General features: G+C 68.0%; 53 protein-coding genes and 4 pseudogenes (2 of these 57 cut by a window edge). 24 read left to right on the forward strand and 33 right to left on the reverse strand.

All coding sequences use genetic code 11. From position 1 onward, the window contains the following. Together R0D99_RS07040 and R0D99_RS07045 are read right to left on the reverse strand one after the other, a co-directional pair. Nucleotides 1-94, reverse strand: the 5' portion of a protein-coding gene (locus tag R0D99_RS07040) for a VOC family protein (RefSeq protein ID WP_317750673.1). The gene continues 413 nt to the left of window position 1, outside the view; only the first 94 of its 507 coding nucleotides appear in the window; the start codon lies at nt 92-94; its stop codon lies beyond the left edge, outside the window. Between the two features lie 21 nt (nt 95-115). Beyond that, nucleotides 116-469: a DUF1428 domain-containing protein gene (locus tag R0D99_RS07045; protein ID WP_317750674.1), complete on the reverse strand. Its 354-nt coding sequence runs from the start codon at nt 467-469 to the stop codon at nt 116-118. 89 nt (nt 470-558) lie between these two features. On the opposite strand from R0D99_RS07045, the gene R0D99_RS07050 reads away from it, so the two are divergent. From R0D99_RS07050 to R0D99_RS07065, 4 genes are all read left to right on the forward strand, one after another. Next, a complete protein-coding gene (locus R0D99_RS07050) occupies nt 559-1224 on the forward strand; it encodes a TetR/AcrR family transcriptional regulator (RefSeq protein ID WP_317750675.1) in 666 nt (221 codons plus the stop codon). A 151-nt stretch (nt 1225-1375) separates the two neighbouring features. Next, the gene (locus R0D99_RS07055; protein WP_317750676.1) at nt 1376-2482 is read left to right on the forward strand and encodes a DUF1615 family protein; all 1107 of its coding nucleotides are present in this window, start codon (nt 1376-1378) and stop codon (nt 2480-2482) included. Between the two features lie 31 nt (nt 2483-2513). Further along, on the forward strand, nt 2514-3278 hold the full coding sequence (locus R0D99_RS07060; protein WP_317750677.1) for an NAD-dependent protein deacylase: 765 nt from the start codon (nt 2514-2516) through the stop codon (nt 3276-3278). Nucleotides 3279-3291: 13 nt separating this feature from the next. Further along, on the forward strand, nt 3292-3639 hold the full coding sequence (locus R0D99_RS07065) for a hypothetical protein (protein ID WP_317750678.1): 348 nt from the start codon (nt 3292-3294) through the stop codon (nt 3637-3639). 283 nt (nt 3640-3922) lie between these two features. Here R0D99_RS07065 and R0D99_RS07070 read toward each other — a convergent pair whose 3' ends face one another. From R0D99_RS07070 to R0D99_RS07095, 6 genes are all read right to left on the reverse strand, one after another. Further along, nucleotides 3923-4519, reverse strand: a complete 597-nt coding sequence (locus tag R0D99_RS07070) for a chromate transporter (protein ID WP_317750680.1) — start codon at nt 4517-4519, stop codon at nt 3923-3925. Further along, nucleotides 4516-5178, reverse strand: coding sequence for a chromate transporter (locus R0D99_RS07075; protein WP_317750684.1), 663 nt, complete (start codon nt 5176-5178; stop codon nt 4516-4518). Before R0D99_RS07075 ends, R0D99_RS07070 begins: the two co-directional genes overlap by 4 nt. A gap of 235 nt (nt 5179-5413) precedes the next feature. Further along, complete coding sequence (arsC, locus tag R0D99_RS07080) at nt 5414-5827, reverse strand: arsenate reductase (glutaredoxin) (RefSeq protein WP_317750685.1); 414 nt, start codon at nt 5825-5827, stop codon at nt 5414-5416. A 73-nt stretch (nt 5828-5900) separates the two neighbouring features. After that, nucleotides 5901-7103 carry a DUF1343 domain-containing protein gene (locus tag R0D99_RS07085; RefSeq protein WP_317750686.1) on the reverse strand — a complete coding sequence of 401 codons (1203 nt, stop codon included), beginning with the start codon at nt 7101-7103 and terminating at the stop codon, nt 5901-5903. A 17-nt stretch (nt 7104-7120) separates the two neighbouring features. Then, nucleotides 7121-7750, reverse strand: a complete 630-nt coding sequence (locus R0D99_RS07090; RefSeq protein WP_317750687.1) for a DOMON-like domain-containing protein — start codon at nt 7748-7750, stop codon at nt 7121-7123. A 14-nt stretch (nt 7751-7764) separates the two neighbouring features. Beyond that, nucleotides 7765-8649, reverse strand: coding sequence for a LysR family transcriptional regulator (locus R0D99_RS07095; RefSeq protein WP_317750689.1), 885 nt, complete (start codon nt 8647-8649; stop codon nt 7765-7767). 73 nt (nt 8650-8722) lie between these two features. On the opposite strand from R0D99_RS07095, the gene R0D99_RS07100 reads away from it, so the two are divergent. The 3 genes from R0D99_RS07100 (at nt 8723) to R0D99_RS07110 (ending at nt 10835) form a co-directional block, all read left to right on the forward strand. Further along, nucleotides 8723-9391: a class I SAM-dependent methyltransferase gene (locus tag R0D99_RS07100; RefSeq protein ID WP_317750690.1), complete on the forward strand. Its 669-nt coding sequence runs from the start codon at nt 8723-8725 to the stop codon at nt 9389-9391. Nucleotides 9392-9459: 68 nt separating this feature from the next. Further along, the gene (locus R0D99_RS07105) at nt 9460-10245 is read left to right on the forward strand and encodes a hypothetical protein (RefSeq protein ID WP_317750691.1); all 786 of its coding nucleotides are present in this window, start codon (nt 9460-9462) and stop codon (nt 10243-10245) included. An 8-nt stretch (nt 10246-10253) separates the two neighbouring features. Next, nucleotides 10254-10835, forward strand: coding sequence for a hypothetical protein (locus R0D99_RS07110; RefSeq protein WP_317750692.1), 582 nt, complete (start codon nt 10254-10256; stop codon nt 10833-10835). Nucleotides 10836-10843: 8 nt separating this feature from the next. Here the strand turns inward: R0D99_RS07110 and arsB are convergent, their stop codons facing one another. The 4 genes from arsB to R0D99_RS07130 form a co-directional block, all read right to left on the reverse strand. After that, nucleotides 10844-11884, reverse strand: coding sequence for an ACR3 family arsenite efflux transporter (arsB, locus tag R0D99_RS07115; RefSeq protein ID WP_317750693.1), 1041 nt, complete (start codon nt 11882-11884; stop codon nt 10844-10846). Between the two features lie 83 nt (nt 11885-11967). Then, entirely contained in the window at nt 11968-12468 is a 501-nt protein-coding gene (locus R0D99_RS07120) for an arsenate reductase ArsC (RefSeq protein ID WP_317750694.1), read from the reverse strand. A gap of 62 nt (nt 12469-12530) precedes the next feature. Then, on the reverse strand, nt 12531-14336 hold the full coding sequence (gene arsA, locus R0D99_RS07125; protein ID WP_317750695.1) for an arsenical pump-driving ATPase: 1806 nt from the start codon (nt 14334-14336) through the stop codon (nt 12531-12533). A gap of 72 nt (nt 14337-14408) precedes the next feature. Beyond that, on the reverse strand, nt 14409-14828 hold the full coding sequence (locus R0D99_RS07130; protein ID WP_317750697.1) for a helix-turn-helix transcriptional regulator: 420 nt from the start codon (nt 14826-14828) through the stop codon (nt 14409-14411). 144 nt (nt 14829-14972) lie between these two features. On the opposite strand from R0D99_RS07130, the gene R0D99_RS07135 reads away from it, so the two are divergent. The 6 genes from R0D99_RS07135 to R0D99_RS07160 all read left to right on the forward strand — a co-directional run bounded on the left by R0D99_RS07135 (nt 14973) and on the right by R0D99_RS07160 (nt 22381). Beyond that, the gene (locus R0D99_RS07135; protein WP_317750698.1) at nt 14973-15803 is read left to right on the forward strand and encodes a GNAT family N-acetyltransferase; all 831 of its coding nucleotides are present in this window, start codon (nt 14973-14975) and stop codon (nt 15801-15803) included. 131 nt (nt 15804-15934) lie between these two features. After that, nucleotides 15935-17986, forward strand: a complete 2052-nt coding sequence (gene ppk1, locus R0D99_RS07140; protein ID WP_317750699.1) for a polyphosphate kinase 1 — start codon at nt 15935-15937, stop codon at nt 17984-17986. 14 nt (nt 17987-18000) lie between these two features. Continuing rightward, nucleotides 18001-18462 (forward strand): SixA phosphatase family protein, encoded by a 462-nt coding sequence (locus tag R0D99_RS07145; RefSeq protein ID WP_317750700.1) that lies wholly within the window; start codon nt 18001-18003, stop codon nt 18460-18462. An 86-nt stretch (nt 18463-18548) separates the two neighbouring features. After that, complete coding sequence (locus R0D99_RS07150) at nt 18549-19199, forward strand: CHRD domain-containing protein (RefSeq protein ID WP_317750701.1); 651 nt, start codon at nt 18549-18551, stop codon at nt 19197-19199. Between the two features lie 355 nt (nt 19200-19554). Further along, the gene (locus R0D99_RS07155) at nt 19555-19830 is read left to right on the forward strand and encodes a CHRD domain-containing protein (protein WP_317750702.1); all 276 of its coding nucleotides are present in this window, start codon (nt 19555-19557) and stop codon (nt 19828-19830) included. 139 nt (nt 19831-19969) lie between these two features. Continuing rightward, the gene (locus R0D99_RS07160) at nt 19970-22381 is read left to right on the forward strand and encodes a YgiQ family radical SAM protein (protein WP_317750703.1); all 2412 of its coding nucleotides are present in this window, start codon (nt 19970-19972) and stop codon (nt 22379-22381) included. 78 nt (nt 22382-22459) lie between these two features. Here the strand turns inward: R0D99_RS07160 and R0D99_RS07165 are convergent, their stop codons facing one another. Together R0D99_RS07165 and R0D99_RS07170 are read right to left on the reverse strand one after the other, a co-directional pair. After that, nucleotides 22460-22846: a type II toxin-antitoxin system VapC family toxin gene (locus R0D99_RS07165; RefSeq protein WP_317750704.1), complete on the reverse strand. Its 387-nt coding sequence runs from the start codon at nt 22844-22846 to the stop codon at nt 22460-22462. Further along, nucleotides 22843-23085, reverse strand: coding sequence for a type II toxin-antitoxin system prevent-host-death family antitoxin (locus R0D99_RS07170; RefSeq protein WP_317750705.1), 243 nt, complete (start codon nt 23083-23085; stop codon nt 22843-22845). The genes R0D99_RS07165 and R0D99_RS07170 overlap by 4 nt, the downstream gene beginning before the upstream one ends. A gap of 307 nt (nt 23086-23392) precedes the next feature. Between R0D99_RS07170 and R0D99_RS07175 the strand changes: the two genes are divergently transcribed. Further along, nucleotides 23393-25075, forward strand: a complete 1683-nt coding sequence (locus tag R0D99_RS07175) for a formate--tetrahydrofolate ligase (RefSeq protein ID WP_317750707.1) — start codon at nt 23393-23395, stop codon at nt 25073-25075. A gap of 61 nt (nt 25076-25136) precedes the next feature. Here R0D99_RS07175 and R0D99_RS07180 read toward each other — a convergent pair whose 3' ends face one another. The 4 genes and pseudogenes from R0D99_RS07180 to R0D99_RS07195 all read right to left on the reverse strand — a co-directional run bounded on the left by R0D99_RS07180 (nt 25137) and on the right by R0D99_RS07195 (nt 28972). Next, nucleotides 25137-26303, reverse strand: a complete 1167-nt coding sequence (locus R0D99_RS07180; RefSeq protein ID WP_317751031.1) for a mandelate racemase/muconate lactonizing enzyme family protein — start codon at nt 26301-26303, stop codon at nt 25137-25139. Nucleotides 26304-26325: 22 nt separating this feature from the next. Beyond that, the gene (locus tag R0D99_RS07185; protein WP_317750708.1) at nt 26326-27024 is read right to left on the reverse strand and encodes an SDR family oxidoreductase; all 699 of its coding nucleotides are present in this window, start codon (nt 27022-27024) and stop codon (nt 26326-26328) included. Beyond that, complete coding sequence (locus tag R0D99_RS07190; protein WP_317750710.1) at nt 27014-27982, reverse strand: tripartite tricarboxylate transporter substrate binding protein; 969 nt, start codon at nt 27980-27982, stop codon at nt 27014-27016. The genes R0D99_RS07185 and R0D99_RS07190 overlap by 11 nt, the downstream gene beginning before the upstream one ends. A gap of 50 nt (nt 27983-28032) precedes the next feature. After that, nucleotides 28033-28972, reverse strand: a pseudogene (locus R0D99_RS07195) (dihydrodipicolinate synthase family protein). Between the two features lie 115 nt (nt 28973-29087). Between R0D99_RS07195 and R0D99_RS07200 the strand changes: the two are divergent. After that, nucleotides 29088-30026, forward strand: coding sequence for a LysR family transcriptional regulator (locus R0D99_RS07200; protein WP_317750711.1), 939 nt, complete (start codon nt 29088-29090; stop codon nt 30024-30026). A gap of 129 nt (nt 30027-30155) precedes the next feature. On the opposite strand, the gene fusA is transcribed toward R0D99_RS07200, so the two are convergent. Then, on the reverse strand, nt 30156-32213 hold the full coding sequence (fusA, locus tag R0D99_RS07205) for an elongation factor G (RefSeq protein WP_317750712.1): 2058 nt from the start codon (nt 32211-32213) through the stop codon (nt 30156-30158). Nucleotides 32214-32471: 258 nt separating this feature from the next. Then, the gene (locus tag R0D99_RS07210) at nt 32472-33806 is read right to left on the reverse strand and encodes a serine hydrolase (protein ID WP_317750714.1); all 1335 of its coding nucleotides are present in this window, start codon (nt 33804-33806) and stop codon (nt 32472-32474) included. Between the two features lie 90 nt (nt 33807-33896). Between R0D99_RS07210 and R0D99_RS07215 the strand changes: the two genes are divergently transcribed. The 8 genes and pseudogenes from R0D99_RS07215 to R0D99_RS07250 all read left to right on the forward strand — a co-directional run bounded on the left by R0D99_RS07215 (nt 33897) and on the right by R0D99_RS07250 (nt 41130). Next, nucleotides 33897-34514, forward strand: a complete 618-nt coding sequence (locus R0D99_RS07215; RefSeq protein ID WP_317750716.1) for a DUF924 family protein — start codon at nt 33897-33899, stop codon at nt 34512-34514. Nucleotides 34515-34712: 198 nt separating this feature from the next. Then, nucleotides 34713-35303: a TetR/AcrR family transcriptional regulator gene (locus R0D99_RS07220; RefSeq protein ID WP_317750718.1), complete on the forward strand. Its 591-nt coding sequence runs from the start codon at nt 34713-34715 to the stop codon at nt 35301-35303. A 153-nt stretch (nt 35304-35456) separates the two neighbouring features. Further along, nucleotides 35457-35990: a TRAP transporter small permease gene (locus R0D99_RS07225; RefSeq protein ID WP_317750719.1), complete on the forward strand. Its 534-nt coding sequence runs from the start codon at nt 35457-35459 to the stop codon at nt 35988-35990. A 19-nt stretch (nt 35991-36009) separates the two neighbouring features. Continuing rightward, nucleotides 36010-37288 (forward strand): annotated as a pseudogene (locus R0D99_RS07230) (TRAP transporter large permease subunit). Between the two features lie 32 nt (nt 37289-37320). Then, nucleotides 37321-38328, forward strand: coding sequence for a TRAP transporter substrate-binding protein (locus tag R0D99_RS07235; RefSeq protein ID WP_317750720.1), 1008 nt, complete (start codon nt 37321-37323; stop codon nt 38326-38328). 97 nt (nt 38329-38425) lie between these two features. After that, a complete protein-coding gene (locus R0D99_RS07240; protein ID WP_317750721.1) occupies nt 38426-39277 on the forward strand; it encodes a shikimate dehydrogenase family protein in 852 nt (283 codons plus the stop codon). A gap of 33 nt (nt 39278-39310) precedes the next feature. Next, entirely contained in the window at nt 39311-40222 is a 912-nt protein-coding gene (locus tag R0D99_RS07245; RefSeq protein WP_317750723.1) for a 4-hydroxyphenylpyruvate dioxygenase, read from the forward strand. Next, nucleotides 40219-41130, forward strand: a complete 912-nt coding sequence (locus R0D99_RS07250) for a sugar phosphate isomerase/epimerase (protein ID WP_317750724.1) — start codon at nt 40219-40221, stop codon at nt 41128-41130. Before R0D99_RS07245 ends, R0D99_RS07250 begins: the two co-directional genes overlap by 4 nt. A gap of 24 nt (nt 41131-41154) precedes the next feature. Here R0D99_RS07250 and R0D99_RS07255 read toward each other — a convergent pair whose 3' ends face one another. From R0D99_RS07255 to pobA, 4 genes and pseudogenes are all read right to left on the reverse strand, one after another. Continuing rightward, complete coding sequence (locus R0D99_RS07255) at nt 41155-42633, reverse strand: RNB domain-containing ribonuclease (RefSeq protein ID WP_317750725.1); 1479 nt, start codon at nt 42631-42633, stop codon at nt 41155-41157. Nucleotides 42634-42689: 56 nt separating this feature from the next. Beyond that, complete coding sequence (locus tag R0D99_RS07260; RefSeq protein WP_317750726.1) at nt 42690-43355, reverse strand: cold shock and DUF1294 domain-containing protein; 666 nt, start codon at nt 43353-43355, stop codon at nt 42690-42692. 63 nt (nt 43356-43418) lie between these two features. Next, nucleotides 43419-44331: pseudogene (locus tag R0D99_RS07265) on the reverse strand (CoA transferase). 276 nt (nt 44332-44607) lie between these two features. After that, nucleotides 44608-45810 carry a 4-hydroxybenzoate 3-monooxygenase gene (pobA, locus tag R0D99_RS07270; protein ID WP_317750727.1) on the reverse strand — a complete coding sequence of 401 codons (1203 nt, stop codon included), beginning with the start codon at nt 45808-45810 and terminating at the stop codon, nt 44608-44610. Nucleotides 45811-45938: 128 nt separating this feature from the next. Between pobA and R0D99_RS07275 the strand changes: the two genes are divergently transcribed. After that, nucleotides 45939-46709, forward strand: coding sequence for an IclR family transcriptional regulator domain-containing protein (locus tag R0D99_RS07275; protein ID WP_317750729.1), 771 nt, complete (start codon nt 45939-45941; stop codon nt 46707-46709). 189 nt (nt 46710-46898) lie between these two features. Here R0D99_RS07275 and R0D99_RS07280 read toward each other — a convergent pair whose 3' ends face one another. From R0D99_RS07280 to selD, 9 genes and pseudogenes are all read right to left on the reverse strand, one after another. Next, nucleotides 46899-47708 carry an ABC transporter ATP-binding protein gene (locus tag R0D99_RS07280; RefSeq protein WP_317750730.1) on the reverse strand — a complete coding sequence of 270 codons (810 nt, stop codon included), beginning with the start codon at nt 47706-47708 and terminating at the stop codon, nt 46899-46901. A gap of 2 nt (nt 47709-47710) precedes the next feature. After that, complete coding sequence (locus R0D99_RS17320) at nt 47711-47980, reverse strand: hypothetical protein (RefSeq protein ID WP_416365993.1); 270 nt, start codon at nt 47978-47980, stop codon at nt 47711-47713. Between the two features lie 9 nt (nt 47981-47989). After that, nucleotides 47990-48370 (reverse strand): annotated as a pseudogene (locus R0D99_RS17325) (ATP-binding cassette domain-containing protein); the annotation flags it as partial. Nucleotides 48371-48464: 94 nt separating this feature from the next. Then, nucleotides 48465-49439 carry a branched-chain amino acid ABC transporter permease gene (locus R0D99_RS07290; RefSeq protein WP_317750732.1) on the reverse strand — a complete coding sequence of 325 codons (975 nt, stop codon included), beginning with the start codon at nt 49437-49439 and terminating at the stop codon, nt 48465-48467. Between the two features lie 48 nt (nt 49440-49487). Next, nucleotides 49488-50351, reverse strand: a complete 864-nt coding sequence (locus tag R0D99_RS07295; RefSeq protein WP_317750733.1) for a branched-chain amino acid ABC transporter permease — start codon at nt 50349-50351, stop codon at nt 49488-49490. Between the two features lie 143 nt (nt 50352-50494). Then, nucleotides 50495-51700: an ABC transporter substrate-binding protein gene (locus tag R0D99_RS07300; protein ID WP_317750734.1), complete on the reverse strand. Its 1206-nt coding sequence runs from the start codon at nt 51698-51700 to the stop codon at nt 50495-50497. Between the two features lie 288 nt (nt 51701-51988). After that, nucleotides 51989-53089 carry an NAD(P)/FAD-dependent oxidoreductase gene (locus R0D99_RS07305; RefSeq protein ID WP_317750735.1) on the reverse strand — a complete coding sequence of 367 codons (1101 nt, stop codon included), beginning with the start codon at nt 53087-53089 and terminating at the stop codon, nt 51989-51991. Nucleotides 53090-53325: 236 nt separating this feature from the next. Next, nucleotides 53326-54648, reverse strand: coding sequence for a signal recognition particle-docking protein FtsY (gene ftsY / locus R0D99_RS07310; RefSeq protein WP_317750736.1), 1323 nt, complete (start codon nt 54646-54648; stop codon nt 53326-53328). Between the two features lie 23 nt (nt 54649-54671). Further along, nucleotides 54672-55406: the 3' portion of a selenide, water dikinase SelD gene (gene selD / locus R0D99_RS07315; protein ID WP_317750738.1), read on the reverse strand. Its footprint extends 351 nt past the window's final position; only the last 735 of its 1086 coding nucleotides appear in the window; its start codon lies off the right edge, out of view — the gene reads right to left on this strand; the stop codon is at nt 54672-54674.

Below are 55406 nucleotides of genomic sequence, written 5' to 3' on the forward strand. Positions count from 1 at the left end.
ATTGTGGGAACACGCTGGTGTAAAAGCGTGCGGCTGGCTCGGCCTGGCCGTCAAACCACAGGCAGGGCTGTAGGCGGTGTTGCAGTTGCGGCATGTTGACTCCGGATGCAGTGCGTCACGTTTCGGTCAGCAGTTGAAAACCGCCGTAGATCAGCCGCTGGCCGTCGAAGGGCATGTCACGGGGCATCTCGGGGTCGTCCATCATCGCCTTCCAGGCGCTGTCGCGCACCGCCTTCGACGGCCAGGTGACCCAGGAGAACACCACGGTTTCGTCTGGCTGGCGCTGCACGGCCAGCGTGAACGAGGTGCGCTTGCCCTCGGGCACGTCGTCGCCCCAGCATTCGACGACGCTGAGCGCGCCGTGCTTCTTGAAGACGCGCGCGGCGTCGATGGCATGCCGGCGGTAGTCGTTGCGCCGCGCGGTGGGCACGGCAGCCACGAAGCCGTCAATGTACGTGTCGGGTTGCATGTGAATTCCTTGTTGGGTGTGTATGTGAACACCGTCCACTTCATTCTGCACTAAAATGGACGCTGTCCACATTTAACCCCGCCAGCCCGATGGTCAAGCGCGCGACTGCAGCCCCTGCGGCGGCGGCTACGGCCCGCCGCGAAACGTATCGCCATGGCGATCTGCGCCGGGCCTTGCTGGACGCTGGCGTGGCGCTGGCGCGCGAGGGCGGCCCGGACGCCGTGGTGCTGCGCGAGGCGACGCGTCGTGCCGGCGTGGCGCCCAACGCGGCGTACCGCCACTTTGCCAACCACCAGGCGCTGTTCGACGCCGTGCGCATGCACGCGCTGGGTGCGCTGGCGGCGGCCATCGAGCGCGAATGGGCGCGCGCGCTGAAGGTGCGCGACCCCAAGGCGCGCGCCAGGGCGCTGCTGCGCGCCGTCGGCACCGGTTACCTGGGCTTTGCGCAGGCCGAGACCGGGCTGTTCCGCACCGCCTTCGTGTTCGGCGAGCACGACGTTGAAGTGCCACCCGATCCCGCCCGCGCGGCCGCGCTGGGCTTGAACCCGTTTGAATTGCTGGGCGCCGCGCTGGATGCGCTGGTCGACACGGGCGCGCTGCCGGCAGACCGGCGGCCCGGGGCCGAATACCTGGCCTGGTCGGCCGTGCACGGCCTGGCGCTGCTGATCATTGACGGGCCCTTGCGCGCCGCGCCCGCCAAGGCGCGTCGCGCCCTGGGCGAACGCCTGCTGCGGATGGTGGAACTCGGTCTGTAGATGCGGCGCGGGCGAATCGGCGGTTGCAATTGGTGACGAACCGGCAGCCTGCGCGTCTACCCGCGGCCGTCGCTGGCACGTTGAGGGCGAGGCCGATCCTGGCCGCTACCGCGCTGCCCGCATGACGTTGTTCCGCCGTTTGCCAAGCCCCTTGCGCCGCCTTGCGGTGCAGGCTGGCGCCTGGGCGGCCGCGTTGTTGCTGGTGGCATGCGGGCCGCAGCCCGCGCCGCCGCCGGCGGTACTGGGCGTGGCGCAGATCCACGCACTGATGCGCCAGGCGGTGCCGCAGCGCCGCGTCGACGCGGGCTGGGCCGCCGACATGCAGACGGCGTTTGCCCGGCTCGACTTGCCGGCCACGCGCCAGAACGTGTGCGCGGCCGTGGCCGTGGTGGCGCAGGAAAGCGGCTTCGTCGCCGACCCCGAGGTGCCCGGCCTAGCCGACATCACGCTGCGCAAACTGCAGCAGATTTCGCAGAACCCCGCTGCCTGGGCCGCCATCAATGTGCGGCTGCGCCAGCAGGCCGAAGACGGGCGCACGTACTACGACCAGCTGCTGAAGATCCGCACCGAGCACGACCTGGAGCGCTGGTATCAGGCCTTCATGGGCGCGCGGCTGACCGGGCGATTGCTCAAGCTGGTGGGCAAGGACGTGGACACGCTGATCTCCACGCTGGGCTCGATGCAGGTCTCGGTCGCCTTTGCGCGCGGCTTTGCGCGCGAGCACGACATTCCCGAAAGCGACATCCGCGAGCGGCTCTACACCCGCGCCGGCGGACTGTTCTACGGCATGGCGCACCTGCTGAAGTACGAATACCACTACGCCGACCTGAAGCACCTGTTTGCCGACTACAACGCCGGCCATTACGCCAGCCGCAACGCCGGCTTTCAGCGCATGGTGTCGGCGCTGTCGGGCGTGCGGCTGGTGGCCGACGGCGACCTGCTGTCGTACGCCGGCGGCCGCGCGTCACCGTCGGCCACGCTGCAGGCGGTGCTGACGGCATTGGCGCGCCACGGCGTGCCCGCCGACCCGCAGGCCGTGCTGCGCGATCTGCGGCAGGAAAAGCAGTCCGCCCTGTTCGACACGGCGACTTACCGCCAGATCGCCGATCTGCACCGCCAGCGAGTAGGCTACGCCATCACCGAAGCCATGCCGCAGATCGACCTGCACAGCGACAAGATCCAGCGCCCGCTGACCACCGCCTGGTTCGCCGGCCGCGTGAACCAGCGCTTTCAGCAATGCCTGCGCGCCGCGCTGTGAGGCGGCGCACGCCATTCGGTAAGCTGCGCACATGACCATCGATTCATCGCCGGCACTGCAGCAGGTGCGCCAATGGCTGCAGGATGCCGCCCACATCGCCATGCTGACGGGGGCAGGCGTCAGCGCCGAATCGGGCGTGCCCACCTTTCGTGACGCGCAGACCGGGCTGTGGGCCCACTTCAGGCCGGAAGATCTGGCCACGGTGGACGCCTTCCGGCGCGACCCCGCGCGCGTGTGGGACTGGTACGCCGAGCGGCGCGTGAACATGCGCGAGGTGCAGCCCAACGCCGGCCACCGGGCCGTGGCCGACTTTCAGCGCCGTCACCCCGGCCGCCTGACGCTGGCCACCCAGAACGTCGACGGCCTGCACCAGAAGGCCGGCAGCGCCGACGTGCTGGCGCTGCACGGCAACATCTTTGAAGACCAGTGGCTCGACCCCTGCGCGCTGGCGCGCCGCCCGCAAGAGGGCTGCAGCCCCGCGCAGGCCGAGCCGGGCCGGCCGCCGCGCTGCGTGCAATGCGGCAACCTGGCGCGGCCGGCGGTGGTCTGGTTTGGCGAAATGCTGCCGCACGACGCGCTCGGCGCCGCCGAACGCGCGGCCGCGCGGTGCAACGTGATGCTGGTGGTCGGCACGTCGGGCGCGGTGTACCCGGCGGCGGGGCTGGCGCATGTGGCGCGCGCGGCCGGTGCGCGGGTGGTCATCGTCAACCCGCACCCGAGCGAGCTGGACGACTGGGCCCACGCGGTGCTGCCGGGCACATCCGCGCAGCTGCTGCCTGTGCTGCTTGACTTCTGAGGATGACTTTACTATGAAAACAAGAGCAACCCGCGCAATCCTGACGTGCGCCAGCGCCATTTTTTTATTGATGGGCTGCACGCAGGAGCAGCAAAACAAGATCAACCGCGACATCCAGAACTGGACCGGCACCAACGGCGTGCTCGAGGTCTACGCCGGCGACAAGCTGGTGCGGCGCTTTCTGAAGGTCGACAAGATCAGCACCGCGCTCGGCACCGACGACGGCAAGCCGCGCGCCTACCGCTACGGTTATGGCGTGCTGGATGAAAACCTGAACATGCAGGTCGACCCGGGCGAGAAGAAGGTGTATTTCGAGATCAGCGACTACACCAACGCGGTGTTCTTCGAGAACCCGCGCTGAGCGCTCGTGTGACGGCGGACCCACACCGGCGCTGCTGTTCACCGCTTTGAACGGCGGCGCCTCGCTGTGGTTGAGGCTGCACTGGTCTGGGGTTTTGGGGTTCAAGGTGGGTGCCGGCGTCATGGCTGTGGTCGCCAACCTGTTCTGCATCAACCTGGTGCGACGACGCCAGCAAAAAGCCGAGGCCGGTGACTGGGCTGGTTTTGCCCGCCTCGACGCGGCGCAGCATCGCTGGGGCGCTGGGGTTGATGGTGGCGCTGGGGCTCGGCGTGGGGATGCGCGCCTAAACCGCGCCCAGCATCCCCAGCACCGCGCCCGCGCCGATCAGCCACAGCAGGTGCAGCTTGGTGCGCCACACGATCAGCGCCGTGATCGCCGTCAGCAGCCACAGCGGCCAGTCGCGCGCCGGCTGGTTGTGCGCGGCCGTCAGCAGCCAACCGGTGGCGATCAGCAGCGCCACCACCAGCGGCGCCATGCCGGTCTTGAAGGCGCGCACGGCGCGCAGCTCCCGATTGCGGTGCGCCCAGCGCGTGGCGGTGTAGGTCAGCACGCCCGAGGGGATCAGCATGCCCAGCATGGTGGCCACCACGCCCAGCAGCGCCAGCGCGTAGGCGTGCCAGCCGCCCAGCGGACCGCCGCCGGCGTTCATGCCCACGTTCCAGCCCATCAGGCCGACAAACAGCACGTTGGGCCCCGGCGCGGCCTGCGCGATGGCAATGGACGAGGTGAACTGCTCCTCGCTCAGCCAGTGGCGCGCATCGACCAGATAGCGGTGCATGTCGGGCGCCGCGGTGATGGCGCCGCCCACCGCCAGCAGCGACAGCGACAGAAAGTGCGTGAACAGCGCCAGCCAGTCGGCAGCGGACAGCGTGATGCTCATGGCCGTGGCACCTGGCCGGAATCGGCGTCGGTCAGCGCCGGGTCGCGCAGCGACGGCGTGGGCGTGGGGCCGGGCGGCGGCGTGCGTGGCCCCAGGCAGCGCCAGGCCCAGGCGCAGCCGATGCCGCCGATGCCGAGCAGCACCCAGCCCAAGGGCCAGCGCAGCACCGCGATGGCGACGAAGGTGGCCGCCGCCAGCAGCGCGCAGGCGGTGGTGCCCATGGCGTTGCTGCGCAGCGCCGTGACCAGCTTGATGCCGGTGGCGATGATCAGCCCCGCCGCCACCGCGCCCATGCCGCGCAGCGCGCGCTGCGCCAGCTCGTGGTCGGCCACCGTGGCGAACAGAGCCGCCAGCGTCAGCACGATGACGGTGGGAAACGCCAGCATGCCCGCCAGCGCCGCCAGCGCGCCCGACAGGCCGAAGCAGCGGTCGCCGATCATCATCGACAGGTTGACCACGTTGGGGCCGGGCATGATCTGCGCCACCGCCCAGTCCTCGACGAACTGCTCGCGCGTCATCCAGCGCTTTTTCTCGACCAGCTCGCGCTGCACCACGGCCAGCACGCCGCCAAAGCCCTGCAGCGCCAGCCAGGTGAACGACCAGAACAGGTCGCTGCGCGAGCGCGGGGCGTTCAGGGGCGGTTCGGCGGGGGCGGGCATCGCATGATTATTGATGCGTTTTTGGGATGGCAGCGCTGAAGGAACAGCCGGACGCGAAGGGCGCGAAGGGTGCGCGAAGGGACGCGAAAGGAACACCCGAAAGTCATATTTTGATAGCGGGTGGCGCTTGCCCTGAAAAGGTTTCAGAAATTTTTCTTCAGACGTATTTGCGTGGCAAGCGCGAGCAGCTACAAAAAATATAGTTTTTGCGTCCTTCGCGTCCGGTATTGAAGTCTCAGCTCGATCGCACCCGCACCACCTCACCGTCTTCCTTGACGAAGTCCTGCGCCAGCGGCTGCGGCAGGATGTCCAGCACCGTTTCAGAAGGTCGGCACAGGCGCGTGCCGCGCGGCGTGACAACGATCGGGCGGTTGATGAGGACCGGCGTGGCGACCAGGGCGGCGGCCAGTTGGTCGTCGGTCAGCTGCGGGTTGTACAGGCCTTGCGCCAGGTACTCGGCCTGCTTGGTGCGGATCAGCGCGCGCAGCGGCTCGCCGGTGGCGCGGGCCAGGGCCTTCAGTTCGTCCGCGCTTGGCGGCGTCTTCAGGTATTCGACGACCTGCGGTTCTGCGCCGCTGGCGCGGATCATGGCCAGCACGTTGCGCGACGTGCCGCATTTGGGGTTGTGGTAGATCGTGATGTCGCTCATGGATGACTCCTGTTTTCTATGAAAACGATAGCTGCTCGCGCTTGTCAGTAAAGCGCTGGCGGCCGATCACATATCAATACAGCAGATGCGGCGCCCGCACCTGCCGCCACGCCGCTTCGTCGGCGCGCGCCAGCACGTCCAGGTCGCCCGGCTGGGCATTCCCATCGTCCACCCACTCGCGCAGCAGCGGGCTGCCGTTGATGACGTCGATGGGCAGCTTGCCCAGTTCGTATTCGTACGGAAAGTCGCGCCACAGCGGATAGTCCGGCGCCTGCATGCGCAGCGCCTTGAACGCCAACGTCTGCAGGCGCCACGGCTGAAAGGCGGCGTGGTCGTAATGCGTGGGGTCTTCCACGTGGATCTGCACGCCAGCGCACAGCTGGCCGACGTGCTTGTGAAAGGTCGGTTCGAACCAGCATTCGCGCAGCACGCAGCCGCGCAGCCAGTCGGGCGCCAACGCGCGCATGTCGGCCACCAGGCGGCGCGTGTCGATGTCGGGCGCGCCGAACAGCTCCAGCGGGCGCGTGGTGCCGCGGCCTTCGCTCAGCGTGGTGCCTTCCAGCATCACGGTGCCGGCGTAGGCGCGGGCCATCGACAGGTTGGCGGCGTTGGGGCTGGGGTTGACCCACGTCCGCTCGGTGGGCCAGCCAAAGCCGGGCGCCGCGTCGGGCTGCCAGCCTTGCATTTCGATCACGCGGTATTCGACCTGGAGCTTCAGCAGGTCAATGAACCAGTGCCCCAACTCGCCCATCGTCATGCCATGGCGCATGGGCATCGGGCCGGCGCCGACGAAGCTTTCCCAGCCTGGCCGCAGCGTCAACCCTTCGACCGGGCGGCCGGCGGGGTTGGGGCGGTCGAGCACCCACACCGCCTTGCCGTGCTGCGCCGCGGCTTCCAGGACGTAGCGCAGCGTGGTGATGAAGGTGTAGATGCGGCAGCCCAGGTCTTGCAGATCGACCAGCAGCACGTCGAAGGTGCTCATCATGGCGTCGGTTGGCCGGCGCACCTCGCCGTACAGGCTGAACACGGGGATGCCCAAACGCGGGTCGGTGAAGTCGGGCGACTCGACCATGTTGTCCTGCTTGTCGCCGCGCAGGCCGTGCTGGGGGCCGAAGGCGGCGGTGAGCTTCACATCCGGCAGCGCGGCCAGCGCGTCGAGCGAATGTGTCAGGTCGCGCGTGACGGAGGCGGGGTGTGCCAGCAGTGCCACGCGCCGGCCCTGGAGCGGCGCGCGCAGGGCAGGGTCTTCAAGGAAACGTTCAAGGCCGAATTTCATGGGCAATACTTCTGTTTTTATAGCTTTTCACGATGGATTGACGCCGACGTGCGGCCGTTTTGATGCGAAAAATCCGCGCAGGCCACCCAGCCGCCCCGGTGGTGAAAATCGGGGCGCGGCGCGGGGTGGTGCAGCGCCCAGTAGGACAGGCGGCCGTCGGTGGATTCGATGACGGCGGTCAAGCCCAGTTGCCAAGGCCTGTCCCCCGCGCCTGGCAGCCAGTCGGCCGGTATCTCGGCGCCCAGCGTGAACACGTCCGCAGGGCGCGAGCGGCTGGTGACGATGCGGGGCGGCATCAACGCATCAGCCGTCTCCGCTGCCGCATCCCGCACTCGCTCGGCGCTGAAGCGGTAGGCCGCCCAGTCGCCCGAGGGCGAGAAGTTGAATTCGCGGTAGCCCGCAGCGCCTTCTGTCCCCACGAAGGCTTCGAAACAGGTGTGCTGCCACAGACCATCGGTGCGGGCCGGAACCGAAGTCGTGGCGGGTATCCGCAGCATGTTCAACGCACACCGCACCGTGTAAACCAGCAGCAGCACCGGCTGTGGCGCGGCTTGCCAGTGCAGCTCGACCTCGATCCCACGCACCGCCGCGCACGGCGTGGCCGGGTGGCAGGTCAGAGGGTCGGTGGACAGCAGGCGCGCGTTCATGGTCCTGCATTCTGTCAGGCGGCCGCGGCCGCCAGCCCCTCGGCCAGCCCGTCGAACACGGTGCGGATGCGGCGCGAGGTGCGCAGCTCGCGGTGCGTCACCAGCCAGATCGGAAAGCGCAGCGGCGGCACGTCGTCCAGCACGCGCACCACGCCGGGCGTGACCGCGGCGATCTCGTCCATCATCGCGCCGATGCCCAGGCCCTGCTGCACCAGCGCCCAGTGCGTGGTGGTGTGGTCCACATAGCAGCTGAAGCTGGCCTCGGTCACCGGCAGGCCATGGTGGCGCAGAAAAGCCAGGTAACGGCCCGAGCGGTCGCTGCCGACAAAGGCGGGCCCGGCCGCGTCGGCGGCGCTGCGCGGGTGGCCATGCGCGCGCACCCAGTCCTCAGCGGCATAGAAGTGCGCCGTGGCCTGGCGGATGAAGCGCGCGATCAGGTCGGGTTGCTCGGGCTTGACGTTGCGCACGGCAATGTCGGCCTCGCGCCGGCGCAAATCGCTCAGCGCGTCGGAGGCAATCAGCTCGACGGCGATGCCCGGTGCCTGCTGGCGCATGGCCCGCACCAGCGGCGGCAGCAGGCAGGTCGCCACGATGTCGCTGGCCGACACCGTCACCACGCCTTCGACCGCCTGCGCGCGCCCCGTGGCCGCGAGCGTCAGCGACTCGGCCGCCGCGCCCATGGCGCGCGCGTGCTCCAGCAGATCCAGCCCGGCGGCGGTCAGTGCCATGGCCTTGCCCACGCGCTCGAACAAGGTCACACCCAGGCTCGCCTCGATGGCAGCCACCTGGCGGCTCAGCGTCGGCTGGGTCAGCCCCAGCTTGCGCGCGGCGGCCGAGAGCGAGCCGGTGTCGGCCGTCTCCAGAAAGGCATGCAGCTGGTTCCAGTCCAGTCTTTTCATGCAAAAAAGTATATGACCAATACGGTTTTCTGATATTCCATGCGATAACGCATATCGATAGCATCCGCGCATCGTGAAATTCATCGCCATGCCGCACCCATCCTCCTCCGCGCGCTTCTGGGACCGCATCGCCCGCCGGTACGCGCGCGCCACCATCGCCGATCAAGCCGGTTACGAAAAGACGGTGCAGCGCGTGATCGGCCTGCTGTCGCCCGCGCACGCGGTGCTGGAGATCGGCTGCGGCACCGGCACCACCGCGCTGCGGCTGGCGCCGCACGCGGGCAGCCTGCTGGCCACCGATGCGTCGTCCGAAATGATCGCCATCGCACACGAGCGCCTGCACGCGCAACCCACGCCGGGCCTGCGTTTTGCCGTGGCCGATGCCGACCGCGCGCTCGACACGGCGCGCTACGACCGGGTGCTGGCGTTCAACGTGCTGCACCTGCTGGGCGATCTGGACCGGGCGCTGGCTGCGGTCGCCGCGGCACTGTGGCCGGGCGGGCTGTTCATCTCCAAGACGCCGTGCATCGCCGAGATGAGCCCGCTCATCACGCACCTGGCCGTGCCGTTGATGCGCGCGCTGGGCAATGCACCGCCGCTGCGTAGTTTTGACGAATTGCACTTACACGCAGCGATCTGGCGCGCCGGGCTCGAAGTGATCGCCGCCGAGCGGCACGGCACGCGCGGCAAGGACGTGCGCGCCTTTGTGGTGGCGCGCAAGCCGGCGGCGGCGCGCGCCTGATTTTTTTCCAACCTTGATCGGAATCGCAAGCCATGCCTGGCTTTCCCTGTTTCATTCGCGCATCCCGGATGCCTTTGCCGCTGGCCGGCGCCCTGCTGGCCGCCGCCGCGCTTTCCGCCTGCGGCGGCAGCGACGAGCCGGCCGGCACGCTGCGGCTGGGTGGTACGGTCACCGGCCTGGCCGTGGGCAAGAGCGTGGTGCTGCAAAACAGCGGCGCCGACGAGTTGCGCGTGAGCGAAAACGGCCGCTTCAGTTTCAGCAACCTGCTCGCCAGCGGCGCGGCCTACGCGGTCACGGTGAAAACGCAGCCCGACGGCAAGACCTGCCGCGTGGCGCACGGCAGCGGCACGGCCACGTCCGACGTGGGCGACGTGGCCGTCGATTGCGTGGCCGGCAGCACGCCGCCGCCGCCGACACCCGCGCCGCCGCTGGGGGCGGGCACTGCGGCGCTGGAAGGCGAGTGGATCAATCCCAAGGTCTGCACGCCCGTGGGCGGCGGCCAGTCCGCGCGGCAGCTGCTGAAGCTCGTGCGGCAGAGCGACACGGGGGTCGAATACCACGGCGGCACGCTGGTCTACGGCAACGCCACTTGCCAGGGCGCGGGCAGCGCGCTGCTCAGCCCGATGGGCAGCGTGACGTTCTCGCGCATCGAAAGCAGCCCCACGCTGGCCGCGCACTGGGGCAGCTGGCGCCTCATCACCGGCACCACCAGCTATCTGGTGTGGGCCAAGCCGGGCAACGACAAGCTGTGCCTGCTGGGCGACGAGAACCCCTCCATCCTGCCCACGCTAGACCGCGTGGCGCAAAGCGCGGCGGTGCAGGATCAGCAGAACGCCTGCTTCGTGCGGCGCTGAGGTCCGGCGTGGCGGCACCCCGCATCGACCCGCCCCGCGCCCGTGCGACGCTGGCGCTGATGGTGTGCGCGCTGCTGGCCGCGTGTGCGAGCACCCGCGTCAGCTTTCAGCCCGCCGCGCCCGGCCCGTGGTGTGAACCTGCCGCGCCCGCCGTGGTGCTTTGGGCGACCCGCTGGCGTGCCGACCAGAAGGATGTGGCGGCGCGCGAATCGGCGGCCGCGGTCGGGCTGCGCGACTTCTTCGCGCCCGCCGGCTGCTTCGCGCACACGGAGCTGCGCCGGGTCGATGCGCTGCCGCCCGCGGCCGTGCCGGGGGCGCCGGATGGTGCGCGGCTGATCGGCATCGAGGTGCAGGAGCTCGGCCCGGTCGTCAAACTGTTGTCGTCGGCCGCGCTGGTGGAAGGCGGCACCGAAGTGGTGTTCCGCGCCGTGCGCTACCCGGCGCGCGCGGACGGCGAAGCGCAAAGCGTGACCGTGCACTGGCGGCACGGCGGCCCGGGCGTGGTGACAGGGGTGGCCAGTTTGCCGCAGGACCTGCGCGCGGCCCTGCAGGCGGGCCTGAGGGCAGGCGGCGCCGCGCCTGAGCGGTAGACGCGCGCCTAGCCTGCGCGCGGCACACCGGCCCCGCGCTCATACCACCCCTTGCTGCCATTGACGATGCGCACCACCAGCAGCATCACCGGCACCTCGATCAGGACGCCCACCACGGTGGCCAGCGCAGCGCCGGAATTCAGGCCGAACAGCGCAATCGCCGCCGCCACCGCCAGCTCAAAGAAGTTGCTGGCGCCAATCAGCGCCGAGGGGCAGGCCACGCTGTGCTTTTCGCCCAGGGCGCGGTTCAGGCCATAGGCCAGCGCCGAGTTGAAGAACACCTGAATCAGGATCGGCACCGCCAGCAGGGCTATGACCAGCGGCTGGCGGATGATCTGCTCGCCCTGGAAGGCAAACAGCAGCACCAGCGTGGCCAGGAGCGCCGCCATGCTCCACGGGCCGATGCGCGCCATGGCGGCATCGAACGCGGCCTGCCCTTTGGCCAGCAGCGCGCGCCGCCACAGTTGCGCAATGATCACCGGCACCACGATGTACAGCCCCACCGACACCACCAGCGTGCTCCACGGCACGACGATGGCGCTCATGCCCAGCAGCAGGCCGACCAGCGGCGCGAAGGCGACCACCATGATGGCGTCGTTCAGCGCCACTTGGCTCAGCGTGAACAGCGGATCGCCGCCGGTGAGCCGGCTCCACACGAACACCATGGCGGTGCACGGCGCGGCGGCCAGCAGGATCAGGCCGGCGATGTAACTGTCGATCTGATCGGCGGGCAGCAACGGCGCGAACAGGTGGCGGATGAACAGCCACGCCAGCAGCGCCATCGAAAAGGGCTTGACGGCCCAGTTGACGAACAGCGTGACGCCGATGCCGCGCACATGCTGGCGCACCTGGTGCAAGGCGCCAAAGTCGACCTTGACCAGCATCGGGATGATCATCACCCAGATCAGCACGCCCACCGGCAGGTTGACCTGCGCCACTTCCATCGCGCCGATGGCCTGGAACACGCCGGGCATGAAGTGGCCGAGCGCCATGCCGACCAGGATGCACAGAAATACCCAGACGGTGAGGTAGCGTTCAAAGACGTTCATGGCAGAAATTTGAATCAAATAGGGCGCTGGCGCTTGCTGGACGTGCGCAAGCAGCTATGAAAACAGGAGTTATCGAACTGCGGTCAGTGGCTGGTCAGCGCACGCGCCGCGTCTTGCAGCATTGTTCGGGCGAGCTTTTCGGGCGGCAGGGCGACGAGCAACTCCAGCCGGCGCTTGATGGCGAACATGGTTTGGCGGAAGGCTTCGAGTTTTTGCTCGGGCGTGCCTTCAATGTCGGACGGGTCGGGGTAGCCCCAGTGCGCGGTGGCGGGCTGGCCGGGCCAGTAGGGGCAGGCTTCGCCGGCGGCGTTGTCGCACACAGTGATCACCAAATCCATGTGCGGCGCGCGTTCGCCGCCAAACTCGTCCCAGCTCTTGCTGCGCAGTCCTTCGATGTTGACGCCGGCGTGGTTCAACACCTGCAAGGCCAGCGGGTTGGGCTGCTGGCCGGCGCGCGGTGTGCTGCCGGCGCTATAGGCTTTGAAGCGGCCGGCGCCGATGTGGTTGAGCAGCGCTTCGGCCAGTATGCTGCGGGCCGAGTTGTGGGTACACAGGAAAAGGACGTTCAAGGGCTGGTCGGACATGGTCGATGCTTGGTGTCGTTGAGCGGAATCGCTATGCAAAAAATAGCTGGTGGCGCTTGCTGCTAGCGCGCCAGCGGCTGATGAACATCCAACTCGGCGGTGGCCGACGCCATGGAACCCGCCAGCTCGCGCAGCCGCGCCACGCCCACCGGCTCGTCGGCCAGCAGCGGCACCACCGCCCAGCGCGGCGCGTGGTGGGTGCGGATGGCGTCGATCTCGCGCAGTTCGCTTTCGGCGCGGCGGCGCAGCAGCGGTGAGGCCACGGGCGCGGCGGCGAGGCAGTTGTTGACCACCCAGGCCCAGGGCTCGATGCCGGCGCGGCGCAGGTCGTCTTGCAAATGCGCGGCTTCCAGCACGGGCGTGGTTTCTGCCAACGTGACGATCAGCACCTTGGTGCGCGCCGGGTCCTGCAGCTGCATCATGGGCGTGGTGAAATGGCTGCCCGCCGCCATCTGCCGCGCCACGTCGCGGTGGTAGGCGCCGGTGGCGTCGAGCAACAGCAGTGTGTGGCCGGTGGGCGCGGTGTCCATCACCACGAACTTTCGCCCCGCCTCGCGGATGGCGCGCGAGAAGGCCTGGAAGACGGCGATCTCCTCGGTGCAGGGCGAGCGCAAGTCCTCGGCCAGCAGCGCGCGGCCCGCGTCGTCCAGCGCGGCGCCCTTGGTGGCCATGACGTGGGCGCGGTAGGCCTCGGTGGCGGCGTGCGGGTCGATGCGGCTGACGGTGAGGTTGGGTAACTCGCCGGCCAGCGTTTCGGCGAGGTGCGCGGCGGGGTCGGACGTGGTCAGGTGCACGGGCAGGCCGCGCGCGGCCAGTTCCACCGCCACGGCGGCGGCCAGCGTGGTCTTGCCGACGCCGCCTTTGCCCATCAGCATGACGAGGCCGTGGCCGGGCGCGGCGATGTCGTCCACCAGCGTGGCGAGCGTGGGGGCGTCGGGCAGGGCGGTGTGCGGCGCGTCGGCGGTCGATCCGGCGTGGTGCGCATCGGGTTGCAGCAGCGCGCGCAAGGCGTCCAGCCCGACCAGATTGAAGGCTTTGAGCGCGATGTGATCGATCGGTAGATCGCGCAGCGCTGGTGGCAAGTTGGCCAACGCCGCCTGCTCGCGCCGCAGCACGGCGGCGGCCAGCGGATCGTGCGCGGCCTCGCCCTCGGGCAGCAGGCCGTTGACGACCAGGTACTGCCGCGTCAGCCCAATCGCCGTCAGCTCCTCATGCGTGCGCGCGGCCTCGCGCAGCGTAGCGCCTTGGCCCCGCGCCACCAGCACCAGCCGCGTGCGGGCGCCGTCCTGCAGCGCGGCGACGGCGGCCTGGTATTGGGTGCGCTGCTTGTCCAGCCCGGCCAGCGGGCCGAGGCACGACGCATCGCCCTGACCAGCCTCCAGAAAGCCACTCCACGCCCCGGGCAAGCTGAGCAGGCGGATGGTGTGGCCGGTGGGCGCGGTGTCGAAGATGACGTGGTCAAAGCCTTGCGTGGCCGCATCGTCGGCCAGCAGGGCGGTGAATTCGTCGAACGCGGCAATCTCGGTGGTGCAGGCGCCCGACAGTTGTTCTTCAATGCCCTTGACCACCGCATCCGGCAGCACGCCGCGCACCGGGCCGACGATGCGGTCGCGGTAGGCCTGGGCAGCGGCGGGCGGGTCGATCTCCAGCGCGCTCAGGTTCGGCACCGACGGCACGGCGACGATGCGGTTGCCAATCGTCAGGCCAAACACCTGCCCCACGTTCGACGCCGGGTCGGTGCTGACCAGCAGCACCTGCTTGCCCGCATCGGCCAGTTGCACGGCGGCGGCGGAGGCGATGGAGGTCTTGCCGACACCGCCTTTGCCGGTGAAGAACATGAAACGGGGTGCGCTGTGCAGGAACTTCATGATGTGTCGGTAAGCTATTGAATAGATAGCGCGTAACGCTTATGGGTGGAGCGCTGGAGGCCGATACGATGCTTATTCCGTAGCCATCCGCTGCTGCCGCGGTGACGCCTGCGTCGCAGCAACCGTCCGCTTGGCACGCGCCGGCACGCCGTCGTCCGTCGCACACGGGCCCGCGCCGGGGCCGCGCAGTTCGCTGCATTGCTCCGGGTGCCCGGCGCAGCATTCGGCCGTGAGGTAGTCCACCAGTGCCTGCATCCACGCCAGATTGGCGCGGTAGCGCTGGTAGCGGCCTTCCTGCGTCACGGTCAGCAGCCCGGACTGCGTCAAGGCCTTCAGATGGAACGACAGGTTGGTGGGCGGAACCTGCAGCGCGGCGCCGATGTCGCCTGCCACCACGCCTTCGGGGCCGTGCCTGACCAGCAGCCGATAGATGTCGAGCCGCAGGCCGGAAGCCAGCGAGGCGAGGGCGGTGATGGCGGCGTCTTTTTCCATATTTCAATTATTGTTGAATTGTTGAAGCGATGCAAGGCGCCCGCCGGGCGTCACAAACAATTCACGAACCTGCCACGCGCCTGTCACCCGCGCCGCGCACCATCGCTGCAGATGACCGAGATGGACCGCAAGGAGCGACCTGCCATGAAGGAACTGCCCACGCCCACGTTTGCCCTGTCGCCGCCCGCCGCGCTGCCACGGGGGTCGCTTCACCGGCGCGACACGGCTGCGCTGGTGGCGCCGCCTGCCGCGCGTGGCATTCAGGTGGCCTGGGCGCGCCATCACGACGAGGTGAGGGCCGCGCAGCGCCTGCGCCATGACGTGTTTGCCGGCGAAATGGGCGCGCGCCTGAACAGCCCCGTGCCCGGCCACGACATCGACCTGTTCGATGACTACTGCGAGCACCTGCTGGTGCGCGACGAGGTCACGCAGGACGTCATCGGCACCTACCGCGTGCTGACGCCGGCGCAGGCGCGCCGTCTGGGCAGCACCTACAGCGACACCGAATTCGACCTGACCCGCCTGCGCGCACTGCGCCCGCGCATGGTCGAACTGGGCCGCAGCTGCGTGCACCGCGACCACCGGCACGGCGGCGTCATCATGGCGCTGTGGACGGCGCTGGGCGAATTCATGACGCGCAACCAGCTCGACACCATGATCGGCTGCGCCAGCATTCCCATGATGCAGGGCGGCGTGTTCAGCGGCGACGTGGCGGCCAGCATCTGGCGCCAGGTGCGCGAAAAGCACCTGGCCCCCATTGAATGGCAGGTGCGCCCGCGCCTGCCGCTGCCGCTGCAGACACTGAACGACCAGCTGGCCGTGGAGCCGCCCGCGCTCATCAAGGGCTATCTGCGCCTGGGCACCAAGGTGCTGGGCCCGCCGGCGTGGGATCCCGATTTCAACAGTGCCGACCTGCCGATGATGATGCGCATTGGCGACCTGCATCCGCGCTACCGCAAGCACTTTCTGGGATGAAGGCGCCGCCGGCGTGCCGCGGGCGTGTGGCGCACCGCCGCCCGGCACGTGGGCGGCGCCGGTGACGGATCGCATGGCGTGCAGCCGCCTGTTGTATCCTGCCGCGATGCTCCCCTTTTTGAAGTGCCGCCATGCCCGCCGCCGTTGATGCCGCCACGCTGCTGGCGCGTTATCCGCTGCTCGACCGCGATGCCAGCATCCTCGATTTCAACCACCGCGTGCTGCACTGGTCCGAGCGCGCCGACGTGCCGCTGCTGGAGCGCCTGCGCTATTTGTGCATCGTGTCGTCCAACCTGGACGAATTCTTTGAGGTGCGCGCCGAAAGCCACCTGGCCGCCTGGCGCGCCGGCACCGATGCCAGCGGCATGCGCCGCCTGATGGCGGCTGCGCACGCCCTGGTGGAGCGGCAGTACGGCATCTACAACGACGTGCTGCTGCCCGCCCTGGCGGCCGAGCGCATGCGCATCGTCTCGCATGTCGACCGCACCGAGGCGCAGCGCCGCTGGGTGCGCGAGCACTTCCAGCGCGAGGTCAAGCCGCTGCTGGTGCCGGTGGCGCTGGACCCGGCGCACCCGTTTCCCCAGGTGGCCAACAAGTCGCTCAACTTCATCGTGCAGCTGAAGGGCAAGGACGCCTTTGGGCGCAGCAACGAAATCGCCATCGTCAAGGTGCCGCGGGTGCTGCCGCGCGTGCTGCGCCTGCCCGAGCGGGTAAGCGGCCACGAGACCCTGTTCGTGATGCTGTCCAGCGTGATCCGCGCGCACCTGGCGGATTTGTTTCCGGGCCGCGAGGTGGGCGACTTCTCGCATTTCCGCGTCACCCGCGATTCGGACCTGTCGGTGGATGAGGAAGAAGTCAAGAACCTGCGCACGGCACTGCGTCAGGAACTGCACCAGCGCAACTACGGCGACGCCATGCGGCTGGAGGTGTCGTCCGCCTGCTCGGACGAACTGGCGGACTTCTTGCTGCGCCAGTTCAGGCTGCCGGCCGAAGCCCTGTTCAAGGTGCAGGGCCCGGTCAATCTGGTGCGGCTGCAGCAGCTGATATCGCTGGTCGACCGGCCGGCGCTGCTGTTTGCGCCGTACCGCGCCAGCTACCCGGTGCAGCTGTCGCGCGGCGAATCGGTGATGGAGCGAATGCGGCAGGGCGACGTGCTGATTCATCAGCCGTTCGAAAGCTTCGACGGCGTGATCGACTTTCTGCGCGAAGCCGTGTACGACCCGCACGTGCTGGCCATCAAGCAGACGATTTACCGCACCGGCAACGACAGCCGCATGATGGACTTGCTCATTGAGGCGCAGCGCCGCGGCAAGGAAGTGACGGCCGTGGTCGAGCTGAAGGCGCGCTTTGACGAAGAGGCCAACATCAACTGGGCCGAGCGGCTGGAAAAGGCCGGCGCGCAGGTGGTGTACGGCGTGGTCGGCCTCAAGACGCACGCCAAGATGCTGCTGGTGACGCGGCGCGAAGGGCGCCAGCTGCGGCGCTACGGGCACCTTTCGACCGGCAATTACAACCCGCGCACGGCGGCGCTGTACACCGACCTGAGCATGCTGACGGCGGATGCGCGCCTGACGTCCGACATGGACCAGCTGTTCGTGCACCTGGCCAGCCACAGCCGCCTGCCGCGCATGCAGCGCATGCTGCTGGCGCCGTTCACCCTGCACAAGCAGATGCTGGCCAAGATCGATGCGGTGGCGCAGGCGGCGCGCAAGGGGCGGGGCGGGCGCATCGTGGCCAAGATGAACGCGCTGACCGACGAGGCGCTGATCGTGGCGCTGCTGCGCGCGGGCGACGCGGGCGTGAAGATCGACCTGATCGTGCGCGGCGCCTGCATGCTGCCCGCGCCGCTGACCAAGAACATCCGCGTGCGCAGCATCATCGGCCGCTTTCTGGAGCATTCCCGCGTCTTTTACTTTCGCGCCGGGGGCGACGAGCAGCTGTGGCTGTCGTCCGCCGACTGGATGAACCGCAACATGCTGCGCCGCGTCGAAACCGCGTGGCAGGTTACGGACCAGGCCCTGCGCCAGCGCATCGTCGACGAATGCCTGCTGGCCTACCTGCACGACGAGCGCGATGCGTGGCGGATGGGCGAGGGCGGCCGCTACGACAGCGTGGTGCGCCCGGGCGCCCAGGCCGGCCCGGGGGCGCAGCAGGCCCTGATGAACCGATACCGCGCCATTTGACGGAAGGAGGGGAAATGGACCTGATCCTGTGGAGACACGCCGAGGCCCAGGACGCCGAAGGCGACATGATCGACCGCAACCGCCCGCTGACGCGCCGCGGCGACCGCCAGGCGTCGCGCATGGCCGCCTGGCTGGACCGGCAGTTGCCCGACGGCACGCGCATCCTGGTCAGCCCGGCCGTGCGCACCGAGCAGACGGCCCGCGCGCTGTCGCGCAAGTACCGCCTGCACGACGAGCTGCTGCCTGGCGCCAGCGCCGATCAGCTGCTGCAACTGGCGGGCTGGCCCAACGCCAGGTCGCCGGTGCTGATCGTCGGCCACCAGCCCACGCTGGGCGAAACCATTGCGCGCGTGCTGGGCATGGCCGATGCCGAATGTTCGGTCAAGAAAGGCTCGATCTGGTGGCTGCGCAGCCGCGAGCGCGACGGCCAGCGGCAGGCCACGGTCATCACCGTGCTGACGGCCGAGATGCTCTGACCAGTCTGACCGGGCGGGCACAAAGGCTGTCGCCACTCCCTGGAGCGCGATAATTGCGGGCAATTGCCTATCGAGGAGTAGTCTGCATGCGTTCGATTCCGCTGGTTTCGTCCCCCATCGCCGCCGTGCTGGCGGCCGCGCTGCTGGCCAGCGCCTGCGCAACGGTCGACCTGGGCCCCCGCTACGACCCGCCGCCCATCCGCATGCCGCAGGCGCTGCCGCCCGCACCGGCGCCCGTGCCCTCGGTGGCGCAGCCGCAGCCGATTCCGCCGTCGGTGCCGATGCCGCAGGCGCTGCCGCCCGCGGGCCAGGCCGTGCCGGTGCCGGTGCCGATGCCTCCGGTGGTGGCGCCCGTGGCGGTGGACCCGAACGCACACCTGGTCACCTTCACCACGCGGATGGACGGTGGCAGCGTGGTGCCGCCCTCGCGCAGCGGCGGCAGCGCGCAACTCGACGCGCTGTACGACTCCAACACCCGCACGCTGCGCTGGAAGACCAACTGGACGGGCCTGTCCGGCGCGATCACCGCGGTGCAGTTCCACGGCCCGGCCGAACCGGGCCAGAACGCGCCCGCCGTCATGGTCTGGCCCGGCCCCTTCGGCCCGTCGTACGAAGGCCGCGCCACGCTCACCGCCAACCAGGCGGTCGATCTGGTCGATGGGCGCTGGTACGTCACCGTCTACACCACCAACTACCCGGCGGGTGAACTGCGCGGGCAACTGCGCGTGGTGAACTGACGCACCGGCGGCTGCCCGTTGCACGGCGGGTAAGCAGGCTGGTCAACACGTATCAGTGCGCAAACCGGCGCGGATCGCCGGCGGGTCGGTGCTATGGTGCGGGCCATGTCCACATCGACTGTTCCGATGCGGCCGCGCGCCGCGCTGGTGCCTGCCTGCATCGTCCTGGCCGCGGCGCTGCTGGCGTTGCTGGCCGCCTGCGCCGGTCCACCGGTGCGTACCGCGCCGCCGGTGCGCACCGAACCAACGCCCACCCAGCGCCTGCCTGAACTGGCCGCCTTCAGCGCGCGGCTGAGCGGTGCGGCCACCGTGCCCCCCCAGCGACAGCGCGGCCAGCGGCGAACTGGTGGCCGTGTTGAACCGCAACACCGGCCTGCTGCAGTGGAAGCTGAATTTCAGCGGCCTGAGCGGCCCCGTGACCGGCGCGCACTTCCACAGCCCCGGCATGAGCGGCGAAGTGGCGCCGCGCGTGATGATGCTCGGCCGCACCCTCGCCAGCCCGGCCGAGGGCCGCGCCATGCTCAACCCCAAGCAGCGCGCCGACCTGCTGGCGGGCCAGTGGTACCTCAACCTGCGCACCGCGCGCTATCCCGAAGGCGAACTGCGGGGCCAGTTGATCGAAAGGCATTGACCCCATCCGCGGAGCGCGCATTGCGCTCGTCGAGGCAAGGGCATCGCCCACGCACGGGGCACGATGGCGCCAACGTCCCTAAAATGCGGGCTTCTCCACCCCATCTGCCGCGCGCGCGCTCCTGGCGCCGCTGCCCGCGATGAACGCCCCCCTCGACGTTTCCTTCTTCCACCGCGACGCCAAGCCGCTGACCAGTTACAAGCCGCACTGGGCCAAGCGCTTTGGCACCGCACCGTTTCTGCCCATGAGTCGGGCCGAGATGGACGCGCTCGGCTGGGATTCGTGCGACGTGATCCTGGTCACGGGCGATGCCTATGTGGACCACCCCAGCTTCGGCATGGCCGTCATCGGCCGCGTGCTGGAGGCGCAGGGCTTTCGCGTCGGCATCATCGCGCAGCCCGACTGGCACAGCGCCGACGCCTTCAAGGCGCTGGGCAAGCCCAACCTGTTCTGGGGCGTGACGGCGGGCAACATGGATTCGATGATCAACCGCTACACGGCAGATCGCAAGATTCGCAGCGACGACGCCTACACGCCCGGCGACGTCGGCGGCAAGCGCCCCGACCGCGCCGCCATCGTCTACAGCCAGCGCTGCCGCGAGGCGTACAAGGATGTGCCCATCGTGCTGGGTGGCATCGAGGGCAGTCTGCGCCGCATCGCCCACTACGACTACTGGAGCGACAAGGTGCGCCGCAGCATCGTGGTGGACAGCAAGTGTGACCTGCTGCTGTACGGCAACGCCGAGCGCGCGTTGGTGGAAGTGGCGCACCGCCTGGCGCGGCGCGAACCCATCGAGCTGATCACCGACGTGCGCGGCACCGCGTTCGTCATGCGCAGCACGCCCGGGGGCTGGTTCGAGATCGACTCCACCGAAGTCGACCAGCCGGGCCGCGTCGAAGAACATATCAACCCCTACCAGACGACCGCCGAGCAGGCGGCGGGGCAGGGTGCGTCGTGTGAGGCGAATGCTCCGGAATCGATAGCTATTGGCGCTGATTCAACAAGCGCCGAAGGCCGATTGGGCTTGAAATCTGGCGAACAGCCGCTGCGCTTTGTGCCCAACCCTGCGCTGCGCCACAAAGCACCACCGCGCAACAAAACCGTCATCCGCCTGCCCAGCTACGAACAGGTCAAGCGCGACCCCGTGCTCTACGCCCACGCCAACCGCGTGCTGCACCTGGAGACCAACCCCGGCAACGCCCGCGCGCTGGTGCAGGCGCACGGCGAGGGCAGCACGGCGCGCGACGTGTGGCTCAACCCGCCGCCGATCCCGCTGACCACGGCCGAGATGGACCACATCTTCGACCTGCCGTACGCGCGCAGCCCGCATCCGCGCTACGCCGACGCGCGTGGCCGGCACGATGGCGAAACGAAGATCCCCGCGTGGGAGATGATCCGCTTCAGCGTCAACATCATGCGCGGCTGCTTCGGCGGCTGCACCTTCTGCTCCATCACCGAGCACGAAGGCCGCATCATCCAGAGCCGCAGCGAAAAATCCATCCTGCGCGAAGTCGAGGAGATGCGCGACAAGGTACCCGGCTTCACCGGCGTCGTCAGCGACCTGGGTGGCCCCACCGCCAACATGTACCGGCTGGGCTGCAAGTCGCCCGAAATCGAGGCCGCCTGCCGCAAGCCCAGCTGCGTCTACCCCGGCATCTGCCCCAACCTGACCACCGACCACGCGCCACTCACGCGCATTTACCAGCGCGCGCGCGCGCTGCCGGGCGTGAAGAAGGTGCTGATCGGCTCCGGCCTGCGCTACGACCTGGCCGTCAAGTCGCCCAGCTACGTGAAGGAGCTGGTGCAGCACCATGTGGGCGGCTACCTGAAGATCGCGCCGGAGCACACCGAGGAAGGGCCGCTGTCGAAAATGATGAAGCCCGGCATCGGCAGCTACGACAAGTTCAAACAGCTGTTTGAAAAGTTCAGTGCCGAGGCGGGCAAGGAGCAGTTCCTGATTCCGTACTTCATCGCCGCTCACCCTGGCACCACCGATGAAGACATGCTCAACCTGGCGCTGTGGCTGAAGAAAAACGGCTTTCGCGCCGACCAGGTTCAGGCCTTCTATCCGTCGCCCATGGCCACGGCGACCACGATGTACCACACCGGCCTGAACCCGTTGGCCGGCATTCACCGCGACGAGCGCGGCGAGCAGGTCGACACCGTGAAGGGCGAGCGCCGCCGCCGCCTGCACAAGGCCTTTTTGCGCTACCACGACCCCAACAACTGGCCACTGCTGCGCGAGGCGCTGAAGAAAATGGGCCGGGGCGAGCTGATCGGCAACGGCAAGCAGCACCTCATCCCCACTTGGCAGCCGGTGACCGATGGCACGTATCAAAGTGCGCGGCGCAAGAACTCGACCGATGCCGCCAGCGCGACCAACGCCCACGCGACGCTACGAAAAGAGAAGCGCCCTGCGCAATCCCAGCCAGCGCGCGGGGCCGTTTTGACCCAGCACACCGGTCTGCCCCCGCGCGCCGCAGCCGCGCGTTCGCCGTCGCCCCGGCGGGCGGCCAAGCCTGGCAGCCCGGTCGGCCGCGGCAAGCGTTGACAGGTCAGACGCGCAGCATGGCGGGCAAGCATTCATGCCCTTTGCTGCCACGAGCCTGCCCCATCCGCATGGACCACTTCACCAAGCGGTTCGCGTGCCGAACTGCGCAAACGCCTCGTCGCGTGTGATCAGAGTCAAACCTTCCAGGTCAGCCTGCGCGGCCAGCATGCGGTCAAACGGATCGCGGTGATCGGCCACATGGCTGCCTGCCCGGATGGCGTGCTGCCAAGTGATCGCCAGGTGCTGAAAGCCATCCGCCTGCGTCAGCGCATTGAAGCGCGGCAGCGCCGCGCTCACACTGCCCAGCTTGCCCAGCCGGTGCTTGGTCGCCATTTCCCACGCGCTGGCGGCGCTGACGAACACTGGCAACGATTCATCGGCGATGAGCGCGCGGGCCGATGCCGGCAGCATTGGGTCGTCGGTCCACCACCATATCAGCGCGTGGGTGTCGAGCAACAGCTTCAAGCACCGCTCCAAGCAGTCAGTTCGGCTTCAGGCAGGGCGTCGAAGAACGCGTCGTCCAGCAATTTTCCGGCCAGGCGACCCGGTTTGCGCTGAGCTGGCGATGGCTCGAGCGGCACCATGCGCGCATACGGCGTGCCGGCCTTGGCCAGGATCACCTCCTGACCCGCGTGCACTTGCTCCAGCAAGCGCGAGAAATGCGTCTTGGCGTCGTGCACATTGACGATGAGCGGTGTGGTCATGGTGGAGGCCCATTTGAACTTCCGGATATATTAGTCCATTGTATGGACTAAGTAAAATCCAGCCAACATGGCGTGATTAGCGCTCAAGGGCATGGCCGACAATGCAACGCGCCAGGGGTCTGGGCGCCAGAAGGCGTCGAAGCGAAACGTGCGAAAAACGAGGGCGGCGTGGTGATGCCGACCAGCCCATCACCGGGCTATGGGCGCCGGAGCCAGCGCCGCGATGGACCGTTTTCTTGTGCGTGGCAGCCGACGCATCTTCTGTCGCGCAGACTCCGACACGCCACCGCCAACAGGAAAGGGAGACATGGCCCTGCACGACCTCGACATCGCCCGCCGCGCCACGCTGCGCCGCATCACCGACCTGGCGCGCGAGCGCCTGGGGCTGGACGACGCGCACCTGGTGCCCTATGGCCACTACAAAGCCAAGATTGCGCTGCCCTTCGTGCAGTCACTGGATGAGCGGCCCGACGGCAAGCTGATCCTGGTCACCGCCACCAGCCCCACGCCGGCGGGCGAGGGCAAGACCACCACATCGATCGGGCTGGCCGACGGCCTGAACCGGCTCGGCCACCGGGCTGTGCTGGCGCTGCGTGAGCCGTCCATCGGGCCGGTGTTCGGCATGAAGGGCGGTGCGGCCGGCGGCGGGCACGCACAGGTGATGCCGATGGAGGACATCAACCTGCACTTCACGGGCGACTTCCACGCCATCGGCCTGGCGCACAACCTGCTGGCGGCGCTGCTCGACAACCACATTCACCAGGGCAATGCGCTCGGCATCGACGTGCGGCGCATCCATTGGCGCCGCGTGCTGGACATGAACGACCGCGCGCTGCGCCACATCACGCTGGGCCTGGGCGGCCCGGCGCACGGCGTGCCGCGCGAGGGCGGCTTTGACATCGTCGCCGCGTCGGAGGTGATGGCCATCCTGTGCCTGTCGCGTTCGCTGGCCGACCTGAAGGAGCGGTTGGGCCGAATCGTGGTGGCCGAAACGCGCCAGCGGCAACCCGTGACTGCGGCGGATTTGAGAGCGCACGGCGCCATGACCGTGCTGCTGAAGGACGCGCTGGCGCCCAACCTGGTGCAGACGCTGGACAACAACCCCGCGCTGCTGCACGGCGGCCCGTTCGGCAACATCGCGCACGGCTGCAACTCGGTCATCGCCACGCGCACGGCCATCAAGCTGGGCGATTACGCCGTCACCGAGGCCGGCTTCGGCGCCGACCTGGGGGCCGAGAAGTTTTTCGACATCAAGTGCCGCATGGCGGGCCTGAAACCCAGCGCCGCCGTGCTGGTGACAACGGTGCGCGCGCTCAAGATGCAGGGTGGCGTGCCGAAAGACGCGCTGGCGCAGGAGAACCTGGCCGCGCTGGACGCCGGCCTGGCCAACCTCGACCGCCACCTGCACATCGTGCGCGACGTCTTCGGCCTGCCGTGCGTGGTGGCGGCCAACCATTTTGTCGCCGACACCGCCGCCGAGCACGCGCTGCTGCGCAGCCGCATGGCCGAACGCGGCGTGCCGTATGCGGTGTCGCGCCACTGGGCCGAGGGTGGCGCAGGCGCGGTCGATCTGGCGCGCGAGGTGGTGGCGCTGTGCGATCAGCACGCCCCGCGCACGCCACGCTTTGTCTATGACACCGCCGACAGCCTGTGGGACAAGGCGGTGCAGGTGGCGCAGCAGGTCTATGGCGCCGCGCAACTGGTCGCCAGCCCTGAAGCCCGTGCGCGCCTGGACCAGCTGCAGGCCGAAGGCTGGGGCCACCTGTCGGTGTGCATTGCCAAGACGCCGTACAGCTTCTCGACCGACCCCAAGCTGCTGGGCGCGCCGACGGGCCATGCCGTGCACGTGCGCGAAGTGCGGCTGTCGGCGGGCGCCGGCTTCGTGGTGCTGGTCTGCGGCGACATCATGACGATGCCCGGCCTGCCGGCGCATCCGGGCGCCGAGGGCATGGATATTGATGAACGAGGGCAGGTGACGGGGCTGTATTGAACGGCTCGTCACATCGCGTCAAAACCGCCAAAGGCGCGAGATCGGCAGTGCGCGCTCGCCATCAGACTGCCAGTGCGTGCATCTCGCGAATCAGGTCGCTCTTGCCCTCGAAGCCGATGCCTGGCAACGCCGGCAAGTCAACATAGCCGTTCACCACTTTCACGCCATCGGGAAAGCCACCGTATGGCTGAAACAGGTCAGGGTAGCTTTCGTTGCCGCCCAGTCCCAGGCCTGCAGCAATCGCGAGCGACATCTGGTGGCCGCCGTGAGGAATGCATCGGCTGGGTGACCAGCCATGGGCCTTGATCATGTCCAGCGTGCGCAGGTATTCGACGAGGCCGTAGCTCAAAGCGCAGTCAAACTGCAACCAGTCGCGGTCTGGCCGCATGCCACCGTGCCGAATCAGGTTGCGCGCGTCCTGCATCGAAAACAGGTTTTCGCCCGTCGCCATCGGGCCCCGGTAGACCTCGCTCAGCCTGGCCTGCAGTTCATAGTCCAGCGGATCGCCAGCCTCTTCGTACCAGAACAGCGGGTATTGCGAAAGGGCATGGCCGTAATCGATGGCCGTTTGCAGATCAAAGCGACCATTGGCGTCCACCGCCAGTTGTTGACCAGGGCCGAGAATCTTCAGGACCGACTCGATGCGTTCGCAGTCGTCGGACAGCGTCGCGCCGCCAATCTTCATCTTGACCACGCTGTAGCCGCGCGCCAGATAGCTTTCCATTTCGTGCTTCAGGCCATCCAGGCCCTTGCCAGGGTAGTAATAGCCGCCGGCCGCGTAGACAAAGACGCGGGGGTTCGGTACGCCATTGCCATAGCGCTCGGCCAGCAACTGGTACAGCGGCTGGCGGGCGATCTTGGCCACGGCATCCCATACGGCCATGTCGATGGTCCCGACCGCCACAGAACGTTCGCCGTGGCCTCCGGGCTTTTCATTGGTCATCATGCGGGCCCAGACTTTGTGCGGGTCCAGGTTGCCGTCGGCGTCGTCCAACAGGCTGGCCGGATCGGCTTCCAGAATGCGTGGAATGAAGCGTTCACGCATCAGTGCGCCCTGGCCATAGCGGCCGTTGGAGTTGAAGCCGTAGCCGATCACCGGTTTGCCGTCGCGGACCACGTCGGTGACCACGGCCACCAGACTCAAGTTCATCTTGGAGAAATCGATGTAGGCGTTGCGGATGTCGGACTTGATGGGTCGGGTGGACTCGAGGATGTTGACAATTTTCATGGTCGTGGCGCAAAGGAGAAGGTCAATGCGGAAGCGAAGCGCCGCCGCAGATAGCGATGTCTTGCCCGGTGATGGCAGCAGCCGCAGGCGACAGGAGGAAATGCACCAGCTGTGCGATTTCGGCAGGCTCAATGAGGCGCCCGATGGGAGGCAGGCGAGGCGCGCTGGCCGCGCGCGCAGGGTCTTTCAGCATGCCGGTGGCGGTGGCGGCGGGCGAGACCACGTTCAGTGTCACCCCGTTGGGCGCAACTTCGGCCGCCCAACTGCGCGCCAGCGCGATCACTGCCGCCTTGGTCGCGGCATACTGCCCGCGCCCCGGCATGCCCTGGGCAACCCGGCTGCCAATGAATACCACGCGGCCATCGGCGCGCGCCGCCATGGCGGGCACCAGCGCTTTACACAACCGCGTCGCTGCATCCACGTGAACTTGCCACATGAGTGCGCCGTCATCTGCGCCGAGGTCTTGCAATCGACCCACGCGCAGTACGCCGGCGGCATGCACCAGGGCGTCGACTTCGCGCAGCTGAGCCACCACTTGGTCCACCTCTGTGGGGCTGGCCAGATTGACGGTCCAAGAGTCGAATGCCGCGTGCGTCAGAGTGGGCTTGGCCAGATCAAGCCCGGTCACGCGCCAACCAGCGTCGAGCAGCGATGCGGCGATGGCGCGGCCAATGCCGGAGGTCGTGCCGGTGACCACGGCATGACGAGCATCAGTCCGCATGAATCTTGCCTTCGGTGATGACCTTCTGGTATCGGGCCATTTCCTTGGCCTGGAACTTCAGAAAGTCATCCTGCGAACCGGGCGTGACCTCCAGGCCCTGTTGCGTGATCTTGTCGCGCATGGGGCCTGCCAGCGCCTTGTTCACTTCGGCATTCAGGCGCTGGGTGATCTCGGGCGGCGTACGTGCGGGCGCCCAGAGACCGTACCAGCTGTAGAACGAATAACCGGGAATGGTTTCGCCGACGGTGGGCACATCGGGCAGGCTGACGGCGCGCTTTTCGGAGGTGACGGCCACCACCCGCAGTTGACCGCTCTTGTGGAACTGCAGTGAGCCCACGATAGGGTCGATGAAGCCGTCGATCACACCGCCCAGCAGATCCTGAAATGCCGGACCGGTGCCCTTGTAAGGCACGATCATCAGGTCGAAGTTGCCTGCCTGGCGCAACAGCTCGGTCGACAGGTGCCCCGCCGAACCGGTGGAGCCAATGGCGAATTTCAGGCCACCAGGCACCGTCTTGGCGTGTGCAATCAGCGACTTGATGTCCGTGACCGGCAGGTTCTTGTTGATCGCCACGGACAACGGCGCCTTGGCCACCAGTGCCACCGGTGCGAAATCCTTGGTCACGCTGTAGGGTACCGACTTCATGGTCATCGGCGCGCTCGTGAAGGTGGATGCGTTGAACAGCAGCGTGTAGCCGTCCGGGTTGGCCTTGGCCACGGCGTTGGCGCCGATGGTGCCGTTGGCGCCCGGGCGGTTCTCGACGATGAACGTCTGTCCCATCTGTTCGCCCAGCTTCTGGGCCAGCGATCGGCCCACCGCGTCCAGCGTGCCGCCGGGCGGAAAGGGGATGATGAACTTCACCATTTGGTTGGGGTACGTCTGTGCCGACGCATCCATGGCAAGGCCGCACAGCAGCGTGGCGGCAAGGGTGCGGGCGACGAACTGTCGGCGTTGCATGGGGCGTGTCTCCTTGGGGTGTGGTGAGGGGTAGACGGCGGCGCGACGGGTCAGCGGGCCAGCAGGCCCGCTTGCTGCACCGCCGCGCGCAGGGCGGCCGTTTCCTGGTCGTTGGGCGCTTCTGTTGGCGGCCGCACGGTGGGCGCGTCCAGCACGCCGGCCAGGTACATGCCGCCCTTCATGCGGGCATGGGCTTCGCCGGTGGGTTCGCCGCCGCCGTACACGGCGTCTTTCAGCGGCGTGATGACCGCCTGAATCGCCTGGGCCTTTTTCAAGTCGCCCGCTTTCACGGCATTCCACAGGTCGATGATCAACTGGGGGATGAAGGTGGCGAACCCGACCAGCGCACCGTCTACACCCTGCACCATGGATGCCAGCAAATACTCGTCGTGGCAGGTGAGGATGGCTTTGCCCGTGCCGGTCTCGCGGATGGCCTGGATGTCGCGGGCGTATTTGTTCATGTCGCGCTGGCCTACCTTGAAGGCCTGCACGTAAGGCAGCTTGGCCAGGTCGGCCAGTAGCTGCGACGAGTAGGACGCGCGCGTCCACGCCGGGTACACGTGGCAGACCAGGTCGCAATCCGGCGCTGCCTGGTGGATGGCCTCGAAGTACTGCAGCGCGTGGCCCGGCGTGAAACCAAAGCGCAACCAGTGGTGCGGGGGCATCACGTCCAGCGCCACCGCGCCCGCGGCGCGTGCTGCCCGGGCGTGGTCGGCGGCGTCGGCCAGGCCTTCGCAGACGATGGACGAAATGACCGGCATGCGGCCTTTCAGTTCGTCGGCCACGATGCGCGTGACGTCGGCGCGCTCGGCGGGGGGTGAGCGAAAACACCTCGCCCGTGTGCCCGTTGGTCATGACGGCGACCACGCCATCGTGGCCAGCCAGCCAGCTGGCCAGCTTGCGCAGCGCTGGTTCGTCGATGCGGTGGTCTGCCGTGAACGGGCAGGATATGGCAGGAATGATGCCGTGATAATTTGCAATACTGGGCACAGGGCGCTCCGTGGATGAGGATGGACGAAGCGAATGATTGCCCGCCGCTTCCGACGCGTCCAATACTCGAATCGCATACAAGTATCTGCAGATCGACTGCGCAAGCAAGGCATGCATGGGCCCTGGTAATCGACCGCTCGACATGGAATGGCTGGAAGACTTTCTGGCGCTGGCCGACACGGGCAGCTTCTCGCGTGCCGCCAAGGCCCGTTTCATCGCTCAGCCCGCACTCAGCCGCCACATCCGGTCATTGGAAGAATGGGTGGGGGTCGACCTGTTCGATCGCAGCGCGCACCCGGTGGCGCTGACGGCCGCCGGCCAGCGCTTTCAGCCGTTGCTGGAAGAATTGCTTGGCCAGTTGGAGGCGGCGCGCATCAAGGCGCGCGCCGCACACGACGAAGCCGCCGCTGGCTTGCGTTTCGCGGCCACGCATTTGCTCTCGCTGGCGTTTTTCCCGGCCTGGTTTTCGGATCTGGAAAAGGCCCTGGGGCCGCGCACCGTGCAGATGTATTCGAACAACCTGGAGGCTTGCGAAGACCTGATGCTTCAGCGCAGCGTGCAGTTTCTGCTGTGCTACGGCCACCCCGACGTGCCGGGGCGGCTGGAAGGGGCGGCGTACCCCGTTGCTGTGATCGGCCGCGAAGTCTTGTTGCCGGTGGCTGCCGCGAGCCACGACGGGCAACCCGCCTGGCATTTGCGCAGCGGCGGTCACGCGCACTCAGAGGTGCCACTGCTGCGCTACCACGAGTCTTCCGGCCTGGGCCGCATCCTGAAGACCTGCCTGCGCACGCAAGTGCCGCAAGCCAGCGTCACGGTATTCACGGCGCACCATGCGGCGGTGCTGAAAGCCCTGGTGCTGGAAGGCCGGGGCATCGCCTGGTTGCCGCGCAGCCTGATCGAAGACGAGCTGAGGCAGGGCCTGCTGGTGGCTGCGGGCGATGCCCCGTGCGAAATCCCACTGGAGATCCGCCTGTACCGTCAACCTACGGCGATGATGGGGTCTGCGGAGCAGTTGTGGTCGCTGGCAGGCGGGGGCGCTTCCGCGGTGGGATGAACGCGTTCTGCATCTGCGGCGGGGCGACAACTTGGTGATATGGCGATGGAGCGCGCGGATGTGCGCAGTTTCAGAAGAAAAACGCTGCCTGCGCTTGCCCCTCAAGTGCAGGCAGCTATCAAAAACATATCAATCCTCCTCCTGCACCTTGTGCTGCGCCACCAGTTGCTGCTGCACCTGGGGCGGCACCACCTCGTAGTGCGACAGCGCCAGCGCGTAGCGGCCCTGGCCGGCGGTCATGGCGTTCAGGCGGGTCTGGTAGTCGGCCAGTTCGGCCACGGGCGCCTGGCCGTGCACGGTGAGCGTGCCCAGCTTGCCAGAGTCGGTGCCGCTGACCATGCCGCGCCGCGACGACAGGTCGCCGGTGATGGCGCCCATGGCGCTGTCGGGTGCGGTGATCTGCACCTTGGCGATCGGCTCCAGCACCACAGGTTTCGCGTCCCGGATGGCCGCCTGGAAGGCGCGCTTGCCGGCGGTGACGAAGGCGATTTCCTTGCTGTCCACCGCGTGGTGCTTGCCGTCGTGCACGATGACGCGCACGTCCTGCACCGGGTAGCCGGCGATCACGCCTTCGGCCAGCGCCTCGCGCACGCCTTTTTCGACCGCTGGCATGAACTGGCCGGGGATGGTGCCGCCCTTGACCTGGTCGACAAACTCAAAGCCCGCGCCGCGCGGCAGCGGCTCGACGCGCAAGTGCACTTCGCCGAACTGGCCGGCGCCGCCGCTTTGCTTTTTGTGGCGGTACTGCGCGGCCGCGTTCTGGGTGATGGTTTCGCGGTAGGCGATGCGCGGCGGGCGCGTTTCGACGTCGAACTTGTGCACTTCGCGCAGGCGCTCCAGCAGCGTGCGCAGGTGCAGCTCACCCAGGCCGTAGACGATGGTCTCATTGGTCTGCGCGACGTGTTCCAGTTTCAGGCACGGGTCTTCGGCCACCAGCTTGCCCATGATTTCCCACATGCGCTGTTCGTCGCCGCGCCGCTTGGGCGAAATGGCGATGCCGTGCACCGGCACGGGGAAGGGCAGCGGCTTCAGGTGAATGTGGTCGTCCTCCGCGGCGTCGTGCAGCACGGCGTCGAAGTGCAGCTCGTCAATCTTGGCCACGGCGCAGATGTCCCCCGGCCCGGCGCTGGGTATCTCGACGTGGCTCTTGCCCTGCTGCAGGTACAGGTGCCCCACCTTGAACGGCTTGCGCCCGTCGCCCACGTACAGCTGCGTGCCGGGCGTTATGGTGCCCTGGTGCACGCGCACGAAGCCCATCTTGCCGACGTAGGGGTCGATGCTGACCTTGAACACATGCGCCAGCACGTGCGCCGCCGGGTCGGGCTGGGCGTGCATCAGCGTGGCGGCTTCGCCTTCGCCGTTCAAGAAGTCGGGCGGGTTGCCTTCGGTGGAGTTGGGCAGCAGCCGGGCGATGATGTCCAGCAACTCGGCCACGCCGGCGCCGCTGCGCGCCGAGACGAAGCAGACGGGAATCAGATGCCCTTCGCGCAGCGCCTGCTCCAGCGGCGCGTGCAGTTCGCTGGCGTCCACGTCGCCTTCATTCAGGTAGCGGTCGACAAACGCGCCGTCGACTTCGACCACCTGCTCGACCAGCGCGCGGTGCGCGTCGGCGACGGCCCCAAAGTCGCTGTGCCCGTCGCGGTTGTAGAAGCAGTCGACCACCTGGGTCGCGCCGGCGTCGGGCAGGTTCAGCGGCAGGCATTCCTTGCCGAACGCGGCCTGCAGGTCGGCCAGCAGGGCGGGCAGGTCGGCGCCTTCGGCGTCGATCTTGTTGACGATGATCAGGCGGTCCAGCCCGCGCTCGGCCGCGTAGTCCATCATGCGCTGCGCCATCGGCTCGATGCCGGTGGCGGCGTTGATGACGATGGCTGCGGTTTCCACCGCCTCCAGCGCCGGCAGGCTCTGGCCGATGAAGTCCAGCCCGCCGGGCGTGTCGATCAGGTGGACGCGGCAGCCGGCGTGATCGGCATGCAGCACCGACGACTGCAGCGAATGCCCCGCCTTCACTTCCAGCGCGTCGTGGTCGCTGACGGTGTTGCCGCGTTCCACGCTGCCCGGGGTGCCAATGGCGCCGGTGCGGTGCAGCAGCGCTTCGGCCAGTGTCGTCTTGCCGGCAGCGGCGGGGCCGACGAAGGCCAGAGTGCGGATCTTGTCGACGGGCAGGGGGCCGGGGGCAGCTTGGGGCATGAGATCACTCCTGAATGTCTACCGCACATGCTACGCCGCGCGCGGCGGCGCAGGCCGCCCGCCGCCTTGATGCAGATCAGGCGGATGCCACGCCGCTGAGGGCCTGTTCACGCTGTTTCCAGCCCTGCGAACATGCTTGAAAAAGCGCCAATCCAGGCGCGCGACGACGCCCATAGCTCGGCTATGGGCTGGTCGGCACCACCACGCTGTCCTCGTTTTTCGCAGGTATCGCTTCGACGCCTTCTGCCGCGCAGACTCCTAGCGCGCCGCGCCCATCAGGTACTTCGCGAGCGCGTGGTACGCGGGCAGCGACGTGGCGTCGTTGCCCGCGTTGGCGGCGATGGGGTGCGAGGCGTAGCGCGCGATCACCATCTCGGCCGTCGGGTCGACGTAGATCGCCTGGCCGTGCACGCCGCGCGCCATGTACGCGCCGTGCTCGTTGTGCGTCACCCACCACATGTTGCGGTAGCTCCAGCCGGGCAGGGTGGCATAGCCTGCGGGCGCAAAGGCGGCGCGGTCGCCGCCGCGGCGGATGTCGTCGACCACCGCCTGCGGAATCACCTGCTCGCCGCCGAACAGGCCGCCCCAGCGGCCGCCGCGCCGCATCAGCTCGCCCATGCGCGCCAGGTCGCGCAGGCCGGTGTTGAGGCCCGCACCGGCAAATTCGGTGCCCGCCGAATCGACCAGGAAATACGCGTCCTGCTCCATGCCCAGGCGCGACCAGATGCGCTCGGACAGCACCTGCCCCACCGACTTGCCGGTGGCGCGGTGGATGATCCAGCCCAGCACGTCGGTGTTGACGGTCTTGTAGCCAAACGCGCCGCCGTGCTGGCCCTCTTTCTGCACCGTTTTCAGGAAGTCATAGAAGCTCTGCGGCCCCTGGTAGCCCGGCGGCCGGGGCAGCGCGCCACCGGCGCGCAGGTGCATCCAGATCTCGGCCTGGGGGTCGGCGTAGTTTTCGCTGTACTTCAGCCCGGTGCGCATGTCCATCACCTGGCGCACGGTGGCGTCACCGAAGGCGCTGTCCTTCAGCTCGGGCACGTATTGCACGACCTTGGCGTTCTCGTCCAGCTGGCCTTCGGCCACCAGCACGGCGGCGATGGTGCCAAAGAACGACTTGGTCAGCGACTGCGCCATGTGCTGGCCTTCCGGCTTCAGCGCGCCGGCATAGCGCTCGTACACGATGCGGCCCTTGTGCAGCACGACCACGCCGTCGGTGTAGTTGGCGTCGAAGGCCTGGCCCCAGGTCATGGGCTCGGTCTTGCCCAGCGGCACGAAGGTGACGGCATCAAGGTCGGCCCGCTCGGCGCGCTGCAGCGGCGACGGCGCGCCCAGGCCGCGCGACACGTTGGTGGTGCCGCCCAGCTGCCGCGCATGGGAGAAGTACCAGCGAAATTGCGGAAAGCGGTAGAAGCTGCCGTCTTCCTTGCGCACGATGCGATCGGCCGGCGGCGGCGAGCCCGCCATCCAGCCCAGCCGCGCCGGGTCGGACGCCTGCGCATCGGGCGCGGGCTGTGCCAGCGTGCTGGCGGCGGCCAGGCACGCGGCGGCCAGGCCGGCCAGGCGCGGCCCGGTGAAAGTGTCTCGAATCATGGGCGGGGTCTCCTCGGTTTGGTCTGCTTGTCTAGGCGAATGGCTCGCGCAGCCATCATAAATCTGCCCCGCGTCCCTTATGCTGGCCGCATGCATGATTCGTCCCTTCCCTCCGACGCGCAGGACGTGCTCGCCTTCTGGCTGGGCGCGTGGCCGGCCGACAGCGCGGCGCTGCAGCGCGCGCAGCCGACGTGGTTCCAGAAAAACGAGGCGTTTGATGCCGACCTGCGCCAACGGTTTGGCGGCACCATCGCCGCCGCGCTGGCGGGCCAGCATGACGCGTGGGCCGACACGGCGCAAGGGCGCCTGGCGTTGCTGATCGTGCTGGACCAGTTCACGCGCAACAGTTTTCGCGGAGAGCCCGAAAGCTTTGCCGGCGACGACCGTGCGCTGCGCATCGCGCTGGAAGGCATAGCGCGCGGGCACGATATCGCCGTGCCGCCGATGCCGCGCACCTTCTGCTACCTGCCGCTGGAACACGCCGAAGACGCTGCCATGCAATCGCGCAGCGTGGCGCTGTTCCAGGCGCTGCGCGACGCGCCGGACGCCCAGCCGAAGCCGTTTTTCGACGGCTCGCTGGACTATGCGCACAAGCACCAGGACGTGATCCGGCGCTTTGGGCGCTTTCCGCACCGCAACGCGATTTTGGGGCGCACCAGCACGCCGGACGAGCTGGCGTATCTGGCCCAACCGGGGGCGGGGTTCTGACGCTTCGGCCCGCGCCGCTGCGTCAACGCCAGAGCGCCGCCGGTTTCCCGGCACCGCCGGCAAGCACCGGGCTATACTGACTTGATGAACGAACCAGTTCATTCACCGCGCCACCGAGGTTCCCGCTTGGCCCAGGGCGGCGCCCCAGGCGCCCGTCCGAGCGACGTGCGCTCGCGCTCGAACGACCCCGAGCGAACCATGGCCAACATTCTGGAAGTGGCCACGGTGGAGTTTGGTGAAAAGGGGCTTGCGGGTGCACGCATCGACGAGATCGCGGCGGCGACGCGCACCAGCAAGCGCATGATTTACTACTATTTCGGTAGCAAGGAAGGGCTGTACATTGCCGTGCTTGAGGCGTCGTACCAGCGCGTGCGTCACACAGAGGCGGCGCTCCACCTGGAAGACCTGGCGCCCGAAACGGCCTTGCGCACGCTGGTCGCCTTCACCTTCGACCACCACCAGCGCAACCCTAATTACATCCGCATCGTGATGTCGGAGAACATCGAGCGCGGGGCGCACATCCAGCGCAGCCACACCATTCAGGAGATGAATGTGCCGGCGATTGCCGCCATCCGCGAACTGTACGAGCGCGGGGTGGCCGAAGGCGTTTTCCGTCCGGGGCTGGACGCGCTGGACATCCATGCCTCCATTTCGGCGCTGTCCTTCTTCAACGTGGCCAACCAGTACACGTTCGGGGCCATCTTCAAGCGCGACATGCAAAGCCCCGGGCACCTCGCCGCACGGCGCGAAGCGGTGGTGGACATGGTGGTCCGCTACGTCAAGGCCTGATCAGGCGGGCAGGGCGCATGGCGCCTTGAGACACCGCGCAGGGTCACCAGGACGGCCTTCAACGGAAAAATCGACGCCGCGTTAGATATTCGGGTTTTCCCGCATGGTTGAGAACTAACCAGTTCGTACATACTCCGGCCCGGAGACAAAATAATGATCAAAAGACTGATCAACGGCGCCTGTCACGCGATGGCGGTGCTCATGGTGGGCGCACTCGCCGTCATGGTGGTGCTGGTGTTTGCCAACGTCGTGTTGCGCTATGCCTTCAACTCGGGCATTGCCATTTCGGAGGAGCTGTCGCGCTGGCTGTTCGTGTGGATGACCTTTCTGGGCGCCGTCGTCGCGCTCAATGAACGCGGTCACCTGGGCACGGACGCGTTGGTCAGCCGCCTGCCGGTGGCCGGCAAGAAGCTGTGCCTGCTGGCCGGCCACCTGCTGATGCTCTACATCTGCTGGCTGCTGTTCCAGGGTTCGCTCGAACAGGCGCGGCTCAACTGGGAAACCACCAGCGCCGCCATGGAAGTCTCGGTCGGGCTGTTTTTCTACGCCTCGGGCGTGGTGTGCGCCGTGGGCTGCGGCGTGATCCTGCTGCATGAGCTGTGGCGGCTTGTCACCGGTCAGCTGCGCGATGACGAGTTGATCGGCGTGCGCGAATCCGAAGACATGCCGACAGGCAACCCCCACTGATCCCACCCCGGAGCCGACCATGACGATTGCCGTGTTTCTGGGCGCACTGCTGGGCGCGATGGCGCTGGGCATCCCGATTTCGTTCTCGCTGCTGCTGTGCGGCGTGGCGCTGATGTGGCACCTGGGTTCGTTCGACGCGCAGATCCTGGCGCAGAACGTCATCACCGGCGCCGACAGCTTTCCGCTGCTGGCGGTGCCTTTTTTCATGCTGGCGGGCGAGATCATGAACGCTGGCGGCCTGTCGCGCCGCATCGTGGCGTTTGCCATGTCGCTGGTGGGTCACGTGCGCGGCGGTCTGGGCTACGTGGCCATCGTGGCGGCGATCCTGATGGCGGCGCTGTCGGGCTCGGCCGTGGCCGACGCCGCCGCGCTGGCCGCGTTGCTGCTGCCCATGATGAAGGCCGCCGGGCACGACAAGGCGCGCTCGGCCGGCCTGCTGGCGTCGGCCAGCATCATCGCTCCCATCATTCCGCCGTCGATCGGCTTCGTCATCTTCGGCGTGGCGGCCAACGTGTCGATCTCCAAGCTGTTTCTGGCCGGGATATTTCCGGGGCTGATGCTGGGCGCGGCGCTGTGGGTCACCTGGTGGTGGGTCGCGCGCAAGGAAAACGTGACGCCCCCGCCGCGCAAGACCCGCGCCGAAGTGCTGGCCGCGCTGAAGGACGCCACCTTCGCGCTCGTGCTGCCAGTGATCGTGGTGGTCGGGCTGAAGATGGGTGTGTTCACCCCCCACCGAGGCCGCGGTGGTGGCGGCCGTCTACGCGCTGTTCGTTTCGACCGTCGTGTACCGCGAACTCAAGCTGGGCGATCTCTACGGCCTGTTCCTGGCCGCCGCCAAGACCACCGCTGTCATCATGTTTTTAGTGGCCGCCGCCATGGTCTCGGCCTGGATGATTACGGTGGCCCAATTGCCCGACGAGATCGTCGGCCTGCTGCAGCCGCTGCTCGACAAGCCCATGCTGCTGATGATGGCGATCATGGTGCTGGTCATGATCGTGGGCACCGCCATGGACATGACGCCGACCATCCTGGTGCTCACGCCCGTGCTCATGCCCATCGTCAAGGCCGCCGGTATCGACCCGGTGTACTTCGGCGTGCTGTTCATCATCAACAACGCCATCGGCCTCATCACGCCGCCGGTGGGCACCGTGCTCAACACCGTGGCTGGCGTCGGCAAGGTTGGCATGGACGAAGTCACGCGCGGCGTATGGCCCTTCATGCTGGCGCAGTTCGGCGTCATGTTTTTGATGGTGCTGTTCCCGCAGCTCGTCATGGTGCCCGCGCGCTGGTTCTACTGAATTCACACCCACCCTAGTCTTGGAGACAACCCATGAAACGCCTCTTCCTCAAAACCCTGATCGCCGCCGTGGCCGTGGCGGCTGCCAGTCTGGCCGGCGCGCAGGACGTCAAGGAGCGCACGCTCAAGCTCGCCACGCAAAACCCCAAGGGACACCCCACCGTCACGGGCATGGAAAAGTTTGTCGACCTGGTCAAGGCCAAGTCGGGCGGCAAGATCAAGGTGAACCTGTTTCCCGGCGGCGTGCTGGGGGGCGACCAGGCCAACGTGTCGGCGCTGCAGGGCGGCACGCTGGAAATGGTGGTGATGAACTCCGGCATCCTGGCCAGCCAGGTGAAGGAGTTTGCCGTGTTCGACTTCCCGTTCCAGTTTGCCAATAGCAAGGAGGCCGACGCGGTGGTCGATGGCCCCTTCGGCAAGGCCATGCACGACAAGCTGGGCGACAAGGGCCTGGTCGGCCTGGCCTACTGGGAGCTGGGCTTTCGCGACCTGACCAACGGCAAGCGCGCCATCCACAAGGTGGAAGACATCGCCGGCCTGAAGCTGCGCGTCATTCCCAATCCGATCAACCTCGACTGGGTCAAGGCGCTCGACGCCAACCCGGTGCCGATGGCCTTCCCCGAGGTGTATGCGGCGCTCGAATCGCGCGCGCTGGACGGCCAGGAAAACCCCGTGACGGTGATCCTCGCCAACAAGTTTGGCGAGGTGCAAAAGCACCTGACGCTGACGCACCACCAGTACAACCCGCAGTCGGTGCTCATCAGCAAGAAGGTGTGGGACGGCTTCTCGCCGGCCGAGAAGAAGATCATTGCCGACGCCGCGCGCGAGGCCACGCCCGCGCAGCGCCAGGCCGCGCGCGAGGCCACCAACACTGCACTGGACCAGTTGAAGAAAGCCGGCATGCAGGTGACGGAGTTGCCGGCGCCCGAAATGACCAAGCTGCGCGACAAGCTGCGCCCGGTCATCGCCAAGTATTCGGTGGCGGTGGGGCAGGAGACGCTGCAAGCCTTCCAGGCCGAGATCGCCAAGGCACGAAAGTAAACGCGATGGCCCCAGGCCACGGTGATCAGACGGCAGTTGCTATTTATTTGGTAGCTTCCCGCGCTTGTCTGAAGGTGGCTTTAGGCACATTTTTTCCATGAACGCCCCGCCGCACCCCATCGACGGCAATACCGAGCTGATCGCGCACATCGGCTTTCCCACGCACGCCTTCAAGGCGCCGCTGATCTACAACCCCTGGTTCGAGCAGGCGGGCATCAATGCGCGCGTGGTGCCCTTTGCCTGCCGGCCCGAGCATTTCGACGCCTTGCTGCCGGCGCTGTTTGCGCAAGACAACGTGCGCGGCGCGCTCATCACCATGCCGCACAAGGTCAGTGTGTTGCGCCAGCTGGCGCGCGTGGCACCGACCGCGCAGATCGCCGGTGCCTGCAATGCCGTGCGTCGCGGCGACGATGGGCAACTGGAAGGCGACATGTTCGACGGCGCGGGCTTCGTGCGCGGCGTGCTGCGCAAGGGGCTGGTGCTGACGGACGCCCGCGCGCTGGTGGTCGGCAGCGGCGGCGTCGGTTCTGCCATTGCCGCGTCGCTCGCGGCGGCGGGCGTGGGTGAGTTGCGCCTGTTCGACCTGAACTCGGCGGCCTGCGAGCAACTGGCGGATCGCCTGCGCGCCCACTATCCGGCGCTGCTGGTGCAGCCGGGCACGCGCGACCCGGGCGGCTGCGCGCTGGTGGTCAACGCCACGCCGCTGGGCATGAACGAGGGCGACCCGCTGCCGATGGATGTGACGCGCATTTCGCCCACCGCGTTGGTGGGCGAAGTGGTGATGCGCACGCGCATGACCGCTTTTCTGGCTGCTGCGGCCGCACGTGGCTGCCGCGTGCAGGTCGGCTCTGACATGTTGTACGAGCAGATCCCGGCGTACCTCGAATTCTTCGGCTACCCTACAACCACGGCGGAGCATCTGCGCGCCGTGTCGCTTATCCCGGCCTGAGCCGACCGACCGCACCCACCCGTCATGACCACCATGGATTCCACCACCGCGCTGGCTCGCGAGGCCGTGCCCGACCGCCCCAATCCGCTGGGCCTGGCCGGCATCGAATTCGTCGAATACGTGACCGACCGGCCGCAGGCGCTGGGGCAGGTGCTGGAGTCGATGGGCTTTCAGCCCGTGGCGCGGCACCGCTCGCGCGAGGTGCTGCTGTACCGCCAGGGGGGCATGAACCTGGTCGTCAACGCCCACCCGGAAGACGCACGCGTCAGCCAGGTGGCGCCGGGCAGTGCGCCGGTGCTGGCGGCCGTGGCATTTCGCGTGCACGACGCCGAGCGCGCGCACCGCCGTTGCCTGGACCTGGGGGCGTGGGACGTGCCGACGCACCCGCGCGCGATGGAACTCGTCATCCCCGCCATTCGCGGGCCGGGCAGCGCGCGCTTTCATTTCGTCGACCGCTGGCGCGACTTTTCGGTGTTCGACATCGACTTCACGCCGATCCCCACCGTGCACCAGCGCCCGCCCGCGCTGGCTGGCATGGACTATTTCGGCGTGGTGCAGTACATCGGCGCCTACCGCACCGAGGAATGGCTGGCCTACTTCAGCCGCCTGTTCGGCTTCGAGGTGCTGTCCGACGCGCAGCGCTTCGGCATCATGCCCAAGGGCACGCTGCTGCGCAGCCCGTGCGGACGCTTCTTCTGGCAACTGGTCGAGCCGGAATCGGTGGGCGACCAGCTGCAGGAGCAGGAAAGCCTGCAGCGCCTGGGCCTGGGCGTGGCCGACGTGGCCGAGGCCGTGGCGCTGCTGCGCGCGCGCGGCGTCGGCTTTGTCGATGCGACCGAGTTGCACCCTGACGACCGCGGCGCCATCACCCAGCCGGTGCTCGGCGGCGTGACCTTCGAGTTGGTGCACCGCGACCGCCACGTTCGCCCGGAGGCCGACGCATGAACGTGCGCGACGATGCTGCCCCGGCCCACCCGTTGCTGGCCAGCTATGGCATGGACACCATCACCCTGGCCGGCCCGCTGGAAGCCAAGCTGCAGGCCATGGGCGATGCCGGCTTCGGCCAGGTGATGCTGAGTGCGCGCGACGTGGTCGGCCACCCTGGCGGTGTGCAGGCCGCCGTGGCCGCCGTGCGCGCCAGCGGCTTGCGGCCCACCGGCTTTCAGGTGCTGCGCGACTTCGAGGGCCTGCCCGGCCACTTGCACGACTACAAGGTCGACATCGCCAAGGCCATGCTGGAGATGTGCGCGGCGCTGGGCAGCGAGGTGCTGCTGGTGTGCTCCTCGACCTCGCGCCACGGCAGCGACGACCCCGTGCGCCTGGCCGACGACCTGGCCAAGCTCGCCATGCTGGCGCTGCCGCTGGGCATCAAGGTGGCGTACGAGGGGCTGTCGTGGGGCCGCACGGTCAACGAGTTCACCACCGCATGGGACCTGGTCTGCCGCGCCGACATGCCCAACCTGGGCCTGGGGCTCGACTCCTTCCACATCTTCGCCGCCAACACGCCGCTCGACGCGTTGGACGAGGTGGATGGCGAGCGCATCTACCTGGTGCAACTTTCCGACTTCATGTGGCAGGACACGCCCACGTTCGAGGACCGCATCACCACCGCGCGCACCTTCCGCGTGTTTCCGGGCGAGGGCGTGCACACATCGGCCTTGGTGGACCTGACCCGCGCGCTCGACCGCATCGGCTTTGCGGGCGACATCAGCTTCGAAGTGTTCAACGACGACTACCAGCAGATTCCACTGCCCACCGTGTGTGCGCGCGCTAGGCGCAGCGCGCTGTGGTTGGCTGAAGCCGCCACCACATCGCGGCCCGGGTCGCCACTGCGACCGCGCGTGAGCGTCTGACGACGCCCCCGCGCGTGGCGCTCGTCAGCCAATCATCTCGAAGTCGATGAACCCGCGCTCGACGTGGGTGGACAGCAGTTTGGCGCGCACCTTGTCGCCCACCTTGACCTGACGCCCGCGCGCCACCAGCAGCTTGCCTTCGGCCGGCGGGTTGAAAATGCGCACCCACTGGTTGCCGTTGGCGCTGCCCGTCACCACGCCGTCAAACGCGTCGCCGATGCGCGATTCGAGCAGCATGGCGGCTTCGGACTTGCGCAGCTGGCGCTCGACCTTGTTGGCGGCGTCTTCCTGCTTGGTGCAGTGGTTGGCGAGGAATTCCAGCTCGGTGTGCGAGTAGGGCGACACCACATCCGCCAGCGCGGCCTTGATGAGGCGGCTGGTGATGAGGTCGGGGTAGCGGCGGTTGGGCGCCGTGGAGTGCGAATAGTCGCGCACCGCCAGGCCGAAGTGGCCGATGGTGGGGCCGCCGGGCCGCTCGACCACGTATTCGCCGCGGCCCATCAGCTTGACGATGATGAGCGACAGGTCCGGAAAGCGCAGCGGATCGCGCTTGCGCTCGGCGGCGAGGAATTGTTCCAGCGCCGCTGAGTTCGGTTCGGGCGGCAGCTGCCAGCCGCGCTCGGCGGCGACTTCGGCAATGCGTGCCCAGCGCTCGGGCGACTTCACCACGCGGCGGATGGCGGCGCGCTTCTTGCCGGCCAGAAAGCGCGCGGTGACGCCGTTGGTCGCCACCATGAATTCCTCAATCAGCTGGCGCGCACGGTTCTGCACCTGCTGCTTGATGGCGACCACCTGATCGCCGTCGAACTCGGCGCGCGGCTGGAAGGTCTGGAATTCGAGCGATCCCTGCTCGCGCCGCCGCGCACGCAACTGCTGCGCCACCGAATCCTGCGTGCGCAGCTGCTGGTCCATGCCCGGCGCGCGGTCGGCGGCCTCGGGCAGCGGGCCGTTGCCCTCCAGCCAGGCGGCGACCGAGTCGTAGGCCAGCTTGGCCTTGTTGTGCACGCGGGCGCGCGTGATGTGGCTGCGCACGATCTCGCCATCGGGCGCAAACACCATCTCGGTGACGGTGGCCACGCGCTCCTCGTTGGGGTTGAGCGAGGTGAAGTCGGTGCTCAGCTTTTCCGGCAGCATCGGAAAGATGCGCGCCGAGGTGTACACGCTGGTGGTGTTGATCTGCGCGTGGCGGTCGATGGGCGTGTCTTTGGCCACCAGCGTGTCGACGTCGGCGATGGCGACCATGATCTTCACGTGACCATCGGGCAAGACCTCGCTCACCGTGATCTGGTCCAGGTCGCGCGAATCGTCGTTGTCGATCGAGCACCACAGCAGGCCCGTCATGTCGACGATGCCGGCGCCGTCTTCGGCGCTCGGGCCGTCGATGGTCTTGAGCTGTTCGAGGGCGGGCTTGGGAAACTCCGGCTCCAGCCCGCGCTCGCGCATGGCGGCGACGGCCAGGTCGGCCAGTTCCTGTTTCTGGTGCGGGTGCAGGTGGTTGTTCATGACGAAGCCTTGTGGTCCGGGGCCATCATAGCCAGCGCGGCGGGGCGACGTGCGCGTCACCCGCGCCACAGCAACAGGCCCAGCGCGCCCAGGTTGACCAGCACGGTCAGCGCGTACACCGCCAGGAATTCGCGCTTGCGCGACTTGTGCCGCAGCGCGCGCTGCGCCAGCCAGGCGGCGGGCCAGCCGCCAGTGGCAGCCAGCGCATGCAGCGTGCTTTCGGGCGTGCGCCAGCGGCCCTGCTCGGCGGCCCACTTGTCGAACGCGTAGCTGAAGAAGGTGGCGATGTTCAGCGCCAGCAGGCTCGCCATCACCCACGGCAGTTCGACGGGCCACAGCCGGCGCAGGCTGATGGCCGCCAGCAGGCCGAGCCACGCCAGCACGGCCACGCCGAACAGGGCTGGCTGGCTGTCGACGCCTCGCGGCGCTTCGCGAAGCGCGCGGCGATCCGGGCCCGTCGCAGGCGGGCGTGCCACGGGCGTCTGGCGGCGACCGCGTTGCGAGGCGGCGGGCGCGGCGCGCGTGGCCGGCTGCACCGCCACGGCGCGCGGGCCCTTGCCGCCCACCTCGATCCGGTCGAAGCGCACCGTCATGCCCTCGGCAGGCTCGCCACCGCGAAAGTCGTGCATGTGGAAGAAAATGTTGCGCGCGCCCTCGGGCGTGGCGATGAAGCCGAACCCCCGCTCGGCGTCCCAGCGGGCGATCTGGCCTTGCTGGTGCATGTCGACGGCAGCGGAATTTGTTCAAAAAACAGCCGGTAGCGCTTGATTTACAAGCGCTGAAAGCTATTGTTTTGGAAGCGTGTGCAGCGGAATGTCGTGCTTCACCGCCAGCGCATCCAGCTGCCGGCGTGTCTTGCTGGCGGCCCAGGCGGCAATGGCGGCGCGCGATTCGGGGGCGAAGGGCGCGCGCAGGTCGGGCGCCGGCAGGCCCGCGACGGTGAACAGCGCACGGGCAAAGTGCGGCTCCAGGGCGGCAATGGCCACGCGGCCGTCCTTGCACGCATACACGCGGTAGCCGGCGTGCGCGCCGCCGACCGAGCCGCTGGGCAGCGTCAGCCCCCAGGTGCGGGGCAGCGCCAGCCATTCGGCGGCCGACGACAGCGCCACCTGGCGGTACTGGCCCTTGCCGGTGGCGCGCGCCTGCATCAGCGCCGACAGGGCGGCTTCGCTGGCCATCAAGGCGCCGGCCATGTCGGCCAGCAGGGTGGGGGGGCAATTCGGTGCCTGTGACGAGGCCGGCTTCGGCCAGGTAGGTCAGGTCGTGGCCGGGCTCGTCGGCCCGGTCACCCGGCGCGCCCACGATCTCGACCATGGACAGCTCGCGATAGGCGCGCCGCAGCGTCTTCCAGTCCAGCTTCAGCTTGGTCAGCGCGGACGGGCGGAACGACGTCAGCAGCAGGTTGGCGCTGCGCAACTCGCGCGCCAGCTGTGCCTGGCCGCGTTCGGATTTCAGGTCCAGCTGCACCACGCGCACGTTGTCGTGCATGACGTTGTACGCGCCGATGTCGTACTGGCCCATCGGGTCGCCGCTGATGGGGCGGCCGGTGGGCGTGGTGCCGGGGCCGGGCGGTTCCACCTTGAGGCAGCGCGCGCCCATGGCGGACAGGCGCATCAGCGCCGCCGGGCCGGGCAGGTTGAGCGCCAGGCTGACGATGCGGGTGCCGGTGAGCGGCTTGGGCGTGGAGCGTGTGGCCATGGGTTTACTATGAAAAAAATAGCTGTTCACGCAGGTTGGGTCTGCGCAGGACGGCAATTTAACTCATATTCATGGCGGTGCAATGGCGGGGCCAGCCGTGGCACCATGGGGTCGCCGCCGCACCCAAGCCCAGGGCGTCACACCACATCCGAACGCGAAGGACGCAAAGGATTCGCGAAGGACGCGAAGAACCCAGAACCCCCCATTTTTGGCTGCTCTTTTGCGTCCTTCGCGTGATCTTCGCGCTCTTCGCGTCAGGCTGTCAGGGTTGCTCCATCACTTGCGCTGCGCCCCAAAGTCCAGCGGCAGCCCGACGTAGTTCTCGGCGATGGTGGTCAGGCCGGCTTCGGAGTGCATCAGGTAATCCAGTTCGGCGTACTGGAACTTGGCCGTGATCTGCTCGTCGTGCGGAAAGCGGTGCATCAGCTGCGTGAACCACCACGAGAAGCGCTCGGCGCGCCAGATGCGCCCGAGGCACTTGCGCGAATAGTCGTCGATGCCGGCTTCCGTCTTGTCGCGGTAGAACTCGACGATGGCGTCGAACAGGTATTTCACGTCGGTGGCCGCCAGGTTCAGCCCCTTGGCGCCGGTGGGCGGCACGATGTGGCCGGCGTCGCCCGCCAGGAACATGCGGCCGAAGCGCAGCGGCTCGGTGACGAAGCTGCGCAGCGGGGCGATGCTCTTTTCCAGGCTGGGGCCGGTCACCAGCTGCTCGCGCGCCTCGTCGTCCAGGCGCAGCTTCAGCTCCTGCCAGAAGGCGTCGTCGCTCCATTCCTCTACCTTGTCGGTCAGCGGCACCTGCAGGTAGTAGCGGCTGCGCGTCTTGCTGCGCTGGCTGCACAGCGCAAAGCCGCGCGGGCTGTTGACGTAGATGAGTTCGTCGCACACCGGCGGCGTGTCGGACAGCAGGCCCAGCCAGCCGAAGGGGTAGACCTTTTCGTATTCCTTGATGGCGCTGCGCGGCGCGCTGGCGCGGCACACGCCGTGAAAACCGTCGCAGCCGGCAATGAAGTCGCAGTCGATGCGGTGCTGCTGGCCGTCCTTTTCGTAGGTGACGTAGGGCTTGGCGGTGTCGAAGTCGTGCACCTGCGTGTTCTGCACTTCGTAGACCGTCTTGAGCCCGGCCGCCGTTCGGGCCTGCATCAGGTCGCGCGTCAGTTCGGTCTGGCCGTACACCATCACGTTCTTGCCGCCGCTGTACTTGTTCAGGTCGACGCGATGGCGCTGGCCGTCGTACAGCAATTCGATGCCGCCATGCACCAGGCCTTCCTTGTGCATGCGCTCGCCCACGCCGGCTTCGTCCATCAGGTCGATGCAGACCTGCTCCAGAATGCCGGCGCGGATGCGGCCCAGCACGTATTCGCCGCTGACGCGTTCGACGATCACGGCGTCGATGCCGGCCTTGTGCAGCAGCTGGCCCAGCAGCAGGCCCGAGGGGCCGGCGCCGACGATGGCAACCTGGGTGCGGGTGGTGGTCATGGTGTGCTCCTTGGATTCTTCTGGTGGCGGAAAAGCACCAAGCTTAAGGCGCGGCGCGGTGCCTGCGCCAGCGGCGCGCAGCGGGCTTTGCGCGATCATCGAATCACTTGTGCGATCATCGCGCAATCATGACGCTTGCTGCCGCCGACACCATCGCTGGCCTAGCCAAGGGCCTGGCGGTGCTGGAGAGCTTCGACACCGAGCGCCAGCGCCTGAATGCCACCCAGGCCGCCGAGCGCGCCGGCCTGACGCGGGCGGCGGCGCGCCGGCACCTGCTGACGTTGGCGCACCTGGGCTATCTGGAGACGGATGGCAGCCATTTCTGGCTCAGCGCGCGCGTGCTGCGGCTGGCGGGCGCGTACCTGGCTTCGTCGCGCCTGCCGCGCGTGATTCAGCCCGCGCTCAACCGGCTGGCGTCGCAGACGCAGGACGTCTATTCGGCCGCGGTGCTGGACGGTGACGAAGTCGTCATCGTGGCGCGCAGCGCTGGCCTGGCGCCGGTCAATCCGCTGCTGGCTTACGGGCGCCACCTGGGCGCGCGGCTGCCGGCGCACGCCACCTCCACCGGCCGCGTGCTGCTGGCGGCGTTGCCGCGCGAACAGCTGGCCGCCTGGCTGCGCGGGCGCGAGCTGCGGCGCATCACCGCACACACCGTGACCGCGCCGCGCGCCTTTCGCGCCCTGCTGGCGCAGGTGGCCGAGCAGGACTATTGCGTCGCCACGGACGAGCACGAACTGGGCGTGCACGCCGTCGCCGTGCCGCTGCGCACGCGCGACGGGCGCACCGTGGCCGCCCTCAACGTGGTGCTGGCGCCGGGGCGGCTGAGCGATGCGCAACTGGCCGCCGACATCCTGCCGCGCCTGCGCGCCGCGGCGGGCGAGATACGGCAGCTGCTATAAATAAAGAAGCTGCTAGCGCTTTAAGAACAAGCACTGGAGGCAGAAAAGACTCGAATCCAAACAGCCGGACGCGAAGAACACAAAGGATTCGCGAAGGACGCGAAAAATTCAAAAAACAACTTTTGGCTGTTCTTTCGCGACCTTCGCGTGACCTTCGCGTCCTTCGCGTCCGGCTGTCCTCCCTGCCTGTCAAACACCCAGGTGCTGCGTCAGCAACTCCGGCTGCTCGATCAGCGCGGTGGACGTGCCTTCGAACACTACTTCGCCCTTGACCAGGATGACGTTGCGGTCGGTCACCTGGGTCACGTGGCGCCAGTTCTTGTCGACGATGATGCTGCTGATGCCGCTGGCGCGGATGACGTCGCAGATGCGCCAGATCTCGCGCGCGATGAGCGGCGCCAGGCCCTCGGTGGCTTCGTCGAGGATCAGCACGTCGGGGTTGGTCATCAGCGCGCGGCCGATGGTCAGCATCTGCTGCTCGCCGCCCGACAACTGCTGTCCGCCATGGCCCAGGCGTTCCTTCAGGCGGGGGAAGGTCTCCAGCACGCGGTCGTAGGTCCAGTCGCGCTGGCCGCGCGTGCCGGGGCGGGCGGCCATCTTCAGGTTTTCGACCACGCTCAGGTTGCCGAAGATGCCGCGCCCCTCGGGCACGTAGGCCACCCCCAGCTGCGCGATCTCGTACGGCGGCCGGCCGGTCATCGGCTTGCCCATCACCAGCACGCCGCCGCGGCGCGGTTTGACCAGGCCCATGATGGATTTGAGCAGCGTGCTCTTGCCCATGCCGTTGCGGCCCATCAGGCCAATGGTTTCGCCCCGCCGCACGGCAAAGTTGACGCCCTTCAGGATGTGGCTGGCGCCGTAGTAGGTGTGCAGGTCGATGGCGTGGATCAGCAGGTCGGGGTCGCCACCGTGCCGGGCATCGGGGGCGGTGTTGTGCGAGCGCGGCGCCAGCGGATTGCCCGGATCGTCCTGCAGGTTGGCGTTGTGTTGGGTGGCCATGGTCAGTGACTTTCGCCCAGGTAAGCCGCCTGCACGCCGCGGTCGGCGCGGATGGCGGCCGGTTCGCCGCTGGCGATGACGGTGCCGTTGACCATCACCGTCAGGTGGTCGGCCAGCGCGAAGATGGCGTCGATGTCGTGCTCGACCAGCATCATGGCGTGGCGCGGCTTCAGGCGCAGCAGCAGCTCGACCATGCGCTCGGCCTCGGCGACGCCCATGCCGGCCAGGGGTTCATCCAGCAGCAGCACCTGCGGGGCGGTGGCCAGTGTCATGGCGATCTCCAGCTGGCGCTGCTCGCCGTGGCTGGCGGCGCCGGCGATGAAGTCGCGGCGCGACGTGAGGCCGGCCAGTTCCAGCGCCTGCTCGGCGCGCTCGTTGACGGCGGCATCGCTGCGCGCGCCCTGCAGCCAGCGCACGGGATTCCACGGCTGCTGCGCGGCGCGCGACTGCGCGGCCAGGCGCACGTTTTCCCACACCGTGAAGGGCAGGAAGATATTGGTCTTCTGGTAGCTGCGGCCCAGGCCGCGGCGCGAAATTTGCTCGGGCGAGGCGGTGGTGATGTCGTGCGCGCCCAGCGCGATGCTGCCGCTGGTGGGCGGCAAATCGCCCGACAGCAGGTTGGTCAGCGTCGACTTGCCGGCGCCGTTGGGGCCGATGACCACATGGATGCGGTCGCGCCACAGGTCCACCGACACGTCGTTGACGGCGGCCAGCCCACCGAACTTCTTGGTCAGGTTTTTGGCGCTGAGCAGGACTTCACTCATGGTCGCCCCCCTTGCGGCCAAAGCGCTCCAGCAGGCCCAGCAGGCCGCGCGGCGCGAACACGATCACCGCCACGATGAACAGGCCCATCCACAACTGCCAGTGCTTGCCGGTGTTGAAGCCGCCGATGGTGGGCAGGTCCTTGAACAGCTCCAGGAAAAACTCGAACGCGAAGGCGCCGACGATGGCGCCGGCAAAGTTGCCCATGCCGCCCAGAATGACCATCATGATCGCGTGCGCGCTCATGTGAAAGCCCATCAGCTCGGGGTTGACGAAGCCCGTCTGCGCGCCCCACAGGTAGCCCGCCAACCCCGCCAGCGCGCCGGCCAGGGTGAAGGCCGTCAGCTTGTAGCCAAAGCTGCCAAAACCCACCGCGCGCATGCGGTGCTCGTTGACGCGGATGCCCGCCAGCGCGCGGCCGAAGGGGCTCCACAGCACGCGGCGCAGGAACAGGTAGACCCCGACCAGGCAGGCCAGCACGAAGTAGTAGAAGACCTTCTTGTTTTCCAGATCGAACAGCGTGGCGTCGGGCTTGAAGTTGATGTAGACGCCGTCGGAGCCGCCCAGCTTGAGCGGCAGCAGGCCGAACAGGTTCAGCTCCTTGTTGTCGAACACCAGGAAGAACAGCATCTGCGCGAACGCCATCGTCACCATGATGAAATAGATGCCGCGCGTGCGCACCACGAAGAAGCCGATCACCAGCGCGAACAAACCGGACACCAGCACGGCGGCGGGCAGCGTCCACCACAGGCTGACCGGGCCGTTGTCGGACGACATCAGCGCCAGCGCGTAGCCGCCCAGGCCGAAATAGGCCGCGTGCCCCAGCGACACCAGGCCGGTGACGCCCTGCAGCAGATCGAGGCTCATCGCAAAGATGGCCAGGATCATCATGCGCGCCACCATCTGCTGGTAGAACTCGCTGCCGACGAAAGGGAACACCGCCAGCGCGATCAGGCCCAGCACCAGCACCAGCTGGATGCTGCGCGGCAGGGTTTCGAGGTTGGATTGGGGGGGCGCTCATTGCTTGAACAGCCCCTCGGGCTTCCAGAGAAGAACAGCGGCCATCAGCATGTACACCAGCATGCCCGCCACCTGCGGCAGCAGCACCTTGCCGAAGGTGTCGACAAAGCCCACCAGCAGCGCCGCGATGAGCGCGCCGCGCACCGAGCCGATGCCGCCGATCACGACCACGACAAAGCACATGATCAGCACCGACGAGCCCATGCCGGGATAGACGCTGGAGATGGGCGAGGCGATCATGCCCGCGACCGAAGCCAGTGCCACGCCGATGGCGAACACCACGGCATGGATCAGCTTGATGTTGATGCCCAGCGATTCGGTCATGTCACGGTTGAAGGCGCCGGCCCGAATCTTCATGCCCAGGCGCGTCTTGTTGATCAGCAAATAAAGCCCGATGGCCAGCAGCACGCACACGCCCATCATGAACAGCCGGTAGATGGGGTAAGACTGGTTGTCCGTCAGCGCGATGGAGCCGTTGAGCAGCGCGGGAATCGCCACGCCATGCACGTCGTCGCCCCACAGCAGCGAGCGGAATTCCTCGAAGATGTAGATCAGCCCGAACGTGAGCAGCACCTGGTCAAGGTGGTCGCGGTGGTAGAAGTGGCGAAACAGCAGGCGCTCCAGCACCAGCCCGAACACCACCGACAGCACCGTGCCCACCAGGATCGCGGCCGTGAAGCTGCCCAGCCGCGACGACAGCGAAAACGCCAGGTACGCCCCCAACATGTAGAAGCTGCCATGCGCCAGGTTGACCACGCCCATGATCCCGAAGATCAGCGTCAGCCCCGCAGCCAGCATGAACAGCAGCAGCCCGTACTGCACGCTGTTGAGCGTCTGAATCAAAAAATTGGCGAAGTCCACGGATCAGCGGTGTGAATCAAGAAAATCGAACGGCCGCGGAGCAGGCCATGCGGGTGGACACCGTGGAGCGGGCTTCGCCCGGCCACTGGTGTCGTCCCCCTTGCGCAGCAAAAGGGGGAAGGCGCGTCAGCGCCTCAGGGGGTTCACGCCAATTTACACGCCGCCCCCGAATCCGCCACCGCCTTCGCGGCCACGCCCAGCACCTTGTTGTCGCCCTTTTCGACCACGCGCAGGTACATGTCCTGCACCGGGTTGTGCGCCTTGCTCATGATCCACTTGCCGCGCGGGCTGTCGATGACGGCGGTTTCCATGGCCTTGTACATGGCCGCCTTGTTGGACATGTCGCCCTTGACCGCGTCCAGCCCGCGAATCAGCAACTGGCCGCTGTCGTAGCCTTGCACGGCGTACACGTCGGGCTGCATCTTGAACTGCTGCGCGTAGGCAGTGCGGAACTGCTTGTTGCGCGGCGTGTCCAGCGAATCGGCGTAGTGCATGGTGGTGATCACGCCTTCGGCGGCCGGGCCGGCGGCTTCCAGCACGCCCTCGGTCAGGAAGCCCGAGCCGTACAACGGAATCTTGCCCTGCAGGCCCGCGGCGGCGTAGTCGCGCATGAACTTGGCGGCGCCCGCGCCCGCAAAGAAGCAGGCCACGGCGTCGGGCTTGAGGCTGGCGATCTCGGTCAGCAGCGCCTGGAATTCGACGTTGGGGAAGGGCAGGCCCAGTTCCTTGACGATGGTGCCGCCCGCCTTGGTGTAGCTGTCCTTGAAGCCTTCAAAAGCCTCGTCGCCGGCGGCGTATTTCCAGGTGATCCACACCGCCTTTTTGTGGCCGCGGTCGACCATGGGCTTGCCCAGCGCCAGCGTGGGCTGGCTGTTGGTGAAGCTGGCGCGGAACACGTTGGGTGCGCACAGCGCGCGCGTGGCCGCATGCACGCCGGCGTTGGGGATGATGTTGAGCACGCCCGAATCGCGCGCCACGCGCTGGATGCCCATCTGCACGCCCGAGTGCACGGTGCCGATCAGCACGTCGACCTTGTCGCGCTGCACCAGCTTCTGCGCGTTTTCGACGCCCTTGGACGGCTCGGATTCGTCGTCCACCTTGACCCATTCGATGTCGCGGCCGCCCAGCTTGCCGCCTTTTTCGGCAATTGCCATGCGCACGCCGTTTTCAATGGCCACGCCCAGCTGGGCGAAGGTGCCGGTGTAGGGCAGCATGAAGCCGACCTTGACCTTGCTGGACTGCGCCCGAACGATCTGCGGCAGCAGCAGGCCGGCCGAACTGGCGCCGACCACGGCCGCGCTGCGGGAAAGCACCAGCCGACGGCTGAGTCCACGGGATTGAGCGTTCACGGCGTAACTCCTTTAAATGTCAAGTAACCGCGGCATTGTGATTCATGAACGGGCGGCGGCGCTGATGGCTTTCCCTAGAACGGCGCGCATCGTAAACATGAATTAAATTGCCTGTTCGCAAGAAGTATAGTGCCACTTCGACCGAATCGCGTTCGGGTTTTCCAGGGGGCGACGGGGTATTTGGCGGCGCTTTCGACCGGCGCGTGGCAAGCGCCGCCGCAGGTTTCAAGTACCTTTCAGGCCGCCAGCGCTCTCAGATGAAGCGTCTGCAGCTATCAAAAAAATAGCTTACGCAGCGCCGTCTACAGACTGAACAGCGCGGCCAGCTGGCGGCGGTCGCGCCGGTCCTTCCAGTGCCAGACTTCGCGGCCTTCGATGCCCAGCGGCCCCCCACACGGCGATGGCCTGGCGGTCGCCGCAGCACACCACGTGCAGGCGCGACGCATCGGTCGGCGTCTTCTTGAAGGTGCCGCCGCCGATGGCGGTGCGCAGGTTGGCGTCCAGCACCGGGCCGATTTCGGCCGGCGCGTCTGGCGGCACGATGAAGACTTGGCGGTGGCTTTCGCTCTGCAGCCGTTCGTTGACCACCGGCAGGCCCGCGTCGTCGGTCTGCAGCCCCGACTGCGCCAGCCAGGCCGGCGTGCCGCCGGCCAGCGCCAGCACGGGTGCGTCGCACATCAGCGACGCGCCGCTGGCCAGTTGCAGCGCGTGGCCGTCGCTGCCAACGCAGCGGTCCTGCAGCAGCGTGATGTTCTGTGCCTTCAGGCGCGCCAGCACGCGACGCTGCAGCGACGGCGGCTGGTCGGCCAGCAGCGGCGTGTCGCCCGCCACCAGGGTGACGCGGCTGCCGTGCGGCGCCGCCACGGCGTGCGCCACGGCCATCGCCAGTTCGACGGCGGGCAGGCCTTCGCCCACCACGGCCACCTGCAGTGGGCGCTCGGCCGACAGTGCTTGCAGGTGCGGCCACAGCTGCAGAAAGCTTTCGAGCGGGCGCGTGAACAGCGCGTTGCGGCGCGCGCCCGGGATCTGCTCCTCGATCTGCTCGCGCGGCAGCGCCGGCTCGACGTCGACCGACAGCACGTCATAGGGCAGGGCGTCGCCGCTGGACAGCTGCACGCGCCGCCCCACCGGGTCGAGCGAGAGCACGTGCGCCGGCACGAACTGCGCGCCGCTGGCTTCCACCAGCCCATCCAGCGGGATGCGCACATCGTCCAGCGTGTAGTCGCCCGCCACAAAGCCCGGCAGCAGGGCGGGTTCGATGTAGTACGGATGCGGCGCCACCAGCGTGACGGCCATATCGCCGCTGCGCTGGCGCGCCAGCGACTTCAGCACCTGCAGGTGGGCGCGCCCGGCGCCCAGAAGCACCAGATGCTTGCGGGATGGATTCACGGTCATGCGCTGAAGTGTATCGACTGCGTGCGACGGCAGCGGGCCGTTGCAAACCGTTGCAGCGGGCGTCTGGCGTGTGGGAGGAGCCTCAAAAACAGCCGGACGCAGAGGACGCAGCGATCACGCAGAGGACGCAAAAAACAGCCAAAACTTTGGTTTTCTTCTGCGTCCTCTGCGAAACCTTTGCGTCCTCTGCGTCCGGGTATTGGGCCGTTGGCTGTGCTGGTCGCAGCGACTTACCCTACCAGCGCCTGCGCGAATTCGCGCGCGCTGAAGGGTTGCAGGTCCTGCAGCTGTTCGCCCACGCCGACGAAGTAGACGGGCATCGGCTTTTCGCGCGCGATGGCGCACAGCACGCCGCCCTTGGCCGTGCCGTCCAGCTTGGTGACGATCAGGCCCGTCAGCTGGGCGGCCTCGTCGAACTGCCGCACCTGCGCCAGCGCGTTCTGTCCGGTGTTGCCGTCGATCACCAGCAGCACCTCGTGCGGGGCGGTGATGTCGGCCTTGGTCACCACGCGGCGGATCTTGGTCAGCTCTTCCATCAGGTGTTTCTGCGTCGGCAGGCGGCCGGCGGTGTCGACCAGCACGACGTCCTTGCGGCGCGCGCGGCCGGCGCCCACGGCGTCAAAGCTCACCGCCGACGGGTCGGCGCCCTGCTGGCTGATGATCTCGACCTGGTTGCGGTCGGCCCACACGGCCAGTTGCTCGCGCGCGGCGGCGCGAAAGGTGTCGGCCGCGGCCAGCAGCACGCTGGCGCCGGCATCGGCAAAGTGCTTGGTCAGCTTGCCGATGCTGGTGGTCTTGCCCGCGCCGTTGACGCCGGCCACCATGATCACGGTAGGGTGGTACACGCCCACCACCAGCGGCTTTTCGAGCGGCGCCAGCATGTCGGCAATGGCGTCCTGCAGCAGCGTGCGCACCTGCGACGGCTCGGTGGCGCGCGCCTCTTTCACGCGGCGGCGCAGGTCCTGCAGCAGGAATTCGGTCGCCGGGACCCCGGCGTCGGCCATCAGCAGCGCGGTTTCCAGGTCTTCGTACAGCGCCTCGTCGATCTGCGTGCCGGTGAAGACGGTGGTGATGCTGCTGCCGGTGCGCTTCAGCCCGGTCTTGAGCCGGTCCATCCACCCCACGCGGGCGGCCTGCGCACTGGCCGACGTGGGCGCCAGTTCCAGGTCTTTTTCGGCGATGGCGGCGGCCTGCTCGGCGGAGACAGCTATGTTTTTAGGAGCTTCGGGCGCCAGTGGCACGGGCGCCGGGGCGGGCGGCGCTGCAGGGGCGGGGGCGGGCGCACTGCCACCACCCCACCAGCGCGCGGCAACGGCGCCGGCGGCGGCGGGTTCGGGGGCGGCCGCGGGCGCGTCGGCCGCGTCAGGCGGCGTGCCGGCGGCCAGCGCCTGGCGCTCCAGTTCGTCCAGCGGCACGCCGGCGTCATCGCTCAGCACGTACGTGGTGCGCACCGCCGTGCCGGCATCGGCCAACTCGACGGGCGGCGTTGCGGCCGGCTCTAGCGCGGCGGGCGCCGGATCGGGGGTTTTCTTGCGGCGGAAGAAGCTGAACATCGGGTGATTATCCCGGCTTCGTCTCAGGCTTGACGCACCACAAGCGGCCGCTCGCCGCGCGGCAGCACGCGGCCCACCACCGCGGCGTCGCCAAAACCTTGTTGCTGGAAGATCGACAGCACGTCGCCCAGGCTGTCCGGCGCACACGCCACCAGCAGGCCGCCGCTCGTCTGCGGGTCGGTCAGCAGGGCGCGCTCGGCGTCGGCAAAGCCTTCGGGCAGCGCGACTTCGGCGCCGTAGGCCGCCCAGTTGCGGCCCGAGGCGCCGGTGACGATGCCTTGCGCGGCCAGGTCGCGCACGCCGGGCAGCAGCGGCACGGCGGGCCAGTCGATCTGCACCGTGACGCCCGCGCCGCGCGCCAGCTCCAGGGCGTGGCCGGCCAGGGCGAAGCCGGTGACGTCGGTGATGGCGTGCACGCCGGGCAGGGCGGCCAGCGCGGGGCCGGGGGTGTTCAGGCGCGTGGTGGCGGCGATCATGTGGGCGTAGCCGTCGGCGCCGAGTTTTTCCTTCTTGAGTGCCGCCGAATAAATGCCTACGCCCAGCGGTTTGCCCAGCACCAGCACGTCGCCCGGCTGCGCGGCGGCGTTGCGCGCCACGCGGTCGGGGTGCACCAGGCCCAGCGCGACCAGGCCATAGATCGGCTCGACCGAATCGATGGTGTGGCCGCCCGCAATCGGGATGCCCGCCGCGCGGCACACGCTGGCGCCGCCTTCGAGGATCTTGCCGATCGTCTCCACGCTCAGCACGTTGATCGGCAT

It is taken from the genome of Ottowia sp. SB7-C50 (assembly GCF_033110285.1).
GTDB lineage: Bacteria > Pseudomonadota > Gammaproteobacteria > Burkholderiales > Burkholderiaceae_C > Ottowia.

What these genes read in the sequence shown, in the direction of transcription:
- R0D99_RS07045 (WP_317750674.1), bottom strand. Translation starts at nt 469, where the DNA reads ATGCAACCCGACACGTACATTGACGGCTTCGTGGCTGCCGTGCCCACC.
- R0D99_RS07050 (WP_317750675.1), top strand. Translation starts at nt 559, where the DNA reads ATGGTCAAGCGCGCGACTGCAGCCCCTGCGGCGGCGGCTACGGCCCGC.
- R0D99_RS07060 (WP_317750677.1), top strand. Translation starts at nt 2,514, where the DNA reads ATGACCATCGATTCATCGCCGGCACTGCAGCAGGTGCGCCAATGGCTG.
- R0D99_RS07065 (WP_317750678.1), top strand. Translation starts at nt 3,292, where the DNA reads ATGAAAACAAGAGCAACCCGCGCAATCCTGACGTGCGCCAGCGCCATT.
- R0D99_RS07070 (WP_317750680.1), bottom strand. Translation starts at nt 4,519, where the DNA reads ATGAGCATCACGCTGTCCGCTGCCGACTGGCTGGCGCTGTTCACGCAC.
- R0D99_RS07075 (WP_317750684.1), bottom strand. Translation starts at nt 5,178, where the DNA reads ATGCCCGCCCCCGCCGAACCGCCCCTGAACGCCCCGCGCTCGCGCAGC.
- arsC (WP_317750685.1), bottom strand. Translation starts at nt 5,827, where the DNA reads ATGAGCGACATCACGATCTACCACAACCCCAAATGCGGCACGTCGCGC.
- R0D99_RS07085 (WP_317750686.1), bottom strand. Translation starts at nt 7,103, where the DNA reads ATGAAATTCGGCCTTGAACGTTTCCTTGAAGACCCTGCCCTGCGCGCG.
- R0D99_RS07090 (WP_317750687.1), bottom strand. Translation starts at nt 7,750, where the DNA reads ATGAACGCGCGCCTGCTGTCCACCGACCCTCTGACCTGCCACCCGGCC.
- R0D99_RS07095 (WP_317750689.1), bottom strand. Translation starts at nt 8,649, where the DNA reads ATGAAAAGACTGGACTGGAACCAGCTGCATGCCTTTCTGGAGACGGCC.
- R0D99_RS07105 (WP_317750691.1), top strand. Translation starts at nt 9,460, where the DNA reads ATGCCTTTGCCGCTGGCCGGCGCCCTGCTGGCCGCCGCCGCGCTTTCC.
- arsB (WP_317750693.1), bottom strand. Translation starts at nt 11,884, where the DNA reads ATGAACGTCTTTGAACGCTACCTCACCGTCTGGGTATTTCTGTGCATC.
- R0D99_RS07120 (WP_317750694.1), bottom strand. Translation starts at nt 12,468, where the DNA reads ATGTCCGACCAGCCCTTGAACGTCCTTTTCCTGTGTACCCACAACTCG.
- arsA (WP_317750695.1), bottom strand. Translation starts at nt 14,336, where the DNA reads ATGAAGTTCCTGCACAGCGCACCCCGTTTCATGTTCTTCACCGGCAAA.
- R0D99_RS07130 (WP_317750697.1), bottom strand. Translation starts at nt 14,828, where the DNA reads ATGGAAAAAGACGCCGCCATCACCGCCCTCGCCTCGCTGGCTTCCGGC.
- R0D99_RS07135 (WP_317750698.1), top strand. Translation starts at nt 14,973, where the DNA reads ATGAAGGAACTGCCCACGCCCACGTTTGCCCTGTCGCCGCCCGCCGCG.
- ppk1 (WP_317750699.1), top strand. Translation starts at nt 15,935, where the DNA reads ATGCCCGCCGCCGTTGATGCCGCCACGCTGCTGGCGCGTTATCCGCTG.
- R0D99_RS07145 (WP_317750700.1), top strand. Translation starts at nt 18,001, where the DNA reads ATGGACCTGATCCTGTGGAGACACGCCGAGGCCCAGGACGCCGAAGGC.
- R0D99_RS07150 (WP_317750701.1), top strand. Translation starts at nt 18,549, where the DNA reads ATGCGTTCGATTCCGCTGGTTTCGTCCCCCATCGCCGCCGTGCTGGCG.
- R0D99_RS07160 (WP_317750703.1), top strand. Translation starts at nt 19,970, where the DNA reads ATGAACGCCCCCCTCGACGTTTCCTTCTTCCACCGCGACGCCAAGCCG.
- R0D99_RS07170 (WP_317750705.1), bottom strand. Translation starts at nt 23,085, where the DNA reads ATGACCACACCGCTCATCGTCAATGTGCACGACGCCAAGACGCATTTC.
- R0D99_RS07175 (WP_317750707.1), top strand. Translation starts at nt 23,393, where the DNA reads ATGGCCCTGCACGACCTCGACATCGCCCGCCGCGCCACGCTGCGCCGC.
- R0D99_RS07180 (WP_317751031.1), bottom strand. Translation starts at nt 26,303, where the DNA reads ATGAAAATTGTCAACATCCTCGAGTCCACCCGACCCATCAAGTCCGAC.
- R0D99_RS07185 (WP_317750708.1), bottom strand. Translation starts at nt 27,024, where the DNA reads ATGCGGACTGATGCTCGTCATGCCGTGGTCACCGGCACGACCTCCGGC.
- R0D99_RS07190 (WP_317750710.1), bottom strand. Translation starts at nt 27,982, where the DNA reads ATGCAACGCCGACAGTTCGTCGCCCGCACCCTTGCCGCCACGCTGCTG.
- R0D99_RS07200 (WP_317750711.1), top strand. Translation starts at nt 29,088, where the DNA reads ATGGGCCCTGGTAATCGACCGCTCGACATGGAATGGCTGGAAGACTTT.
- fusA (WP_317750712.1), bottom strand. Translation starts at nt 32,213, where the DNA reads ATGCCCCAAGCTGCCCCCGGCCCCCTGCCCGTCGACAAGATCCGCACT.
- R0D99_RS07210 (WP_317750714.1), bottom strand. Translation starts at nt 33,806, where the DNA reads ATGATTCGAGACACTTTCACCGGGCCGCGCCTGGCCGGCCTGGCCGCC.
- R0D99_RS07215 (WP_317750716.1), top strand. Translation starts at nt 33,897, where the DNA reads ATGCATGATTCGTCCCTTCCCTCCGACGCGCAGGACGTGCTCGCCTTC.
- R0D99_RS07220 (WP_317750718.1), top strand. Translation starts at nt 34,713, where the DNA reads ATGGCCAACATTCTGGAAGTGGCCACGGTGGAGTTTGGTGAAAAGGGG.
- R0D99_RS07225 (WP_317750719.1), top strand. Translation starts at nt 35,457, where the DNA reads ATGATCAAAAGACTGATCAACGGCGCCTGTCACGCGATGGCGGTGCTC.
- R0D99_RS07235 (WP_317750720.1), top strand. Translation starts at nt 37,321, where the DNA reads ATGAAACGCCTCTTCCTCAAAACCCTGATCGCCGCCGTGGCCGTGGCG.
- R0D99_RS07240 (WP_317750721.1), top strand. Translation starts at nt 38,426, where the DNA reads ATGAACGCCCCGCCGCACCCCATCGACGGCAATACCGAGCTGATCGCG.
- R0D99_RS07245 (WP_317750723.1), top strand. Translation starts at nt 39,311, where the DNA reads ATGGATTCCACCACCGCGCTGGCTCGCGAGGCCGTGCCCGACCGCCCC.
- R0D99_RS07250 (WP_317750724.1), top strand. Translation starts at nt 40,219, where the DNA reads ATGAACGTGCGCGACGATGCTGCCCCGGCCCACCCGTTGCTGGCCAGC.
- R0D99_RS07255 (WP_317750725.1), bottom strand. Translation starts at nt 42,633, where the DNA reads ATGAACAACCACCTGCACCCGCACCAGAAACAGGAACTGGCCGACCTG.
- R0D99_RS07260 (WP_317750726.1), bottom strand. Translation starts at nt 43,355, where the DNA reads ATGCACCAGCAAGGCCAGATCGCCCGCTGGGACGCCGAGCGGGGGTTC.
- pobA (WP_317750727.1), bottom strand. Translation starts at nt 45,810, where the DNA reads ATGACCACCACCCGCACCCAGGTTGCCATCGTCGGCGCCGGCCCCTCG.
- R0D99_RS07275 (WP_317750729.1), top strand. Translation starts at nt 45,939, where the DNA reads ATGACGCTTGCTGCCGCCGACACCATCGCTGGCCTAGCCAAGGGCCTG.
- R0D99_RS07280 (WP_317750730.1), bottom strand. Translation starts at nt 47,708, where the DNA reads ATGGCCACCCAACACAACGCCAACCTGCAGGACGATCCGGGCAATCCG.
- R0D99_RS17320 (WP_416365993.1), bottom strand. Translation starts at nt 47,980, where the DNA reads ATGACACTGGCCACCGCCCCGCAGGTGCTGCTGCTGGATGAACCCCTG.
- ftsY (WP_317750736.1), bottom strand. Translation starts at nt 54,648, where the DNA reads ATGTTCAGCTTCTTCCGCCGCAAGAAAACCCCCGATCCGGCGCCCGCC.